General features: G+C 71.3%; 39 protein-coding genes (1 of these 39 only partly in view). 10 read left to right on the top strand and 29 right to left on the bottom strand.

Annotated elements, in window-relative coordinates:
• The 14 genes from ACFXOA_RS07170 to ACFXOA_RS07105 form a co-directional block, all read right to left on the bottom strand.
• A partial coding sequence (locus ACFXOA_RS07170) for an ABC transporter ATP-binding protein (RefSeq protein ID WP_385023489.1) occupies positions 1-702 on the bottom strand: 702 nt, incomplete at its 3' end.
• A gap of 13 nt (positions 703-715) precedes the next feature.
• A complete protein-coding gene (locus ACFXOA_RS07165) occupies positions 716-1,708 on the bottom strand; it encodes an ABC transporter permease (protein WP_385023487.1) in 993 nt (330 codons plus the stop codon).
• Positions 1,701-2,624, bottom strand: coding sequence for an ABC transporter permease (locus ACFXOA_RS07160; protein ID WP_385023485.1), 924 nt, complete (start codon positions 2,622-2,624; stop codon positions 1,701-1,703). The genes ACFXOA_RS07165 and ACFXOA_RS07160 overlap by 8 nt, the downstream gene beginning before the upstream one ends.
• 265 nt (positions 2,625-2,889) lie before the next feature.
• On the bottom strand, positions 2,890-4,521 hold the full coding sequence (locus tag ACFXOA_RS07155) for an ABC transporter substrate-binding protein (RefSeq protein ID WP_385023483.1): 1,632 nt from the start codon (positions 4,519-4,521) through the stop codon (positions 2,890-2,892).
• A 154-nt stretch (positions 4,522-4,675) separates the two neighbouring features.
• Positions 4,676-5,818: an ABC transporter ATP-binding protein gene (locus tag ACFXOA_RS07150; protein WP_385023481.1), complete on the bottom strand. Its 1,143-nt coding sequence runs from the start codon at positions 5,816-5,818 to the stop codon at positions 4,676-4,678.
• Positions 5,811-6,869 (bottom strand): ABC transporter ATP-binding protein, encoded by a 1,059-nt coding sequence (locus ACFXOA_RS07145; protein ID WP_385023479.1) that lies wholly within the window; start codon positions 6,867-6,869, stop codon positions 5,811-5,813. Before ACFXOA_RS07145 ends, ACFXOA_RS07150 begins: the two co-directional genes overlap by 8 nt.
• Positions 6,870-6,880: 11 nt before the next feature.
• Positions 6,881-7,825, bottom strand: a complete 945-nt coding sequence (locus ACFXOA_RS07140) for an ABC transporter permease (RefSeq protein WP_385023477.1) — start codon at positions 7,823-7,825, stop codon at positions 6,881-6,883.
• Positions 7,818-8,747, bottom strand: coding sequence for an ABC transporter permease (locus ACFXOA_RS07135; RefSeq protein ID WP_385023475.1), 930 nt, complete (start codon positions 8,745-8,747; stop codon positions 7,818-7,820). The genes ACFXOA_RS07140 and ACFXOA_RS07135 overlap by 8 nt, the downstream gene beginning before the upstream one ends.
• A gap of 120 nt (positions 8,748-8,867) precedes the next feature.
• A complete protein-coding gene (locus tag ACFXOA_RS07130) occupies positions 8,868-10,493 on the bottom strand; it encodes an ABC transporter substrate-binding protein (RefSeq protein WP_385023473.1) in 1,626 nt (541 codons plus the stop codon).
• A 445-nt stretch (positions 10,494-10,938) separates the two neighbouring features.
• Positions 10,939-12,846, bottom strand: a complete 1,908-nt coding sequence (gene typA, locus ACFXOA_RS07125) for a translational GTPase TypA (RefSeq protein ID WP_385023471.1) — start codon at positions 12,844-12,846, stop codon at positions 10,939-10,941.
• A gap of 451 nt (positions 12,847-13,297) precedes the next feature.
• Positions 13,298-15,613, bottom strand: coding sequence for an ABC transporter family substrate-binding protein (locus tag ACFXOA_RS07120; protein ID WP_385023469.1), 2,316 nt, complete (start codon positions 15,611-15,613; stop codon positions 13,298-13,300).
• A 196-nt stretch (positions 15,614-15,809) separates the two neighbouring features.
• The gene (locus tag ACFXOA_RS07115) at positions 15,810-16,361 is read right to left on the bottom strand and encodes an isochorismatase family protein (protein WP_385023467.1); all 552 of its coding nucleotides are present in this window, start codon (positions 16,359-16,361) and stop codon (positions 15,810-15,812) included.
• 106 nt (positions 16,362-16,467) lie between these two features.
• Complete coding sequence (locus tag ACFXOA_RS07110) at positions 16,468-17,898, bottom strand: MFS transporter (RefSeq protein WP_385023465.1); 1,431 nt, start codon at positions 17,896-17,898, stop codon at positions 16,468-16,470.
• Positions 17,895-18,371 (bottom strand): MarR family winged helix-turn-helix transcriptional regulator, encoded by a 477-nt coding sequence (locus tag ACFXOA_RS07105; RefSeq protein ID WP_385023463.1) that lies wholly within the window; start codon positions 18,369-18,371, stop codon positions 17,895-17,897. Before ACFXOA_RS07105 ends, ACFXOA_RS07110 begins: the two co-directional genes overlap by 4 nt.
• A gap of 221 nt (positions 18,372-18,592) precedes the next feature.
• Between ACFXOA_RS07105 and ACFXOA_RS07100 the strand changes: the two genes are divergently transcribed.
• Together ACFXOA_RS07100 and ACFXOA_RS07095 are read left to right on the top strand one after the other, a co-directional pair.
• The gene (locus ACFXOA_RS07100; protein ID WP_385023529.1) at positions 18,593-20,671 is read left to right on the top strand and encodes a TPM domain-containing protein; all 2,079 of its coding nucleotides are present in this window, start codon (positions 18,593-18,595) and stop codon (positions 20,669-20,671) included.
• 138 nt (positions 20,672-20,809) lie between these two features.
• Complete coding sequence (locus ACFXOA_RS07095; protein WP_385023461.1) at positions 20,810-21,523, top strand: PspA/IM30 family protein; 714 nt, start codon at positions 20,810-20,812, stop codon at positions 21,521-21,523.
• Between the two features lie 250 nt (positions 21,524-21,773).
• Here ACFXOA_RS07095 and ACFXOA_RS07090 read toward each other — a convergent pair whose 3' ends face one another.
• The 6 genes from ACFXOA_RS07090 to ACFXOA_RS07065 all read right to left on the bottom strand — a co-directional run bounded on the left by ACFXOA_RS07090 (position 21,774) and on the right by ACFXOA_RS07065 (position 28,942).
• Positions 21,774-24,371 (bottom strand): SpoIIE family protein phosphatase, encoded by a 2,598-nt coding sequence (locus ACFXOA_RS07090; protein ID WP_385023527.1) that lies wholly within the window; start codon positions 24,369-24,371, stop codon positions 21,774-21,776.
• Positions 24,372-24,564: 193 nt separating this feature from the next.
• Positions 24,565-24,999, bottom strand: a complete 435-nt coding sequence (locus ACFXOA_RS07085; RefSeq protein ID WP_385023459.1) for an ATP-binding protein — start codon at positions 24,997-24,999, stop codon at positions 24,565-24,567.
• 380 nt (positions 25,000-25,379) lie between these two features.
• Positions 25,380-25,775, bottom strand: a complete 396-nt coding sequence (locus ACFXOA_RS07080; protein WP_385023457.1) for an NUDIX domain-containing protein — start codon at positions 25,773-25,775, stop codon at positions 25,380-25,382.
• Between the two features lie 108 nt (positions 25,776-25,883).
• Positions 25,884-26,084, bottom strand: a complete 201-nt coding sequence (locus ACFXOA_RS07075) for an SPOR domain-containing protein (RefSeq protein WP_385023525.1) — start codon at positions 26,082-26,084, stop codon at positions 25,884-25,886.
• A gap of 182 nt (positions 26,085-26,266) precedes the next feature.
• Positions 26,267-27,988 (bottom strand): purine-cytosine permease family protein, encoded by a 1,722-nt coding sequence (locus tag ACFXOA_RS07070; protein WP_385023455.1) that lies wholly within the window; start codon positions 27,986-27,988, stop codon positions 26,267-26,269.
• A 201-nt stretch (positions 27,989-28,189) separates the two neighbouring features.
• Complete coding sequence (locus ACFXOA_RS07065) at positions 28,190-28,942, bottom strand: GntR family transcriptional regulator (protein ID WP_385023453.1); 753 nt, start codon at positions 28,940-28,942, stop codon at positions 28,190-28,192.
• A gap of 275 nt (positions 28,943-29,217) precedes the next feature.
• On the opposite strand from ACFXOA_RS07065, the gene ACFXOA_RS07060 reads away from it, so the two are divergent.
• Complete coding sequence (locus ACFXOA_RS07060; protein WP_385023451.1) at positions 29,218-30,570, top strand: glycoside hydrolase family 18 protein; 1,353 nt, start codon at positions 29,218-29,220, stop codon at positions 30,568-30,570.
• Between the two features lie 147 nt (positions 30,571-30,717).
• On the top strand, positions 30,718-31,980 hold the full coding sequence (locus ACFXOA_RS07055) for a DUF2993 domain-containing protein (RefSeq protein ID WP_385023449.1): 1,263 nt from the start codon (positions 30,718-30,720) through the stop codon (positions 31,978-31,980).
• Positions 31,981-32,016: 36 nt separating this feature from the next.
• Here the strand turns inward: ACFXOA_RS07055 and ACFXOA_RS07050 are convergent, their stop codons facing one another.
• The 4 genes from ACFXOA_RS07050 to ACFXOA_RS07035 all read right to left on the bottom strand — a co-directional run bounded on the left by ACFXOA_RS07050 (position 32,017) and on the right by ACFXOA_RS07035 (position 36,949).
• A complete protein-coding gene (locus tag ACFXOA_RS07050) occupies positions 32,017-32,517 on the bottom strand; it encodes a cupin domain-containing protein (RefSeq protein ID WP_385023447.1) in 501 nt (166 codons plus the stop codon).
• A 209-nt stretch (positions 32,518-32,726) separates the two neighbouring features.
• Positions 32,727-34,181: a M20/M25/M40 family metallo-hydrolase gene (locus ACFXOA_RS07045; protein ID WP_385023445.1), complete on the bottom strand. Its 1,455-nt coding sequence runs from the start codon at positions 34,179-34,181 to the stop codon at positions 32,727-32,729.
• Positions 34,174-35,238: a DUF917 family protein gene (locus ACFXOA_RS07040; protein ID WP_385023443.1), complete on the bottom strand. Its 1,065-nt coding sequence runs from the start codon at positions 35,236-35,238 to the stop codon at positions 34,174-34,176. The genes ACFXOA_RS07045 and ACFXOA_RS07040 overlap by 8 nt, the downstream gene beginning before the upstream one ends.
• Positions 35,239-35,314: 76 nt before the next feature.
• A complete protein-coding gene (locus ACFXOA_RS07035) occupies positions 35,315-36,949 on the bottom strand; it encodes an OPT/YSL family transporter (RefSeq protein ID WP_385023441.1) in 1,635 nt (544 codons plus the stop codon).
• 239 nt (positions 36,950-37,188) lie between these two features.
• Between ACFXOA_RS07035 and ACFXOA_RS07030 the strand changes: the two genes are divergently transcribed.
• A complete protein-coding gene (locus tag ACFXOA_RS07030; protein WP_385023439.1) occupies positions 37,189-37,962 on the top strand; it encodes an IclR family transcriptional regulator in 774 nt (257 codons plus the stop codon).
• A 144-nt stretch (positions 37,963-38,106) separates the two neighbouring features.
• Here ACFXOA_RS07030 and ACFXOA_RS07025 read toward each other — a convergent pair whose 3' ends face one another.
• Positions 38,107-38,823: an AroM family protein gene (locus ACFXOA_RS07025; protein ID WP_385023437.1), complete on the bottom strand. Its 717-nt coding sequence runs from the start codon at positions 38,821-38,823 to the stop codon at positions 38,107-38,109.
• Between the two features lie 291 nt (positions 38,824-39,114).
• On the opposite strand from ACFXOA_RS07025, the gene ACFXOA_RS07020 reads away from it, so the two are divergent.
• The 4 genes from ACFXOA_RS07020 (at position 39,115) to ACFXOA_RS07005 (ending at position 43,517) form a co-directional block, all read left to right on the top strand.
• A complete protein-coding gene (locus ACFXOA_RS07020; RefSeq protein WP_385023435.1) occupies positions 39,115-40,695 on the top strand; it encodes a hypothetical protein in 1,581 nt (526 codons plus the stop codon).
• A gap of 178 nt (positions 40,696-40,873) precedes the next feature.
• The gene (locus tag ACFXOA_RS07015) at positions 40,874-41,701 is read left to right on the top strand and encodes an NmrA family transcriptional regulator (protein ID WP_385023433.1); all 828 of its coding nucleotides are present in this window, start codon (positions 40,874-40,876) and stop codon (positions 41,699-41,701) included.
• Between the two features lie 103 nt (positions 41,702-41,804).
• The gene (locus ACFXOA_RS07010) at positions 41,805-42,797 is read left to right on the top strand and encodes an AraC family transcriptional regulator (RefSeq protein ID WP_385023431.1); all 993 of its coding nucleotides are present in this window, start codon (positions 41,805-41,807) and stop codon (positions 42,795-42,797) included.
• Between the two features lie 138 nt (positions 42,798-42,935).
• A complete protein-coding gene (locus ACFXOA_RS07005; RefSeq protein ID WP_385023429.1) occupies positions 42,936-43,517 on the top strand; it encodes a DUF1772 domain-containing protein in 582 nt (193 codons plus the stop codon).
• 125 nt (positions 43,518-43,642) lie between these two features.
• Here ACFXOA_RS07005 and ACFXOA_RS07000 read toward each other — a convergent pair whose 3' ends face one another.
• The 4 genes from ACFXOA_RS07000 to ACFXOA_RS06985 form a co-directional block, all read right to left on the bottom strand.
• Positions 43,643-44,764, bottom strand: coding sequence for a winged helix DNA-binding domain-containing protein (locus ACFXOA_RS07000; protein ID WP_385023427.1), 1,122 nt, complete (start codon positions 44,762-44,764; stop codon positions 43,643-43,645).
• Positions 44,765-44,772: 8 nt separating this feature from the next.
• Entirely contained in the window at positions 44,773-44,895 is a 123-nt protein-coding gene (locus ACFXOA_RS06995; protein WP_385023425.1) for a hypothetical protein, read from the bottom strand.
• 139 nt (positions 44,896-45,034) lie between these two features.
• Positions 45,035-45,679 (bottom strand): LuxR C-terminal-related transcriptional regulator, encoded by a 645-nt coding sequence (locus ACFXOA_RS06990; protein WP_385023423.1) that lies wholly within the window; start codon positions 45,677-45,679, stop codon positions 45,035-45,037.
• Positions 45,664-46,911, bottom strand: a complete 1,248-nt coding sequence (locus ACFXOA_RS06985) for a sensor domain-containing protein (protein ID WP_385023421.1) — start codon at positions 46,909-46,911, stop codon at positions 45,664-45,666. The genes ACFXOA_RS06990 and ACFXOA_RS06985 overlap by 16 nt, the downstream gene beginning before the upstream one ends.
• Before the next feature lie 176 nt (positions 46,912-47,087).
• Between ACFXOA_RS06985 and ACFXOA_RS06980 the strand changes: the two genes are divergently transcribed.
• Positions 47,088-48,879: the 5' portion of a serine hydrolase gene (locus tag ACFXOA_RS06980; RefSeq protein ID WP_385023419.1), read on the top strand. 116 nt of this gene lie beyond the right edge of the window; only the first 1,792 of its 1,908 coding nucleotides appear in the window; its start codon is at positions 47,088-47,090; its stop codon lies beyond the right edge, outside the window.

The following is a 48,879-nucleotide window of genomic DNA, read 5'->3' as shown; positions in this document are numbered from 1 at the left end:
CTCGACGATCCGGCCCGCGTACATCACGGCGATCTTGTCCGCGACGTCGGCGACGACACCGAGGTCGTGGGTGATCAGGATCAGGCCCATGTTGAGCTCGCGCTGGAGCTCCGCCAGCAGGTCCATGACCTGGGCCTGGACCGTCACGTCCAGAGCCGTGGTGGGCTCGTCCGCGATGATCAGGTCCGGCTCCAGGGCCAGCGCCATCGCGATCATGATGCGCTGGCGCATACCGCCGGAGAACTGGTGCGGGAAGTCACCGACCCGCTGCCGGGCGGCCGGGATGCGGACCCGGTCCATCAGCTCGACGGCCTTCGCCTTGGCGTCGCCCCGCGACATCCCCCGGTGCACGACGAACATCTCGCCGAGCTGCTGCCCGACGCTGAGCACGGGATTGAGCGAGGAGAGGGCGTCCTGGAAGATCATGGCCATCTCCTGGCCACGGATCCTGCGGCGCTCCTCGGACTTGAGCTTCAGCAGGTCGCGGTCCTTGAAGAGGATCTCTCCCCCGCTGATCCGTCCCGGCGGCATGTCCAGGATGCCCATGATCGCCTGCGCGGTCACGGACTTGCCCGAACCGGACTCGCCGAGCACCGCGAGCGTCTCGCCCGCGGCGACGCTGTAGTTCACCCCGTTGACGGCCTTGGCCACTCCCTCCCTGGTGTGGAACTCCACGTGCAGATCGCGCACTTCGAGCAACATGGCGGCCAACTCCTCAGCGCAGCTTGGGGTCGAGGGCGTCGCGCACCGCGTCGCCGAGCATGATGAACGCGAGCACCGTGACGGCCAGTGCCCCGGCCGGCCAGAGCAGCATGTGCGGTGCGTTGCGGACGTACGGGGACGCGGCGGAGATGTCGATGCCCCAGGAGACGGCCGGCGGCTTGAGGCCCACCCCGAGGTAGGAGAGGGTCGCCTCCAGCGAGATGTAGGTGCCGAGCGCGATCGTCGCGACGACGATGACGGGGGCGACGGCGTTGGGGGTGATGTGGCGCAGCATCATGCGGGAGTTGGATGCGCCCAGCGCCCGGGCCGCCTGGACGTAGTCGTTCTGTTTGGCGGTGATGACGGACCCGCGGGCGATACGGGCGATCTGGGGCCAGCCCAGCAGCACGATGAAGCCGATCACCGGCCAGATGGTGGAGCTGGTGACGACGGACAGGAAGACCAGACCGCCGAGCACCACGGGGATGCCGAAGAAGATGTCGGTGATGCGGGAGAGCACCGCGTCCCAGGTGCCGCCGAAGAAGCCCGCGAGTCCGCCGAGCAGGCCGCCCAGGAGCGAGACGCCGAGGGTGGACAGGACGCCGACGGCCACGGAGGTCCGCGCCCCGTAGACGGTCCGGGTGTAGACGTCGCAGCCCTGCCCGTCGAAGCCGAAGGGGTGGCCCGGCTGGGATCCCTCCTGCGCCTTGGCCAGGTCGCAGTCCAGCGGGTCCTGGTCCGCGATGAGCGATGGCCAGATCGAGATGATCACCAGGAAGAGGATGACGAGCGCGGAGATGATGAAGACGGGGTTGCGGCGCAGGTCGCGCCAGGCGTCGGACCACAGGCTGCGGGGCTTGCCGGAGGGCCCGGTGCCCTGGGGGCCGCCGGGCGTCTTCTCCAGTGTGGCGCCCTCCTCCACCGCGAGGTCCATGGCGCCGCCCGCGCCGGCCCCGGAGATGGCCCCACTGCCGCTCGCGTCGTCCCACGGCTTCTGCTCAGGCATAGCGGATCCTCGGGTCGAGTACGGCGTACAGAAGGTCGACGATCAGGTTCGCGGCGAGGAAGACGAGGACCAGGACGGTGACGAACCCGACGACGGTCTGGGAGTTCTGGCGGAGGATGCCCTGGTAGAGCTGGTAGCCGACGCCGTGGATGTTGAAGATCCGCTCGGTGACGATCGCTCCGCCCATCAGGGCCCCCACGTCGGTGCCGATGAAGGTGACGACGGGGATGAGGGAGTTGCGCAGCAGATGGCGTACGACGACCCGGCGGCGCGGCAGCCCCTTGGCCACCGCGGTGCGGACGTAGTCGGCGCGGGCGTTCTCGGCGATCGAGGTGCGGGTGAGCCGGGTGACGTAGGCGAGGGACACGGAGGCGAGGACGAGCCCGGGCACGATCAGTTCGTCGATGGGCGCCTCGGAGGAGACGGACGGCTTGATGATGCCCCACTCGACGCCGAGGAGGAGCTGCAGCAGGAGTCCGGTGACGAACGTCGGTACGGAGATGACGACCAGCGTCAGGATCAGCACCGTGGTGTCGACGGGCCGGCCGCGGCGCAGGCCGGTGACGACGCCGAGGGTGATCCCGATGACGATCTCGAAGACGATCGCGACGATGGTGAGCCTGATGGTGATGGGGAAGGCCGTCGCCATCAGCTCGGTGACCTTCTGGCCGTTGAACGCGGTCCCGAAGTCGCCGGTGAAGACGTTGCCCATGTACGTCAGGTACTGCTGCCACACGGGCTTGTCGAGGCCGAACTCGCTGCGCAGCTGGGCGGCGGTCGCCGGGTCGCACTGGCGGTCGCCGCAGAGGCCCGCGATGGGGTCGCCCATCACGTTCACCATGAGGAAGATCAGCAGCGTGGTGCCGAAGAAGACGGGGATCATCTGCAGCAGCCGCCGGATCACATAACGTCCCATGAGGGGCTCCGGGGGTCTAGGGGTGTCCTGTCGGTCGTGCCGGATCAGGGGCGGGTCCGGTGCCCCGCGTCGCGGGGACGCAGGAGCCGGGCGGCGCGGGGCGCCCTGGGCCCTTCCCGGTCGAGCGGAACCGGGAGCGGAGGCGCGGCACCGGGGCAGGCGGCCCCCGCAGAGCACCCCTCTGGCGGGCGGGGCGGGCGGGCGGAGGGACCGGAAGGCCGGGTGGCCGGTGCGTGTACGGCACCGGCCACCCGGCCTCAGCGGGTCACTTGACCTTGATCTGGTCGTACACCGGGACGCTGAAGGGGTTCAGCGAGACGTTCTCGACCCGGTCCGAGTAGCCCGCGCTGCCGTTCTGGTACCAGAGCGGGATGACCGGCATCTGCTCGACGAGGACCTTCTCCGCGTCCTGGAAGGTGCTGACGGCCTTCGCCTTGTCGTTCTCCGCGTTGGCCTCGTCCACCAGGTCGTCGAACTTCTGGTTGCTCCACTTCCCGTCGTTGGAAGGGGCGTTGGTGTAGTAGAGCGGCTGGAGGAAGTTCTGGATCAGCGGGTAGTCCATCTGCCATCCGGCGCGCCAGGCGCCGGTCAGCTTCTGGGTGGAGACCTGGCTGCGGAAGTCCGCGAAGGTGCCGACGGGCCCGCCGACGCACGCCTTGTTGTTCCCCATGACGTTGTTGATGCTGTTGCAGACCGCGTCGACCCACTCCTTGTGGGAACCGGTGTCGGCGTTGTACGAGATCTTCAGCTGGCCGCCGGGGATGCCGCCGCCCTCCTCGATCAGCTTCTTGGCCTCCGCCTTGTTGTAGACACAGGCGGGCCCGCACAGGCCCTTCTTGAAGCCGCCCTCCGCGCCGAGGACGGGTGAGGTCCAGTCGGACGCGGGGGTACGGGTCTGCTGGAAGATCTGGTCGGTGATCTGCGGCCGGTTGATCGCCATCGACAGCCCCTGGCGGACCTTGACCGCGTCGGGGGTGTCCCAGGCCTTGTCGTAGAAGGGGAAGGCGAGGGTCTGGATGATGCCGGCGGGGGTGTTGATGTAGCGGTCACCCAGGTCCGCCTGGACGTTCTTGAGCTGTGAGGCGGGCACGTCGTCCACGAGGTCGAGGTTGCCGGCCGTCAGGTCGGTGTAGGCGGTGTTGTTGTCGGTGTAGACCTTGAGGTCGATCCCGCCGTTCTGCGCCTTGTCCGCGCCGGGGTAGTCGTCCCACCTGCGCAGGTTCATCGAGGAGCCCTTGGCGTAGCTCTCGATGGTGTACGGGCCGTTCCCGATCGGCTTGGAGAGCCAGGCGTCGTGGTTGTCGTAGAAGGCCTTGGGCAGCGGTACGAAGGCCGCGTAGCCGAGGGTGTCGGGCCAGAGCGAGAACTTCTGGGACAGCTTGACCGTGAAGGTCGTGTCGTCGACGACCTTCAGGCCGGACAGCGTGTCGGCGGAGGCGGAGCCCGACTCGGGGTGGACCTTGTCGTAGCCGTCGATGTACTGGAAGAAGTAGGCGTTCTTCTGGTTGTTCTTGAGCGCGGCGCCGTAGTTCCAGGCGTCCACGAAGGACTTCGCGGTGATCTTCTCACCGTTGCTGAAGGTCCAGTCGTCCTTGATCGTGACCGTGAAGTTCTGCGAGTCCGACGAGTCGATCTTCTCGGCGATCTCGTTCTGGGCCTCGCCGGTCTTGGGGTCGTAGCGCACGAGGCCCCGGAAGACCATGTCGAGGACCTTGCCGCCCTGGACCTCGTTGGTGTTCGCCGGCTCCAGCGGATTCTGCGGGTCCCCCCAGGAGGAGCTCACGATCCCGTCGGCGCCACCGCCCCCGCCACTGTCCCCGCCGCCGCCGCAGGCCGTCGCGGCCAGGGTCACGGCGACGGCGCATGCGGCCCACCTGGCCTGTGTGGCTCCGCGCATCGAGTGCCTCCTAGGGTTCCCTTGAGTGGCTCAATGCCTCATATCACCCCATATGACACCCCGTCGCATGTCTTCCTCCGCCGTACGGGCCACGGGAACACGAGGACGCCCGGCCCCCTCACGGGTGCCGGGCGTCCTCCATGCCGGTCAGGTGCTACGCCGCGTGGACGACGTCCTTCTCCTCGGCGAAGTGGCACGCCGACTCGTGCGCGGCGGGCGTGTCCGAGGCCTTGAAGCGCTCGGGGATCGCCAGCAGCGGCACCTCGGTGGCGCACTTGTCCTGGGCCTTCCAGCACCGGGTGCGGAAGCGGCAGCCCGACGGCGGGTTCGCCGGCGACGGGACGTCCCCGGCGAGGATGATCCGCTCGCGGCCCTCACGGGCGTCCGGGTCCGGCACCGGGACCGCCGACAGCAGCGCCTGGGTGTAGGGGTGCGTCGGGTGGTCGTAGATCTGCGTGTCCGTACCGATCTCGGCCATCTTGCCGAGGTACATGACGCCGACCCGGTCGGAGATGTGCCGGACGATCGACAGGTCGTGCGCGATGAAGAGGTAGGAGAGGTTGAACTCGTCCTGCAGCTTCTCCATCAGGTTGATGACCTGCGCCTGCACCGACACGTCGAGCGCGGAGACCGGCTCGTCGCAGATGATGATCTCCGGGTTGAGCGCGAGGCCGCGGGCGATCCCGATGCGCTGGCGCTGGCCGCCGGAGAACTGGTGCGGGTACCGGTTGATGTACTCCGGGTTGAGCCCGACGACGTCCAGGAGGTCCTGCACCTTGCGGCGCCGCTCGCCCTTGGGCGCGACCTCGGGGTGGATGTCGAAGGTCTCCCCGATGATGTCGCCGACCGTCATGCGCGGGTTCAGCGAGGTGTACGGGTCCTGGAAGACCATCTGGATGTTGCGGCGCACGGCCTTCAGCGCCCGGCCGGACAGCTTGGTGATGTCCTGGCCCTTGTAGAAGACCTCGCCGGCGGTGGCCCGCTCCAGGGTCATCAGGAGCTTGGCGACGGTGGACTTGCCACAGCCGGACTCGCCCACGATGCCGAGGGTCTCGCCCTGGTAGAGGTCGAACGAGATCCCGTCCACGGCCTTGACCGCGCCGACCTGCTTCTTGAAGAGGATGCCCTGGGTCAGCGGGAAGTGCTTGACCAGGTTGCGCACCTGCAGGATCGGCTCACCGCGCGACACCGGGACGTCGAGGGCCGCGACGGCCTCCGTCTCGCTTGCCGCGTCGACGGTCGCCACTTCGGTGACGTTCGGGGTGGCGTCCACGGTCTCCTTGTCGAGCTCAGCCATGGATCGTCTCCTTCCAGAAGTGGCAGGCGCTGCCGCGGCCGGCCAGCTCGGTGCCGTCCTGCTCGGTCACCGGGCGCAGCGCCGGGATCTCGGTACGGCAGATGTCCTGCGCCATCGTGCAGCGCGGGTTGAAGGCGCAGCCGGAGGGCACGTGCAGCAGGTTGGGCGGCAGGCCCTTGATCGCGTAGAGCTCCTGGCCCTTCTGGTCCAGGCGCGGGATCGACTCCAGCAGGCCCTTGGTGTAGGGGTGCGCGGGGCGCTTGTAGATCTCGTGGACCGGAGCGGTCTCGACGATCCGGCCCGCGTACATCACGGCGATCTTGTCCGCGACGTCGGCGACGACACCGAGGTCGTGGGTGATCAGGATCAGGCCCATGTTGAAGTCGCGCTGGAGCTCCGCGAGCAGGTCCATGACCTGGGCCTGGACCGTCACGTCCAGCGCCGTGGTGGGCTCGTCCGCGATGATCAGGTCGGGCTCCAGGGCCAGCGCCATGGCGATCATGATGCGCTGGCGCATACCGCCGGAGAACTGGTGCGGGTAGTCGTTGACCCGCTCCTTGGCCGCCGGGATGCGCACGCGGTCCATCAGCTCGATGGCCTTGGCCTTGGCCTCCTTCTTGGAGAGGCCCTGGTGCACGCGGAACATCTCGGCGAGCTGGTAGCCCACGGAGAGGACCGGGTTGAGCGAGGAGAGCGCGTCCTGGAAGATCATCGCGATCTTCTGGCCGCGGATCTTCCGGCGCTCCTCGTTGGACATCTTGAGCATGTCCTGGCCGCGGAAGAAGATCTCGCCCTTGGGGATGCGGCCCGGGGGCATGTCCAGGATGCCCATGATCGCCTGCGCGGTCACGGACTTGCCGGAGCCGGACTCGCCGAGCACGGCGAGGGTCTCGCCCGCGCTGACGCTGTAGTTGACGCCGTTGACGGCCTTGGCCACGCCGTCGCGGGTGTGGAACTCCACGTGCAGGTCGCGGACCTCGAGCAGCGGGCCGCTCTCGTCGCCGGACCCGCGCGGAGCGGGGACTGCCGCCGTCTTGTCGATGGTGGTCATGTACGCCTCCCTCAGCGCAGCTTGGGGTCGAGGGCGTTGCGTACCGCATCGCCGAGCATGATGAACGCCAGGACGGTGATCGACACCATGACCGACGGGATGATCAGCACGAACGCGGCGTTACGCAGCTGCTCCTGGCCGGAGGAGATGTCGACACCCCAGGACACGGTCGGTTCGGCGAGGCCGATGCCCAGGAAGGACAGGGACGCCTCGGCCGAGATGTAGCCGCCGAGCGCGATGGTCGCGACGACGATCACCGGGGCGATCGCGTTGGGCAGGATGTGCTTCATCAGGATGCGGGTGGTCGAGGCGCCGAGCGCCTTGGCCGCCATCACGTAGTCGGCCTGCTTGATCGTCAGCACCGAGCCGCGGGCGACTCGGGCGACCTGCGTCCAGCCGAGGAAGGCCAGGGCGAGGATGACGACCCAGATGTGCCGCTCCTCGAACGAGGTCAGGACGACCATCGCGCCGAGGATGAACGGGACGCCGAAGAAGATGTCGGTGACCCGGGACAGGATGGTGTCGATCCAGCCGCCGAAGTATCCGGCGAGCATGCCGACCACGGTGCCGAGGACGGTCACCAGGACGGTGACGACCACGGCGACGGTGATCGAGGCGCGGGCGCCGTAGACCACGCGGGCGTAGATCGAGCGGCCCTGGATGTCGTACCCGAACCAGTCCGGCTGGAAGAAGTTCCCCCACTTCGGCTTCTGGAGGTAGTGGTGGGCCAGGTCCGCGTAGCGCGGGTCCGCGCTGGTGAACAGGCCGGGGAATATCGCCATGATCAGTAGGAAGACGATCAGGATCGCCGAGATCACGAAGAGCGGGCTGCGCCGCAGGTCGTGCCAGGCGTCCGACCACAGGCTGCGGGCCTTGCCGACCTCGGCCGTGGGGGCCGGTACGGCGGCGATGGGCGCGGAGGCGTCCGCGGAGGTTTCCTTGAGCGTCTCAGGCATACCGGATCCTCGGGTCCAGGACCGCGTAGAGCAGGTCGACAATCAGGCTGGCGGCGAGGTACACGATGACGATCAGCGTCACGATGCCGACGACCGTGGCGCCCTCGCGGTGCCGCAGCGCGTCGAAGACGGCGGAACCGACGCCCTTGATGTTGAAGATGCCCTCGGTGATGACGGCGCCGCCGAGCAGGGAGCCGAGGTCGGTGCCGAGGAAGGTGACCACCGGGATCATCGAGTTGCGCATCAGGTGGACGCCGATGATGCGACGGCGCGGGAGGCCCTTGGCCACCGCGGTGCGCATGTAGTCCGAGCGGAGGTTCTCCGCGACCGAGGTACGGGTCAGCCGTGCCACGTACGCGAGTGACAGGGACCCGAGCACCACGGCCGGGAGGATCAGTTCGCTGGAGTTCGCCTCCAGGCTGACGTTGGGGTCGACCCAGCCGAGCTGGAAGGCGAAGAAGTACTGCCCGAGGAAGCCCAGCACGAAGGAGGGCACCGAGATGAGCAGGAGCGTGATGATGAGCAGTCCGCGGTCGCGGAGGGTGTCGGCCTTCAGGCCGGCGAAGACACCCATGGAGATACCGACGAGGACCGTGAACAGGAAGGCAAACAGGGCCAGCCGGATCGTGATCGGGAAGGACTCCGTGATGATGTCGGCCACCGGTCGCCCACTGGCGATCTGGGTACCGAAGTCACCCTGGAAGAGGCCTGTGAGGTAGTTCCAGTACTGGTGCCAGAGTGGCAGGTCGAGACCGAGGTGCTTCTTCATGGCCGCGATCTGCGCGGGGTCGACGGTCTGTTCACCGGCGAGCGCGCGCACGGGATCGCCGGGCAGCGCGTACATCATGGCGAAGACCAGCGCCGTGGAGCCGAGGAAGACCGGGATCATCTGGAGCAGTCGCCGCGCGACGTAACGCCCCATGTTTGCCTCCGATTGGGGGGAATGCAGCCCAGGGACCGCGCTCCGGATAGCGGAGCGCGGCCCCCGGGACCTACGTGCCTGTATGGGCGGGCTGATGGCCGAGTGGGCCCTCAGGCGTGGTTACTTGACCGTGACGTCCGTCATGACGTAGTCACCGCGGAAGTCGATCGACACGTTGTCGACGTTCTTGCCGTAACCGCCGTTGATCTTGTAGTTCCAGAGCGGGATCGCCGGCATCTTCTGCAGGACGAGCTTCTCCGCCTCCTGGTACGCCTTGATCGACTCGTCCAGGGTGGCCGCGTTGTCGCCCTTCTTGAACTCGGCGTCGACCGCCTTGTCCGAGAACCGGCCGTTGTTGGCCTCGGCGGTCGTGCCGTACAGCTCGCGCATGAAGTTGACGTTCAGCGGGTAGTCGGCGACCCAGCCACCGCGGTACATCGACTTGACCTGGTCGTTGTCACGAGCCTCCAGGTCGGTCTGGAAGTCCGGCTTGGCGTCCGGGATGCAGTCGACCCCGGTGGAGTTGCGGATGGACTCGCAGACCGCGGTCACCCACTCCTTGTGGCCGCCGTCGGCGTTGTACTGGATCCAGATCTTGTTGTCCGGGACACCGCCACCCTCCTTGATGAGGGCCTTGGCCTTGGTCGGGTCGAACTTGAACACGTCGGTGTCCAGGTGCTGGTTACCCGCGACGCCCGGAGGCGTGAAGCTGGTGGCGGGCTCACGGGTGCCGTTGAGCACGGTCTTGGTGATCGTGGCACGGTCGATGCCCATGGACAGACCCTGGATGACCTTCGGGTCGATGCCCTTGAAGGTCTTCGAGTAGAAGGTCGGGACCAGCGACTGGACGGCCGCGTACGGCTGGTCGACCGTGCGGTCGCCGAGGTCCTGCTTGTACTTCGGCAGGTCCTTCGGGCCGACCTGGCGGATCATGTCCAGGTTGCCGGAGAGCAGGTCCTGGTACGCGGCCTCGACGGTCGCGTAGTTCTTGAAGAGGATGCCCTTGTTCTTGGGCTTGTTCGGGCCCTGGTAGTCAGGGTTGGCCTTGACGCGGATCAGCTTCTTGTGGTCCCACTTCTCGAAGATGTAGGGACCGTTGCCGACCGGGGCCTGACCGAACGCCTTGGTGTCCTTGTAGAACACCTCGGGCAGCGGGGCGAAGGTGTAGTAGCCGAGCTTGTACTCGAAGTACGGGACCTGCTTGTCCAGCTCGATCGTGAACGTGTTGTCGTCCACGACCTTCAGGCCGGACATCTCCTGGGCCTTGGGGTCACCCTTCTCCGGGTGGACGTCCGCGTAGCCCTTGATGTCCTCGAACCAGAAGGCGTTCTGCTGGTTGTTCTTGATGTTGGCGTACCAGTTCCACGCCTTGACGTAGGACTCGGCGGTGACCGGGGTGCCGTCGTGGAACTTCCAGCCGGGCTTGAGCTTGACCGTCCAGGTCTTGTTGTCGTCCGACTTCACGGACTCCGCGTTCGTGTAGACGATCTTGCCTTCGCCGTCGAACTCGAGCAGCTGGGTGAAGACGGCCTGGATGACGTAGCTGCCCAGCGACTCGTTGGTGTCGGCCGGGATCAGCGGCTTCTGCGGCTCACCGACGTCGACGGAGACGTAGCCCGCGGGCTTGCCCTTCTCCTTCGAAGCAGAGTTGCTGCTGTCGTCGCTGTCGCCCCCGCCACAGGCGGTCGCGGCCAGGGCGATGATTGCCGCTCCCGCGACCCACTTGGCGCTCTTGGCACCGCGCATGGGTTTCCTCCTCATGAGTCCACTTTTGACTTCAAGCAGGGCACTGGAGAGATCCACCGACACCCCTGACGGCGATCGTTTTCAGTGCCCCGAGTGTGCTCGTGAGTCCGCACTCCCCACAGTGCGACGACCCATTGACCCGAGCTCAACGGAGCCAACTATTAAGGAACCCCGGGCTGTAAACCACACTTAAAGGGTCTCGGTTTGACAACATCAGGTTGGCCCTGTTGCCCGAAATCCGGACAAAGTGATCCCAGACAGACACGCCCGAAACGGACTGTTAACACATGTTCCGGAGAGCGCTGCCCGATATCCGGACACGTCGGTCAGGAAATCACGTTGACGAAAGGCCCGGCCCCCCACAGTGTCCGCGGGGGGCCGGGCCTCGTGTCAATGGCTCGTACAGGCGGTTGACGGGGCCCTCAGGCCCCGCTCAGGGCCGGTCTCAGCCGTGCTTCGCGCGCGAGGCCGAGCGGCCGCGCTCCTTCTGGTCCAGGACGACCTTGCGGATGCGGATCGCCTCCGGGGTCACCTCGACGCACTCGTCGTCGCGGCAGAACTCCAGGGACTGCTCCAGGGAGAGCTTGCGCGGCGGGACGATCGCCTCGAACGAGTCGGCCGACGAGGACCGCATGTTCGTGAGCTTCTTCTCCTTGGTGATGTTCACGTCCATGTCGTCGGCGCGGGAGTTCTCGCCGACGATCATGCCCTCGTACACCTCGGTGCCGGGGTCGGTGAACAGCACGCCGCGCTCCTGGAGGTTCGTCATCGCGAACCCGGTGACGGCGCCGGCGCGGTCGGCGACCAGCGAACCGTTGTTACGGGTCGTCAGCGTGCCGAACCACGGCTCGTGGCCCTCGTGGATGGAGTGGGCGATGCCCGTACCGCGGGTGTTCGTGAGGAACTCGGTACGGAAGCCGATGAGGCCGCGGGAGGGCACCACGAACTCCATGCGGACCCAGCCGGAGCCGTGGTTCGACATGTTGTCCATACGGCCCTTGCGGACGCCCATGAGCTGCGTGACGGCGCCCATGTGCTCCTCGGGGACGTCGACCGTGAGGCGCTCGACGGGCTCGTGGGTCTTGCCGTCGACCTGCTTGGTGACGACCTGCGGCTTGCCGATGGTCAGCTCGAAGCCCTCGCGGCGCATCTGCTCGACCAGGATGGCGAGCGCGAGCTCACCACGGCCCTGGACCTCCCAGGCGTCGGGGCGCTCGGTGTCCAGGACCCGGAGGCTGACGTTACCGATCAGCTCGCGGTCCAGACGGTCCTTGACCTGGCGGGCGGTGACCTTGCGGTCCTTGACGCCCGACTTGGCTGCGGCGCCCTTGCCGGTGCCGCCACGGCCGACCAGCGGCGAGGTGTTGGTGCCGATGGTCATGGAGATGGCCGGCTGGTCCACCGTGATCAGCGGGAGCGCGATCGGGTTCTCCGGGTCGGCCAGCGTCTCGCCGATCATGATGTCCGGGATACCGGCGACGGCGCAGATGTCACCGGGGCCCGCGTACTCGGCGGGCTTGCGGGTGAGCGCCTCGGTCATCAGCAGCTCGGTGATGCGCACGCTGGAGATCGTGCCGTCGCGCTTGATCCAGGCGACCGTCTGGCCCTTGCGCAGCTCGCCCTGCTCGACACGGCAGAGCGCGATGCGGCCGAGGAAGTTGTCGGCGTCGAGGTTGGTGACGTGGGCCTGCAGCGGGGCGTCCTCGTCGTACTCGGGGGCCGGGACCGCGGAGAGGATCGTCGAGAAGAACGGCTCCAGGCTGTCGCTGTCGGCCGGGACGGTGCCGTCCTCGGGCTTGGTCAGCGAGGCGACGCCGTCACGGGCGCACGCGTAGACGATCGGGAACTCGATCTGGTCCTCGTCGGCGTCCAGGTCCAGGAAGAGGTCGTACGTCTCGTCGATGACCTCGGCGATGCGGGAGTCCGGGCGGTCCGTCTTGTTGATGCAGAGGATGACCGGCAGCTTGGCCGTCAGCGCCTTGCGCAGGACGAAGCGGGTCTGCGGCAGCGGGCCCTCGGAGGCGTCGACGAGCAGGACGACCGCGTCCACCATCGACAGACCGCGCTCGACCTCGCCGCCGAAGTCGGCGTGGCCGGGGGTGTCGATGATGTTGATCGTGATGGGGTCCCCGCCGTCCTTGGGGTGATACTTCACCGCCGTGTTCTTGGCGAGGATCGTGATGCCCTTCTCACGCTCCAGGTCGTTCGAGTCCATCATGCGGTCGTCGAGCGACTCGGCGGCGTGCGCGGCGAAGGAGCCGGCCTGCTTGAGCATGGCGTCGACCAGCGTGGTCTTGCCGTGGTCGACGTGGGCGACAATGGCTACGTTACGGATGTCGTGGCGCGTGGGCATGGGTGGCTTGCGCTTCTCTCGGATCGTGGGATCAGGCGTCTCAGTCGGTCTTCGAGTCCTCGTACGCCCGCCGGGCGGCACGCCACGGCTAGTCCCATCGTACGGGCCCGGCGAGTGCGGGGCTTCCCGGCCCGGTCTCGGGGGCCTCGGCACCGCAACAATTCAGCCTGTGTCCATCTGCTCATGAGGTGCCGGCCGGCGGACCGGACGGCTGCGGCGGATCCGGGACCGCCGGCCGGCCGGCGGCCTCCGGGATCCGGTGCGCGGTGCGGCCGGGAGGGCGCGGACGGGCGGCTGCCGCCGTGTACCGCCATGGGGCGGCGCGGCGCGTTTCGGGGGGTGTGGGGTGAGGAAGGGGCCCGGGTCTGGGCGGACAACACCTTGCCCGCCGGGGGCTCCGGCGGGCAAGGGAGTTGAGCTGTATCTGAGCTTCCGGCAGAGCCGTGACCTGCTACTTCTCCCGATTCGCGGGGGAACCTGCCGCTTGGTGGCCGGTGAAGCCGATGTCCTGGTAGCGCGGTGAGGCGAAGCCGAAGGCGCCGACGTTCGCCAGCTTCTTGTCGACGGCGACCAGCTGCGGCCGCTGGTAGAGCGGGATCGATCCCGCGGCCGCCCAGATCCGCGCGTCGGCCTGCTTGAGCAGGTTCCTGGAGGCTTCGGCGTCGAGCTCGGCCACCGCCCTGTCGAAGAGCTGGTCGATGTGGTCCGACCCGACCCGCGTGTAGTTCTGCTCCACGAGCAGGGAGCCGTCGGTGGCGGGCTCGGGCTTGGCGAAGATCGGGCGGCCGTCCGTGGCCGGGAAGGCGGTGGCGGGCCACGAGTAGAGGGCCATGTCGTAGGCCCCGGACGCGATGTGGTCCTTGAAGTAGCTCTCGTCGTCGACCTTGGTGATCTGGGTGCTGATGCCGATCGAGTCGAGCATCGCGACGATCCGGTCCCCGACGGCGCGCAGCGACTGCGACCCCGGGCCCGAAGGCAGGACGAAGCGGAGCGTCAGGGGCTTGCCGTCCTTGCCCAGGCGGGTCTTGGCGGAACCCGCGGCGGGGGCCACGGTACCGGCGGGGGCGTAGGCGCCGGCGGGGGCGCCGGGCTTCTTCTCCTGGGCCGTGACCTCGGCGTCACCGGCCGGACGCTCGCCCGGCTTGTCGTCGCCGACGATGTAGGTCCCCTCGTCGCGCGCGGCCTTGTCGTCCTTCTCCTGCTTGTCGGCCTCCTCCTTCTCGGAGCCGGAGGCCTTCTCGGAGCCGGCCTTCGTGGAGCCGGAGGGGCTCGGGGAGCCGGAGGGGCTCGGGGAGCCGGAGGGGCTCGGGGAGCCGGAGGGGCTCGGGGAATTCTTCGCCCCGTCCTTCCCGGTCTTCTCCGCCTCGCTGCCGGCCTTGACGTCCTCGGTCCTGCGGAGCGCGCCGCCCGGGGTCCATCCGGCGTCGGCGAGGAGTGCCCGCGCCTCCTTGGGGTCGCGGTCGCCCAGCGCGCCGCTGCCGTCCCTGTAGCCGGGCTGGCCGGCCAGGGCGAGGTGACTGCCCGGCGGCTTCGCGGGCAGGCCGAGCGGCTTGAGCACCGTGTCGGCGAGCTCCTGCCGGTCCAGGGTCCGGGCGATCGCGCGGCGCACCCGGTCGTCGGAGAGGGGTCCCGACTCACCGTTCATCGCGAGCTGCGTGTAGGCGGGCTCCAGCGACTTGCGTACGGCGAACGCGCTCAGTGCCTTCTGATCGGCGGCGTACACCGCGATGGCTTCCTGGTTCTTCCTGCGGGCCGCCCTGGCGGTCTCCGCGGCGTCCTCGTCCGAGCCGTGGGCCAGCGCCCAGGACCTCAGGGCGGATGCCGGTGTGGTATCGGCCCCGGGGCCGTGGGCGGGCGGCTGACCGTTGCCGCCGCGGTAGCGGGCCGCGAGGGTGACGCTGTGCGCCGCCGCGGCGTCGATGTCGGCGACGTCCAACGTGCCCTCGGTCAGCGCCTCGGTGCGGTCCTCCGGCTTCACGGCGCGGAACACCAGGGATTCGAGCTTCGCCCTGTCGCCCCACCACCGGGGGTTGCGGTCCAGTACGACCGTGCCCTTGGCCTTGCTCACGCTGCGCAGCCTGAACGGGCCCGCGGTGTTCTTGATGGTGGTCCTCGCACCGTCGTTGAAGGTGCCGGGGGAACCGGTCACCTCCTTCGGGTACAGCGGGGAGAAGAGCGAGCGCCAGTCGGCGTACGGCTTCGAGAAGGTGACGCGGACCTGAAGGTCGTCCTTGCCCCGCTCGATCTTCTCGATCCGCTCGTATCCGGCGTTGCGCGCGGTCCAGAAGGCCGAGTCCTTGCCGCTCAGCGCCCGCCACTGGGCCACGAAGTCGGGGGCTCCGATCTCCCGGCCGTCGCTCCACACCGCCTGCTGGTTGAGCTTGTAGAGGACGACCTGCTTGGGCTCCTGCTCGATGACCTTCGCGGACTCCAGGTAGTCGGGGTTCAGCGTGGGCTCGCCCCGTTCGTCCAGGGGGAACAGGGAGGGCAGCAGGGCGCCGGTGATACGGGTCGTCGCGCTGTCCGCGTCGGCCTGGTAGGCGTTGAGGGTCGCGGGGACCGCGTCGATCGCCCAGTCGAGCGTGGATCCCTCGGCGATCCGGTCCCGGGGGGCCGGGGCGATGTCCTGCCGGACGGCCACCGGTGCGGGTCCCTCGCTGTCCGAGGAGCAGCCCGCCAGGACCGGGATCGTGAGCACGCCTGTCGCCAGGAGTGCGACCGAGCGGCGCTTTCGGGCCGTCCCGCTGGGGACGCCGACGTGGGCCATGGCTGATACCTCCGGGGCCGGCCCGGTCCACCCCGTACCGGAATGGACCGGATGATGCGTTCTGGTGGCATTTGCAGTTGATCAGATTGATCCGCTGATCCACTGAACGCATCTGTGCGCGCGGGGGGACGGAGGCACGGCCGGTGGGACCGCACACGTCACCCGTGCGGCCCCCGGGCCTGCGGCCCTGTGGTGATCAGCCCAGCAGCTTGACGATCGCGTCGGTGGTGTCGGTCTCCCCGAGCCTCGGGAAGATCTTCTCGACGCTGTTGCGGTGGGCGTCCGCGTCCATGTCGGTGACGGCGTCGGTGGCGACGGTGACGTGGTAGCCGTGTTCGTGGGCGGCGCGGGCGGTGGACTCGACGCCGATGCTGGTCGCGATGCCGGTCACCACGACCTGGGTGATGCCGCGACGGCGCAGTTCGAGGTCGAGCGCGGTGCCGTGGAAGGCACCCCACTGCTGCTTGGTGACGACGGTGTCTCCGTCGCGCGGGCCGACCTCGGGGACGAGGTCGGCCCAGTCGGCGGCGGGCTGCCCGGAGCGGGCGGGGCCCTCGGTGCGGCCGGGGGCCCCACCGGTGACCCGGACCAGGAAGACCGGGAGGCCCTTGGCCCGGAACGCCTCGGCAAGGGTCGCCGAGCGGGCGACCACGTCGGCCGACGGGTGGGCGGTCGGCAGCGCGACGATGCCCTTCTGCAGGTCGACGACGACGAGCGCGGTCCTGGGGTCCAGGGTGGTGGCGGTCATGTGCGTACTCCTTGAGGTGCTGTCGATCAGGTGCATCCGCGCGGGGCGCGGCGGAACAGGGGGTCGGAAGCGCCCCGCGCCGGGCGCGGGGCGGGGTCGAGTCAGGTCAGGTACGCGCGCCCAGGGCGCGGTCGGTGACGGTGAGGACGGTCAGCGCGACGGCCAGGACGACCGAGACCGCCGCCATCAGGTGCAGTCCGGCGTCGCTCGCCGCGTCCGCGTAGGCCAGGGCGATCAGGCTGGACGCCGTGATGGCGCCGATGTACTGGGCGGTGCGCTGGAGCCCGGCGGCGGCTCCGATGCCCTCCGGCGGCGCGTACGCCTGAACGGCCGCCTGGTTGCTCGTCCCGATCAGCCCCTGCGGGGCGCCGAAGCAGGCTCCGGCGAGCATCAGGACGGCCGTCGGGGTGTCGTCCGCGAGGAACAGCAGCAGGCCCGCGCCGACGGCGAGCAGGAGGGACGCCGTCACCAGCGGCCCGCGCAGGCTCCTCGTACGGGCCCCGAGCAGCGAGCAGACGAGCGCGGTGACGGACATCGGCAGCATCAGCAGGCCCGCCTGGCCCGAGGAGAAGCCGCGCGCCTCCTCCAGCCACTGGGTGAAGCCGTACATCACGCAGTAGACGAGCAGATAGCCGAGCCCGTGGCGGGCGTACGTGCGGAGCAGCGGTCCGTTGCCGGCCAGCATCCTGAGGTCTATGAACGGCCGCGGGGCGCGCAGCTGCCAGCGGACGAGCACGGCCGTCAGTACGGCGAACGGGGCGAGCAGCCACCACCGCGGCTCGGCGAGGTCGAGCAGGAAGAAGGCCAGCACCGTCAGCGCGGTGGTGAACAGGCCGATGCCCAGGGGGTCCAGGGAGAGCTTCGGCGGGCTCCCCGCCGGGGTGCCGCCGCGCGGTGGGTCGGCGGGGACCCAGAGCAGAGCGGCTCCCAGGGCGAGCAGCGCGACCGGCACGTTGACGGCGAAGATGCCGCGCCACCCGACGACGGACACGAGGAGTCCGCCGAGTGCGGGGCCGACGGCGGCACTGCCGAGACCGGCGAAGGAGAGCCGGGCGAGCACGGGGCGCGGGGTGGGGCGGCCGAGCCGTGCCGACTCGTCCCGCAGGACGGCCATGGCGGCCGGGTAGGCGGCCGATGTGCCGATGCCGAGCAGGATCCGGGAGACGATGAGCGTGCCGAACCCGGGGGCCAGGGCGCCGACCAGGCCGGATGCGATCACCACGACCAGGCCGCCCAGGAAGACCCGGCGGGGGCCCAGGGTGTCGGCCAGCTTGCCGAGGACCGGCTGGGCGACGGCGCTGGCCAGATAGAGCACGGAGATGAGCCAGGCGGTGTCGGCCGCCCCGATGCCGAACGAGTGCCCGATGGCCACCAGGGCGGTGGAGATCATCGTGGTGTTCAGCGGGTTGAGGAGTGAGCCCATCAGCAGCGGCGCGGTGAGCCGTGCGCCGAATCCCCGGTCCTCATTCCCCGGGGCCGCGGTCTCCCGGGGGAGACCTGCCGTCGCCTCCGCCGGCTCGGTGGCGGACCGGGTCACCGCTCGACCAGACGGCCGATGAGCTCGACGGCCTCGGCGAGGGTGCGGCGCTCGGCGCCGTCGAGCTCCGCGGCGATCGTCTCGGCGAGCCAGTTCCGCTTGGCGGCCCGCACCCCGGCGAGGGTGGTGCTGCCCTCCTCGGTGACCGAGACGACCGACTTGCGGCCGTCGGCGGGGTCGGGGGCGCGGGTGACGAACCCCTGGCTCTCCAGGGCGCCGAGCGTCAGCCTCATCGACTGGGGCCGGACCAGCTCGGCCCGGGCCAGCGCCGCCGTGGTCGCGGGGCCGCCGTCCTGGAGCCGGGCGAGGACCGAACGCTGGGAGGGGGTGAGCAGGCTGTCCGCCGAGGAGCTGCGCAGCCGCCTGAGCAGCATCCCGACCACGGCCGCGAGATCGGCGGCCACGCTCTCCGCGCCGGGTTCGGCGGGGGACGGCGCTCGGAGGGGTGCGGGGCCCCGGGAGGATTCGGACATGCCTCCACCATAAAGATGGACAGGGCACCTTGCAAGATGACCTGTTCATTCCCCGGTGGAGCCGCACGGCGTGCGGAGCGGCACCGCCTCGGCCGGGCGGCCCCGACCCCCGCGCCAGGGCCGCCCCGCCACCGGTGGCATCCTGATGGCGACCCCGGTAGCGGGGGGACAGGAGCGGACATAGCCTCCGATATGTGACGCCGCCTGCGAGCCGTACCGGGATGTCCCGGCTTCCGATACCCGGCAGGGTCCTCGTCGCCGCGCTGGTGGCGCTCTTCTGGACGTCACCGGCGGGCGGCCACACCGCCCGCGCCGAAGACCCCGTCCCGCTCTCCCGGGAGGGGCAGGTCACCGACCGGGTGGATGCGCTGGGGGACCGTGGGGCACAGGTCGAGAACGCTCTCGACCGGCTGTACGAGGAGCGCCGGGTCCAGCTGTTCGTGGCGTACGTGCGTGACTTCTCCGGCCGCGACGCACAGACCTGGGCGGACGAGACCGCGAACCGCAACGGCCTCGGCCAGGACGACGTACTGCTGGCGGTGGCCACGCACGACCGCCGGTACGCCTACTCCGTGGACCGCGGTTCGCGGCTCACCGACGCCCAGCTCCTGGACGTGGCGACCACGGCGATCGAACCGGCCCTGCGGCAGAACGACTGGGCGGGAGCCGCGATCGGCGCCGCCGACGGCTACGCGGCGGTGCTCGCCGGCGAACCCGTCCCGGCCCCCGCGGTCACCCCCGGCCCGGCCGACCCGGGCGGCGGTGGGGGCGGCGCCCCGGCCGGCCTGCTGCTGCCGGTGGCGGTGCTCGTCGTCGCGGCGGCCGCGGCCGTGTTCGCCTTCACCCGCCGCAGACGGCGCACCGCGACCAGGACCACCCCGGCCGCCGCGGGGTGGGGCGGCGGGACCGGCGACCGGGCGGAACCGCTCGTCCCGCTGCCGGAGCTGGACGCACGCGCGAAGACCTGCCTGGTCGACACCGACGACGCCGTACGCACCAGCGACGAGGAGCTCGGTTTCGCCACCGCGCAGTTCGGTGAGGAGACGGCCGCGCCCTTCGCCGAGGCGGTCCGGTACGCCGGGTCCGAGCTGACGGAGGCCTTCCGGCTCAGGCAGCAGCTCGACGACGCCTACCCGGAGGACGACGCGACGAGGCGCCGGATGCTCGACGAGATCATCAGCCGCTGCACGGACGCGGACGCCCGCCTGGACGCGGTGTCCGAGGACTTCGACCGCCTGCGCGCCCTCGAACAGAACGCCCCGCAGGCCGTGACGACGGCGGAGGCCGCTCTCCGGGACCTGGCCACACGCGTCTCTGCCGCCGAGACGGACCTGGCCGGGATGCGCGAGCGGTACGCGGAGCAGGCGGTGGCCCCCTCGGCCGGTGACGTCGAGCAGGCCACGGACCGACTGGCTTTCGCGGCCTCCGCGCTCCGCCAGGCGCGAGAGGCCGTGGACGGCGGGGACACCGCGGGCGCGGCCGTCTGCGTACGGGCGGCCGAGGGGGCGATCGGGCAGGTGACCACACTCGTCGAGGGCGTCGGCCGCCGGGCCGGCGAGCTGGCCGAGGCGGCGGACGGACTGCCGGGCGCGCTGACCGGGACGGAGACGGATCTGGCCGACGCCCGAGGACTGCTCAGCGGCACACCGCAGGAGGTGCCGGCCGCCGGCCTGCGCGGCCGGGTGGCACGCGCCGAGGCGGTGGTCGGCGACGTGCGGAGGGAGATCGCCGCCGGCCCCTACGACCCCGTCGACGCGCTGCGCCGGGTGGAGGAGGCCGACGCGGCGCTCGACGAGGCGCTGGCGGACGCCCGCGAGCAGGAGCAGGGCGGCCGGCGGGCTCATGCCCTGCTCGACCAGGCGATGCTCACCGCCCGGTCCGCGATCGGCGCGGCGGCCGACTTCGTCGCCACCAACCGGGGAGCGGTCGGCAGCCAGGCGCGCACCCGCCTCGCGGAGGCGCAGCGGCGGTGGGAGCGGGCGGGGCAGCTGTCGGAGGCGAACGACCCGCAGGGGGCGCTGGCCGAGGCCCAGCAGGCCGACGCCCTGGCCACGCAGGCCCGGAGCCTCGCCGAACAGGACGTACGCGCATTCCACGACCGGAGCGGTTTCGGCGGCCCGCGCGGCGGGAGCGGAGGCGCGGTGCTGGGCGGCATCCTCCTCGGCGGGCTGCTGGGCGGAGGCCGGAAAGGCGGCACGGGAGGCGGCTTCGGTGGGGGGTTCGGCGGAGGTTTCGGGGGGCCGGGGAGCTTCGGCGGCGGTGGGACACGCGGCCGGAGGGGCGGTGGCGGCCGCTTCTGACGCGCCCGGCCGGGCCACCCGGGTCGAACGCCGGGTCACTCCGGTTCAACGGTTTCCACGGCCCGTCCCCCTGTCCCCCACAGCCCGCTTCCCCGCGGCCCGTTTCCCCACCACGGATCACCCACAAGGAGAGCTGTCATGACCAAGCAGACCGTCCTCGGCCGTGTCACCCAGCTGGCGCGGGCCAACATCAACGCGCTGCTGGACCAGGCCGAGGATCCGCAGAAGATGCTGGACCAGCTGATCCGCGACTACACGGACAACATCGCGGAGGCCGAGCAGGCGGTCGCCGCCACCATCGGCAGCCTCCGGCTGCTGGAGGAGGACCACCGCGAGGACGTGGACGCGGCCCGGGAGTGGGGCCGGAAGGCACTCGCCGCCAGCCGGAAGGCCGACGAGCTGCGGGCGGCGGGCGCGGGCGCCGAGGCCGACACCTTCGACAATCTCGCGAAGGTGGCGCTGGGGCGGCAGCTCCGGTCGGAGCAGGAGGCCAGGACGGCCGAGCCGACGATCGCCGCGCAGACGGTGGTGGTGGACAAGCTGAAGTCGGGCCTGGACCGGATGAAGGACAAGCTGACCCAGCTGAGGTCCAAGCGCGACGAGCTGGTCGCGCGCTCCGCATCCGCCCAGGCGCAGAACCGGATGATGGACGCCGTCAAGAGCATCGACGTGATGGACCCGACGAGCGAACTCGGCCGCTTCGAGGAGAAGGTGCGGCGCGAGGAGGCCAGGGCGGTGGGCAAGCAGGAGCTGGCGGCGTCGTCGCTGGACGCGCAGTTCGAGCAGCTGGACAGTCTCGGGGACAGCGCCGAGATCGAGGCGAGGCTCGCCGCCCTGAAGTCCGCCTCCTGACGGCCCCGCACGGGCCCCCGGGTCCGCCCGCGGATACGTCACCCGGCACGAGCCGCCCAGGGGCGCTGCCCGGCACGGACCGGCACGGCCCCACTCACGGCCGTCCGCCCCGCAGACCGCTGCCTGACGGCACTCCGCGCAGGGCGTCCCGGGACAGCGGGCCGACGCGGCACCACGCGCGCGCCGCCCCGGGACCGCCCTCGGAGGGGCCCGTACGAGCACGGGCACCCCCGCCCGGACGGCCGTCACGTCAGTACATGCTGAGCAGCTGCTCCACGGAGAGCTCCGGTGCGGGTTCCCCGTCGGGCAGCGCCAGCTCGAACCAGACCGTCTTGCCACGTGGGGTGCGCCGCGCCCCCCAGGCCGCGCTGAGCAGTCCGACCAGCTGCAGTCCGCGCCCGCCCTCGTCCGTGTCGCGGGCGCGGCGGCGCCGGGGCTGGACGAGGCCGGCGTCCCACACCTCGCAGACGAGGGTGCGGTCGCGGAGCAGCCTGAGCCTGATCTCGCCCTCGCCGTAGCGCAGGGCGTTGGTGACGAGCTCGCTGACCAGGAGTTCGGTGGTGTCCACCAGGTCGTCCAGGTCCCAGGAGAGGAGCTGGGCCCGGGCCAGCTCCCTCGCCCGGGCGACGGAACGCAGCTCACGCGGCAGCCGCCAGTCCCCCACCGCATCCGGTGCCAGGCCCTGGATCCTCGCCATCAGCAGGGCGATGTCGTCCTCGCCGTGGCGGGTGTCGAGAGTCGTCAGCACGTGGTCGCAGACGTCCTCGAGCGGCTGGGACGGCTCGGCGAGGGCCTGCCGGAAGGCGTCGAGCCCTTCGTCCAGCGGATGGTCGCGCGACTCCACCAGTCCGTCGGTGTAGAGCGCGAGGAGTGCCCCCTCCTTGAGCTCCACCTCGACCTCCTCGAAGGGCTCGCCGCCGACGCCGAGGGGCATGCCGGGGGGCACGTCGAGCAGCATCGCGGGCTCCCCGGGCTCGGCCACCACCGGGGGGAGGTGGCCGGCGTTGGCGAAGGTGCACCGCCGGGTGACCGGGTCGTAGACCGCGTACACACAGGTCGCCAGGTAGACCTCGGACAGATCCGCCTCACGGGACTTGTGGGCGGCCCGGGCGGGCCACTGGGCTCCGCCGCCCCCGCCGAAGCCCTCGCTGTGCTCACCGCCGCCCGGATTGCCGAGCCCGCGTGCGACCTCGTCCAGGGCGGACAGCACCTCGGCGGGCTCGAGGTCCAGGAGCGCCAGCGTGCGTACGGCGGTGCGCAGTTCACCCATGGCGACGGCCGCGCGCAGTCCGCGGCCCATCACGTCGCCGACGACCAGGGCCGTACGGTGCCCGGGGAGTTCGATCACGTCGAACCAGTCGCCGCCGACCTCGGTCGCCGTGTTGCCCGGGAGGTAGCGGCAGGCGATGTCGAGCCCGGCGGCCTCGGGGTCTCCCGGCGGGAGCAGCGAACGCTGGAGGATCAGCGCGCGTTCGTGCTCCCTGCGGTAGAGGCGGGCGTTGTCGATGCAGACGGCGGCGCGCGCGGCGAGTTCGGTGGCCAGTGCACGGTCCCGCTCGCCGAAGGGCTCGCTCCCCTTGGCGCGGGAGAACTGGACGAGACCGACGACGACGTCGTGCGCGACCATCGGCACGGCGAGGGTGGAGTGGACGAAGCCGCGCTCGTCCCCCGGGACGTCCTCGGCCCGCCCGGAGCGCAGGGCGGCGGCGCAGGGCGAGTGGAAGGGGTAGCGGTGGACGGAACCGAGGGCGGGCGGGCCGGTGTCGCCGCCGGGTTCCGGGTCGCCGCCGGATTCCGTGTCGTCGCCGGTCCTGGCACCGGGGATCACTCCGGGGAGGGCGTCGGACACCGCGCTGGCGTGGGCGACCCTGCGCAGCTCCGCCGAGCCCGCGCCGGATTCGTGGTGTCCGCCCCAACTCGAGGGCGAGGCCTCCTCGCCGGTGAGGAGCCCCTGGTAGAGGTCGACGGAGGCGAGGTCGCAGAATCCGGGTACGGCGACGTCGAGGAGTTCGCGGGCCGTGGTCTCCAGGTCCAGGGAGTTGCCGATCCGCGCGCTGGCCTCGTTGAGGAGGGCGAGGTTGCGGCGGGCGCTGGCCGCCTCGCGTGCGGCGATGTGCCGTTGGGTGACGTCGGTCGCGAGCCCGGCGATGCCGATCGGCCGTCCGGATCCGCTGTGCACCCGGTAGAGGTTCATCGACCAGTGACGGCGGCCCGGCGCACCGGGCGGGGTGCCCACGAGCTGGAGGTCGGTGACCGCGTCGCCGGTCCGCAGGACGCGTTCGAGGGTGGCCGTGAGGCGCTCCGCCTCGGAGGGGGCCAGGTAGTCGCCCACCGTGCGGCCACGATGGTCGTCCACCTCGCCGCCGAAGACGGTGGCGAACCGCTTGTTGGCGCGTACGACGGTGAAGTCCGTCCCGAAGAGCACGAAACCGAACGGAGACTGGCCGAAAATAGCCTGTGAGGCCGCGAGATCCGTCTCGATGAGCCGCAGGGCCCTGACGTCGACGACGATGCAGAGGGCAGCCCGCTCCCCCGATCCCGTCTCGCTCGGCATCACGTAGATCTCGGCGAGTCCGCGGACCGCGCCGTCCCCGGGGATGCGGAACGGGACGAGTCCCGTCCACTCCTTGCCGTCGAGGATCTCGCCGATCCGCAGATGGGCCTCGGGGCGCAGCTCGGCGGGCATGAACGCCTCCACCGGGTCCTTGCCCACGACCTCGTCCGACGCCATGCCGAAGAGCGCCGCGGCCCGCCGGCTCCACTGCTCGATCAGCCCGTCGGGCCCGATCGAGAATGAGGCGACCCTGATGTAGTCATAGATCGAGCCGGGCGGGCTGCTCTGCCACACGACGCCGCCCGCCGTCCCAGGTATCTCGCTCACGCGACCGTCCCCTCCAGCTCACACACCGGACCGGTCCTGCCCGCAGTATTCAGCACCACGGGCCTCATCGGCACGGCGTTCACGATCACAGCACGGTCTCAGTCCCTTTCAGCCAGGTCCTGCCCGACCTCCGGTGATCGCTGTGCGTCCCTCCACACTCCTAACCAGGTGGGGCGAGCTCGAACCACACCGTCTTGCCCCTCTTTCCGCGCCGGGTCCCCCAGCGGCGTGCGGAACGAGCCACGAGCTGCAGGCCACGGCCGCTCTCGTCGTCGGGTCCGGCCATGCGTTCGGTGGGCGGATCCGGAACCGGATCGGAGACTTCCACGACCAGCCCCCGCGCCTCGGCCCCCGCCCAGGGGCCACCGTCCGGGTGCGGGCGCAGCAGACGGACGCCGATGGGGCCGGAGGCGTACCGCAGGGAGTTGGTCACCAGCTCACTCACGAGCAGTACGGCGAGATCGCCCGACGCGGGCTCGATCCCCCATCGGCGCGCCACCTCCCCGACGGCGTGCCGGGCTTCGCGCACGGAACCCGGCACCGCCGGAAAGGTCCACTCGGCACTGTCGCCTTCGGCATCGGTCACGCCGGTCACTTCCCGGGGTCGGCTGGGCGGCACCCTACGGCAAGGGCGCATTCGCGACATACCCGATAGGGCGCGCACCTTATCGCTCACCGGGACGTGTGGTGCGATCGGGCGCACATCCGGCATATCGCCGTCCGGGTTCGGAGGCGCGGGCGACGGGTCTCACCCGCCCGCGGTGGGGAGCCCGGCTCCGAAGCGGGCGCCGCTCCCGCCCTCAGGGTGCGGGCGGAACCCCCGTCCGGCGGGTGGAGCGGAATCCGGCCGACCGCCCCGAAGGGCCGGCGGCGTCCGGGGCGGGACGCGCCCGGCAGACGTCCGGGGCGAGCGGCGGCCCACCCGGCAGCGTCCGGGGCGGGGGCCCACCCTGCGGGTGGCGCCGCCCCGGGTGTTCACCTCAGTTCGCCCGCGTCCCTCAGGTCGTCGAAGAGGAGCTGGTCCACGGGCGGGACCCGGTCGCGGTCGGCGTAGGAGAACCAGGACATCTCCTCGATCTCACTGCTGGGGGCCAGCTCGCCTTCGTACGCGGCGGTGTAGCAGGCCATCCGCACCAGGGCACCCTCCGGGAGCCCCGGCCCGCCCGCCTCGTACGTGCCCACATGGCGCGCGGTGCCCGGATCGAGGGCCACGGTGAGCTCCTCCTCGATCTCGCGCACCAGGGTGTCGACGTCCTCCTCGGCGCCTTCACGCTTGCCGCCGGGGATGTAGAAGACGTCCTTCCCCCGCGGCCGTGCGCACAGGATCCGGCCGTCCTCGATCCGCACCCAGGCCACCGTGTCGATCAGCACAGCGGTGCCCCTCCCTCTCGTCCGGAAACTGGCCGAAAGGGACACTACCGGGCGCGCGTCACCCCAGGGGCCGCGCGCCCGGTGGAGCCGCCGGACCCCGGACACCCCTCAGGGGCGTGCGCCCCGGCTCGTGCGCTCCACCCAGTAGAGCTGCTTGTGCCCGTGGCGGTCCAGGCCGTCCGCGATCTTCTGTGCCTCGTCCTGCGTCGCATAGCGGCCGACGCGGTACCGGTTGCCGTTGTCGTCCTGTCTGATCACCAGCCAGGGGAGCACTGCGCCGCTGTCCGTCATCGCATCCCTCCCCAGCATCTCGCCCCTCTCCCCACTGGTGTGCACGTCTCTAAGGATCCCCAGGAAACCGCAGTACGCATATGCCCGAGCGTACGCCTGACCTTCACTCAGCGGATGCGTGTTTACACAAAGAGATACGCATCCGGCCACACCAAAGGGGGCGCACTCTCCCGAATGCGCCCCCATCACCCTCCGTCCGTTCAGCCGGCCGGTGGCCGGACGGTGGGCATGGGCATCAGCACGGGACCGGCCGCGGGCGCCTTGCGGCAGGCGTCGCCGCAGTCCGCGTCGAGGGAGCAGCACAGGGAGCAGATCGGCCCCGACTGCACCGGGCAGTCCGCGATGTCCGGCAGTTCGTAGCCGGTCTCGCACACGGTGCAGGTGTGCGTGGCGGTGATGTCGGCGATCTCGACGTCCGGACCGTTCACCGGGTTGGGGCGCGCCAGGTAGTACTTCCCCTTGGTCAGCCAGGCGATCAACGGGCAGAGGACCAGGGAGAGTCCGGCGGCGATGAAGGTGGAGAACGCCTCGGCGTAGGTGCCGAACAGTCCGAAGAAGGCCAGGATCGACACGGTCGACGCGATCACCATCGCCCCGAAACCTGCCGGGTTGACCGCGTAGAGGTAGGCGCGCTTGAACTCGATGTAGCGGGGGCTGAGCCCGATGCGCTTGTTGATGACCAGGTCGGCGGCGACGGCCGCGATCCAGGCGATGCCCACGTTGGAGTAGAAGCCCAGCAGCTTGTTGAGGGCCGCGAACATGTTCATCTCCATCAGCGTCAGCGCGATGGCGAGGTTGAGGAAGATGTACCAGACCCGGCCGGGGTGCTTGTGCGTGATCCGGGAGAAGAAGTTCGACCAGGACAGGGATCCGCTGTAGGCGTTGGTCACGTTGATCTTGATCTGGGAGACGATCACGAAGACCGCCGCGGCCGGGAGGGCGAAGGAACCGAGCCAGGGCTTCAGGGCCTCGATCTGCGGCGCGATGGGCTCCAGCGCGTGCGTCTTGCCGACCGCCTCCAGCGCGACGAAGGCGAGGAAGGCGCCGCCCAGCTGCTTCGCGGCACCGATGATGACCCAGCCGGGACCGGCGGCCAGCACGGCGAGGTTCCAACGGCGCCTGTTGGCCTCGGTCTTGGCCGGCATGAAGCGCAGGTAGTCGGCCTGTTCGCCGATCTGGGCGATGAGCGAGAGCGCCACGCCCGTACCGAGCCCGAAGGCGACCCAGGAGAAGCCGGGGCTCGCACCCTCCGTGCCGGTGAACGACCCGAAGGCGCCCCAGGAGTCGGGCGCCTCGAAGGCGAGGACCACGAAGGGCAGCACCATGCCGATGATCCACACCGGCTGCGTCCACGCCTGCACCTTGGCCAGTGCGCCCATGCCCCGGAACACGATCGGGATGACGATCAGCGTGGTGACCAGGTAGCCGATCTCGACCGGCAGCCCGACCGCCTGGTGCATGGCCTGCGCCATGATCGAGCCTTCGAGCGCGAAGAAGATGAAGGTGAAGGACGCGTAGATCAATGAGGTCAGCGTGGAGCCGAAGTAGCCGAAGCCCGCGCCCCGGGTGACCAGGTCCATGTCCAGGCCGTACTTGGCGCAGGCGCGCGCGATCGGGATGCCGGTCAGGAAGATGATCGCGGCCGCGGTGAGGATGGAGGCGAATCCGCTGGTGAAGCCGTAGGTGAAGACGATGGACGCGCCGATGGCGAAGTCGGCCAGGTACGCGATGCCGCCGAGCGCCGTGCCCGCCACCATCGAGGGGGACCAACGCCGGAACGAGTGCGGCGCGTAACGGAGCGAGTAGTCCTCGCGGCTCTCGTCGGCCGCGAGCTTGGCGTAACTGCGGCGGGGCAGCTCCGGGCCGCCCTGCGGCTCCTGGAGCGGCGCCTCGCCCGCCTTGGGCGTTGCGATGTCCGTCATCGGTGACTTCCCGTCCGTCGGTCCGGTGTGCGTGACGAACGGGAAGGTAGAACCGGGACATGACAAGTCGTGACGGCGCGGCGTTGCCCGCGGGTTACGCAGAGCGCGGAGGTGTTAATTCCGGATCACCGGGGGCGGACAGCCTGTCGCGCCCAGCGGTCACCGCAGCCGTCCCACCTGTCACCACGGCACCAACGGCGGTCAGCGAACCGGCAGATGGTAGGCAATCCGGTAGCGGTCGGCGGGGACGACGACGTCGGCCGTCTCGACCGCCCGCCCCGAGGCGTAGTACGTCCGGGCGATCACCATCACGACGTGCCCCGGCACGCCGCCCAGCGCCAGGAGCTCCTCCGCCAGCCCCGGGCGGGCCCCGACCTCCTCGACCACGTTGTCCACCACGACGTCGATCGCCGCCATCCGGTCGACCACCCCGCACCCGCTGAGCGGTCCCTCCTCGGGGAGCATCACCGGCGTGCGTCCCGTGACGGCCAGGGGCTCCCAGGAGGTGGAGATCATCATCGGCTCACCCGCGTCCCTGAAGACGTACCTCGTGCGCATCACCCGGTCCCCCGGCTCGATCCCGAGCCGCTCGGCGACCTCGGCGCTCGCACCCTCCTGCTCGCTGCGGGACTCCCAGGTCCCCCGCGCGCCATCCGCCGTCTGCTCCTGACGGAAGGGGCTGGCCCCCGCCTCGGGCCGGTAACCGGAGCGGGCGATCCTGCGCGGGACCGGGCGCGCGCGCACATAGGTGCCCGAGCCCGAGCGCCCTTCGACGAGCCCCTCGGCCATCAGCACCTTGCGCGCCTCCAGCGCCACGGTGTCCGAGACCCCGTACTCCTCGCGGATGCGCGCCTGCGACGGCAGGCGCGTGTGAGGCGGCAGCGCGCCGTTGACGATCTTCTCCCTGAGATCGCTCGCCACGCGCAGATAGGCGGGCTGCTCACCGAAAGGCACAGGCCACTCCCAACAGGTTGACAGACAGCAACAGCCTCGCAACCGTGGGTTGAGAACCGCAAGCAGAGGCCAGGGTTTCACTCGAAGTGATGATTCCCCGCCCACCTGCGCATACCTGATCCCGGTTCGCGTCACACACCTCCGGACCCTTGACCACTTTTGGTCCAGACCAATACCTTCCTGTGCACAGCACGGCTCCCGTTGATCTTCCGCTCCCGGGCACCCCGGCCGGCCATACCCGGGCCTGCCCAGGACCACGCACAGGAACGAGCCCCATGCGCCGAAGAACCCTGACCGGACTGACCACCGCCGCCTGCGCCCTCACCCTGCTGGCCGGTCTCGCGCCCGCCGCCTCGGCCGGCCCCGCGGGCCACGGCCCGGGTCACCACGACCGCTCGTACCGGACCGTCGGATACTTCACCCAATGGGGCGTCTACGGACGCGACTTCCAGGTCAAGGACCTGGACACCAGCGGGACGGCGGCCAAGCTCAGCCACATCAACTACGCCTTCGGCAACGTCAGCGCCGAGGGGAAGTGCTTCACGGGCAACGTGCCCGGCGAGGCGGACGCCTGGGCGGACTACGCCCGTCCGCTGGACGCCGCGGGATCGGTGGACGGCGTGGCCGACACCGACAGCCAGCCCCTCGCGGGCAACTTCAACCAGCTCCGCGAGCTCAAGGCCGCCCACCCGGGCCTCAAGGTGATGATCTCCCTGGGCGGCTGGAGCTGGTCCACCCACTTCTCCGACGCGGCGCGCACCGCCGAGTCCCGCAAGGCGCTCGTCTCCTCCTGCATCGACCTGTACATCAAGGGCAACCTGCCGGTGGACGGCGCCCGCGGGGGCGACGGCGCGGCGGCCGGGCTCTTCGACGGCATCGACCTCGACTGGGAGTGGCCGGGATCGGCGGGCGACACGGACACCGTGTACCGCCCCGAGGACAAGCGGAACTTCACGGCCCTGGTGCACGAGTTCCGCACCCAGCTGGACGCGTACGCGAAGAGCAGCCGGAAGGGCTGGGCCAAGCCGAAGCACTACGAGCTCTCGGCCTTCGTCCCCACGGCACCCGCGAAGATCGACGCGGGCTTCGACGTACCGCGCATCATGCGGGACTTCGACTTCGTCAACCTCCAGGGCTACGACTTCCACGTATCCGGAGAGGCGACGACCGCCCAGCAGTCCGCGCTCTTCGCCAAGGGTGACTTCAGCGTGGACCAGACCGTCCGCGACTGGGTCCGGCGCGGTGCGCCGGCCCGCAAGCTGGTGATGGGCATGCCGTTCTACGGGCAGGGCTGGACCGGTGTCACCGGCGGCGGCGACGGGCTCGGACAGCCCGCGGCCGGACCGGCCCCGGCGACCTGGGCGGCCGGCTACGAGGACTACAAGGCCCTCAGGAAGCTGGCCGAGTCCGGTGCGTACAAGGTGCACCGGGACACCAGGAACGGCCATGCCTGGCTCTTCGACGGCACGACGCTGTGGACGTACGACGATCCGCAGGTGCTGCGCGCCAAGACCTCGTACATCCGTGAACGCGGCCTGGGCGGTGCGATGTTCTGGTCGCTCGACGGCGACACGGACGACGGCGAGCTGATGACGGCGGTCGACCGCGGGCTGAGCGGGCGGCGCTGACGGACCGCCTGACGGACCGCCTGACGGACCGGGTGGGGCCGCCTCGCTGCCGCGGGGCGGCCCCACCCGTGCCCAAGATCGTGAGTTGGGTCGCATCCGGCCGGTCCGGATTGCGGTCGGGGCACGTCGTCGTGTTCGGATGAGGTGATGCACACTCCCCGCCACTTCGATGCGCACCATGACCCCGACAGCCGTTCCACCGCGCCCCGCGACCCCTACGAGGAGCTCGGGGCCCTAACCGGCGACCCGCAGGGCGGGTCCCCAGGGCTGGAGGGGCCCGGCCACCGGTGGTCGGGCCGCTCCCGCCGGGTGGCCCGCCGCGCGGCCCGGCGCGAGGGAGTAGGCGAGGGCCGCCGCGAACGGGGGCCCGAGGGGCGGCGGTGGTGGCGCCTCAGCGGACTGTCACGTGCCGCGAAGACCGTGGTCGCCCTGGCCGTGCTCACCGCCTTCCTGGCCCTGGCCGACCGCTGGGCGGTGCTGTACGCCGAGGGGAAGGCGGCCGACGCCATCGAGAAGCAGCTGGATCTGGCCGCGGCACCCGAGGTGGAGATCGGAGGCTTCCCCTTCGTCGACCAGCTCGCCGAGAAGAAGTTCGACTCGGTCCGGGTGACCGTGCCCGACGTGTCGGCCGGCCGGGTCTCGCTGCAGAAGGTGTCGGCCACCGCCCACGACGTCCGGCTGGACGCGGACGGTCTCACCTCCGTGCACGGTGCGGACATACCCGAACTGCAGGGTGACGTCCTGCTCTCCTTCGACGACCTGAGCCGCGAGCTGGGGTCGTCCCAGATCACCTTCCGCGGGGACGGCGGGGACAAGGTCAGGGCCGGCGGCACCCTGCCGGTGGCCGGGCAGGACCTGCGGGTGCACGCCGAGGCCACGGTCACGCAGCAGGCCGAGCGGGGGATCGCCACCGACATCGGCAACATGCGTCTGGACATCGGCGACCTGGCCACGTACCGCCCCGGCACCCGGGCCTCGGAGGGCCTCCATCTGACCCGCGAGGCGGCCGCCGGTCTCGCCCACGAGGACGGCGAGGCGAAGTCGCTGCTGTCGGTCCCCTCGATCGCCGAGCGGCTGGGCGTGCCGGAAGGGGCGGCCCGTGAGGGTCTCGCCGACGACGGGAAGCTGGCCGAACTGACCGGCTCCCCGCACTTCGCCCGGGAGGCGCGGAACCTCGACCTGATCGACCTGGCCGAGGACGACCCCGAGGTGCTCAGCGCGCTGGGCATCTCCCCCGACCTGCTCGACGCGCTCTCCCGGCTCACCCGTCCGGTCCTCGCGGACAAGCTGTCCTTGGCCTTCCAGCTGCCGGAGCCCCCGCACGGGGACATCCGGCTGCGGGACGTCAGGGTCGAGGACGACGGCATCCGGGTACGGCTCTCGGGCGCGGGGCTGAGCGTGGGGAGCTGACCGTGTACGGCCGGGGCGCCGGGTTCCCCCGGCGCCTCACGGGTAGCGGTGGCCCGGGTCGGTCCAGTACGTGTCGTGCCTGAGGAAGAACTCCGCCCGCTCGTGCTCCGGCCAGTCGGAGACCTGCCCGACCTTCTCGAAGTACTCCTCCCGGGGCGCCCCCGGGGTGAAGAGCAGCAGCATGGTGGCGGGCTCCGGGGAGTCGTTGCGGAAGGCGTGCAGGCCCCCCTGGGGCACGTACAGGAAGTCCCCCGGCTCGGTGTCGGTCCACCGTTCGCCGTCGTGGATCCGTACCGTCCCGTCGAGGACGTAGAACGACTCCGAGATCGTCCGGTGGAAGTGTTCGGGCGGCCCTCCGGCCCTGGGGCCCATGGTGATGCGGTACAGCCCGAACTCCCCGTGCGTCGATCCGGTGGTGGCCAGGTAGTCGGTGCTGCCGCCACCGCGGTTCAGCAGGTTCGGGGTGGTGCCGGTCGGGCGGTACCGCGCACTGATCTCCCCCGTGCCGTCCAGGTACAGCGGGTCCGGGTACGACATCGCGCTCTCCCTGCCTCCGGTCGTGGACCGGTCCGCGTCCCCCGCGCGCCGGGCAGCAGCCGCCCGCCGCCGGGGTGCTCGCTCTCCTCCCACCACCGTACGACGGGCCCCGGCGCCGGGCTCATCGGCGCCGGGGCCCGTCGTACGCGGCTCAGGGGGTCAGGGCCCGTCGTATGCGGCTCAGGGGGTCAGGGCCCGTCGTACGCGGCTCAGGGGGCCAGGGCGAAGGCGTTGAGCGTGAGCGCCAGGCAGGCCGTCAGGCGTTTCGCGTACGGCACGTGCAGGGACTCGTTCGGGCCGTGGGCGTTGGCCCCGGGCCCCAGCACCCCGCAGGCCACGAACTGGGCGGCGGGGAACTGCCGGGTCAGCTTCCCCATGAGCGGGATCGTGCCGCCCTGTCCGATCCTGGCGACGTCGGCGCCGTCGAAGCAGGCGCGGCTCGCGGCGGACAGGGCCTCGCGCAGCCACGGCTGCTCGGGCGGCGCGTGCCAGCCGTCGGCCAGGACCCGGTCCGGGGTGAAGCGGACCTGCGCCCCGTGCGGGGGGTCGGACTCCAGGAGGCGCCCGATCTCGGCGACGGCGGCGGCGCTGTCCACCTCCGGGGGCAGGCGCAGGGAGAGTTTCACCGCGGTGCGCGGGCGCAGCACGTTGCCCGCCTTCGCGACGGGCGGCAGGCCGTCGGCCCCGGTGACCGCGAGGCTCGGACGCCAGGCCCGGGCGAGGAGGAGTTCCTCCGGGTCGCGGGTCACCGGTCCCGTGCGGTTTCCGTCCTCGTCCTCGTGCCAGTCGAAGCGACGCCACACCTGGTCGCCCAGGAGTCCGGCGGCCGTACGGGCCTGCTCGCGGCGTTCCGCCGGCACCTCGCACCGCAGGGCGTCCGGGCGGATCCCGCCGGTGGCGCTGTCCTCCAGCCGGTCGAGGAGGTGGCGCAGCACGCGGAACGACGAGGGCACGACGCCGCCCGCGTCGCCGGAGTGGGCGCCGTCACCGAGGACCCGGACGTCGAGGGTGCCTCCGCAGTGGCCGCGCAGTGACGTGACCAGCCACAGCCGCTCGTAGTCTCCGGCGCCGGAGTCGAGGCAGACGACGAGGCCGATCTCGCCCAGCCGCGGGGCCAGTTCGGCGAACCAGTGGTCCAGGTCGGGGCTGCCGGACTCCTCGCCGGCCTCGAAGACGCCGACGCAGCGGGGCCGGGCCGCCTGCTGCGCCGCGAGGGCGCGTACGGCGGTCACGGCGGCGGGCAGGGCGTATCCGTCGTCGGCACCGCCCCGCCCGTACAGCAGGGGGCCGTCCTGGACCGGCTCCCAGGCGGAGAGGCCGTCGGCCCACCCGTCGCCCTCGGGCTGCTTGTCGAGGTGCCCGTAGAACAGGACGGTCTCCTCGGCCCGCGTGCCGTCCCCGGGTACCTCGAAGAAGACCAGGGGCGTGCGTCCGGGGGCGCGCAGGACCTCCACCCGCATCCCGGGGAGGGTGACCGTGCGCAGCCAGGCGGCGGCCGCGTCGGCGCTCCGGTCGAGGAAGCCGTTGGACTCCCAGTCCGGGTCGAACGCCGGGCTGAGGGCGGGGAGGCGGATGTGGTCCCGGACGAGGGGCAGCACCTCCCCGTCCCAGCGGGCGTCGCAGAAGTCGCGTACGCGCCCGGCGTCGGCTGCCCGCTCAGGCATGGGCCGGGACCCGGGCCGCGGGGGCGAAGGGGAAGCCGAGCAGGTCCTCCACCGGTGCGTACACCTCGGGCTGGTACATCGTCGACGACAGGAGCAGGTTGGCGGCCGGGGCGAGGAGGACGTCGACCCGCTTGCCGACGGCGACGTCGGCGGAGGCCAGCGGGGCGCCGTCCTCACCGAAGGTGGTGATGAGGTCGGGGAAGGCGGCACGGCGTTCGCCGCCGAGCTCCAGGGTCATGTACTCGTTGACGAAGTGCAGCGTGGTGCCCGCCTCGTCGTCCAGCACGGCGACGCCCACGTCGAGGCCCTCGCGCGTCTCGCAGCGGTATTCGACGACCTTCCCGGTCGCGACGATCTCGCCGCCCAGGTGGTCGGCCGCACCGGTGGGGCCGTCGGCGAGGTACCTGCGGCCGAGTTCGATGGCGAAGCCGATGGCGCCGGGCGCCCCGTGCTTCACGGCGTATCCCACCTCGACGGGGTTGCGGGCGACGCCCACCCAGCCGCCGGCCTCGACCGACGCGCGGCGGACCACGGAGGAGGTGCCCTCCAGCCCGCCGGTCACGGCTCCGTCGACGTAGGTGTACGGCTTGCCGCCCGCGTAGCCCTGCACGGTGCGGTAGCCCTCCTCCTGGTGCAGGCCCATCGCGCCCATCACGCTGGAGGGGTGGGCGCGGCCGTTGCAGGCGAGGTCGATGACGGGCAGTCCGGTCATCGCCGAGTGGAACCAGCCGTTGATGGTGGTCTCGGCGCCGTTCTCGTTGGTGTGGATCGCGGCGAGCGGGCGGGGCAGGTCCCGGCGCAGCAGCTCCAGGGCGCGCAGCAGGTGGGTGGGCAGGACCAGCGGGTCGGTGGCGGCGGGCGCGCCGACCAGGGCCACCGTGGCGGTGAGGTCCTCGGGTGCGAACTCGTCGGCGCTCCACAGCTCGGGCGCGCCGACCTGGAGGGCGAGTTCGGCCGTACGCAGCCCTCGCTCGACGAATCCTCCTCCGCCGCCTCCGAGCACGGCTCCGCCGTACACGGCCGCGCGGATGTCGTCATGGGTGAGCTGTCGCTTCACGGGGTGCTCCTGGGGTGTTGCCGGACCTGCGTACGTGCCGGGGTGTGGGTGAGGGCGGAGTGGGAGGAGGTGCTGGTCACTTGCGCAGCGCGTCGAGCGCGCCGTGGCCGAAGGAGTAGAGGGCGTCGCCCGCGATGGCGCCACCGGCGAAGACCTCCAGGTCCTCCTTGGCGCGGCGGCCGAACAGCCGGGGCGCGAGCACCCGGCAGACCAGTCCGGCCGCCACCATCCAGCCCGCCATGGGCGTGGTGATGAGGAGGCCGGTGGCCAGCAGGATGCCGAGCTGGCGGCGTGGCCCGCCCAGGAGCTGCACCAGGGCGCCGGGGATCGCCCAGAGGGCGAGGTCGCCCGCGATGCCTCCGGAGGGGCCCGCCTTGATGGCGGCGACGTAGGCCGCGTCGATGGGCGGGATCTTCCCGCCGTCGAAGAACATCCGGTAGGAGACGAGCACCACGACGACGGCCACGCCGAAGCCGATCATCGCGGCGATCAGCTGCTGGCGGCGGCCCTCGACGTCGAACGCCGGGTCGCCGTCGTCGGTGCGCAGCAGGTGACCGGTCTTGAGGTCGTAGCCCATGTCGGCGAAGGCCGGGCCGGTGGCCGCGGTGAAGCCCGCCAGGACCACGAGGGCCTCGGGCGGGAAGCCGATGAGGATGCCGAGCAGCACGGTGATCAGCGCGATCGCGAACGCGGGGAACCATCCGGCGTGCATGGCGGCGATACCGACGAGCAGTTCGTGGACGAAGGCGGCGGCCGTCGCGTACACGATGAAGCCGACCAGCATGCCGGGGCTCATGTGCGTGGCGATGCCGGTGCCGAAGGTCAGCAGCAGGGCGATGACCAGGTAGGCACCGCCGCCGATCCCCATCGCCCGTCCTGGGCGGCGGGTGGCCTCGGCCCGGCCCGGTGCCGCCTCACCGCTCTTGGCGCGGCCGGCGAGGACGACGCGGCCGACCTGGAACAGGGCCACCAGGCCCGCCCCGATCATCATCCCGTGCGGCAGGTGGATCGCGTTGATGTCCACACCGGTGAGGGTGTCCGCGTACGAGGTGATCAGCAGGCCGGCACCGAAGGCGATCATCGCGCCGAGCCCGCCGATGAGGGCGACACCGAAGGCCGACATGGGCAGGGCGAAGGCGGATCCGATCGCACCCGCCAGCAGACCGGCCCCCAGCACCTTGGCGCGCCGGCCGCCCCCGTCGCCGGCCTTGATGGCCTCGGCCGCGGCGATGCCGGGCGGCCAGGGGTTGTCGGCGGGGAAGGCCGGGGTGTTGAAGAGGCGGTACAGCAGCCAGGCGTCGACGAGCATCGCGGCCGCGACGCCGATCAGCATCGGCATCACCATGTCGGGCAGCCCGAAGAGGTACGGGATGCCGATCGGCAGGAACAGGCTGTTGGCGGCGCCGAAGGTGGCCGAGGAGATGCTGGTCTGGGCGAGGTTCTGGGCGTGCATCGAGCGGTAGCCGCGGAAGGCGACCAGCGGGATGCGGGCCAGCGTCATCGCCGCGAGCGCGCCGACGAGTGAGGTGCTGGGGGTGATTCCCAGCGTGGCGAGCAGCTGCATACCCACGACGGCGCCGAAGAGGCTGAGCACCACGGTGAGGATGAGGTTCCCCGGTGCGAGGGCGCGCGGGTGGCGCCGTGGGGAGCGCGCGGACGGTTCGGCGCGCGTGGCCTCGTCCGACGGGGCGGTGTCGGCGTGATGGCTCATGGGTGCTCCTGACGGGGCGGCGGGCCGTTCGCCCTGCCGGTCACTGGGAGAGTGCAAATTCCTCTGGTTCCATATTCTGGAACCATGTCCAACAATCTGGACTAGGCAGGATCATCGGCTCGGAAGGGGCTCGCAGTCAAGGAGTCTCAGAATGTGGGCGGTCCGCCCAGGGAGCGCGGCCGCATACCATCGGACGCGGGACGGCCGGGGGAGGCCGCGGAGGAACGAAAGGGCAGACGGTGAGCACACTCGTCAACGCGCGGGACGTCCTGCGCCTCCTGGCGCATCTGCAGAGGGACGTCACGGTGACCGACGTGGCGGGCGAGCTCGGTCTCCCGAAGAGCTCCGTCTCGCGGACCCTCAGCATGATGGCGGAGTACGGCTTCCTGGAGCGTGACCCCCTCACCCGCGCCTACCGCCCGGGCGGGCTGATCATGGAGGCCTCCTACCACTTCCGCGCCTCACGCGGCGCGGTGTCGCTGCTGGAGGAGGAGGTGGCCCGGCTGGTCGCCGACACCGGGTACACCGGTTACGTCGATGTCCTCGACGGCAGCGAGTCGCTCGTGCTGCACATGCGGATCAGCACCACCGGCGCGCTTCAGGCATACACCCCGGCGGGCACCCGGGCGCCCGCGTACGCCAGCTCCATGGGACGGGCACTGCTGGCCCGGCTGGAGGACGCGCAGGTCATGCGGCTGGTCGACGCGCGGATCGAGAGCAGCGCGGGCGGGGCGCCGAAGACCCGCAAGGACCTTCTCGCCCAGCTGGCCCGGGTGCGCGCCGACGGGTGGGAGTTCTCCCGCGGGGAGTACGTGCCCGGGGTGGCCGGCATCTCGGCGGCGGTCGTGGACGGCGACACGGGCCAGATCTTCGGCATCGGCATCGCCCTGCCCGCCCCCGACCTCCGCGAGGACATGCCCGAGCGTTTCGGCCGGGCCGTACGGGACGCCGCCCTGAGGGTGGGCAAGCGGATCGGCGACCCGTACTGGCTGCGCCACACGGCAGGCGGCTGACGGCGGATCCGGCCGCGCGGATGCGGCCTGGGGGGGCCGCGTGAGGCCGGGCATCCGCGTGTACGCGGCCTGCGGGGCCGCGTGAGGCCGGCGCCGCAAGAAGCGCGGATGCCCGGAGGCACCGGGGCGCCCGGCACCGGGCACCTACCGGAGCAGCGGTCCGGTCCAGGCGGCCACCATCGCGCCCGAGGTGAGCACCGGCACGGTCAGGCCCGCACGCCGCAGTGCGGCGTGGTGCCGCTCGCCGTAGCCCATGCAGTCGAGGACGACCGCCCGCGCTCCCCCGTCGACGAGCGCCCGGGCGGCCTCGGCCAGCCGGCTCTCGTCCCCGTAGGGCGAAGCCGTCGCGAACTCCGGTGCGGGGCTGAGCCCTTGCCACTTCTCACGCGCCTCCGCCACCTGCTCCGGCAGCGGCACCACCACCCCGACGGGCGCGCCGCCCAGGAGTGTTTCCACGTAGGCGGTGACCAGGACGTCGGGCTCGACCAGGCGCGCACGGCGTGTCCGAAGTCCGGGGAACTTCCCCGTACAGAGCACGACGATCACATCCACTCCCCCGGACCCCACGGGCCCCGGGCCCTGCTCGGCACCGGCCTCCAGGCCGTCGATCAGCCGCTGGAGCCCGTCCGCCACGGCGTCCGCGTCCAGGGTGACGGCCTCCCCGTCGGTAAGTCGGCTGATCAGAGTGGCGGCACTGCCCGGCGAGGCTCCGAAACCCTCTTCCGCCTCGGCGCGCCCGAGGCCGTCCAGCACCCCGGCGTGCCGCACCCGCACCTGCGGCGGCAGGGCCCTCTCGATCGCCTCGGAGAGATCGGGACGAGGCGCCTGACCGATCGTCACGAATGCCAGGGTGCTTCCCATGCGCGTAAACCCCTTCAGCAAGTTCCAGATTCTGGTAACGAGTTCCAGAAACTGTATATCCGACAGGTCTTAGCTCAAGGGGACGGTGCCTCGGCGGCCGCCGCCTCCCTCCTGCGCGTGGGAGACGGCCGGCGGTCCTCCGGTCCGGGCGGGCGGACGGACGCGGGCCGTGGCAGACGGGCGGGGACAGACGGGCGGCCGGACACACACCATTTCCCTGCCGCTCCCCTGCTGTTGGCCGGGCCCGGCTACTCTCCCCTCGCCCCGGTCCGCCGCAGGAGAGGTACCGCCATGAGCACCCCGGTCCACCGCGCCCCCTCCCGGCAGGCCGCCTCCGCTCCCGTGACGGCGCAGGGGCGCCGGGACCGGAGCCGGTCCGGGAGTCCGCACGGGAACGTGGCGGGGCGGACCCTCCTCGACATCCGGACCGGCGCCGGCAACCGGGCGGCGACCGTGGCGGTGCAGCGCGCCCGGGGCAGCGCGAAGGGGAAGGAACGCGAAGGCGCCCCCGCGCCCGCGGCTCCCGCCGCGTCCACGAGCTTCCGCGACCGGATCGCGGCGATCCTCGACAGGATCAAGAAGAACTTCGAAGTGGTCGACACCTTCGTGAAGAACGTCCACGTCCCGGCCAACGCCGGTTTCTCGCAACAGGCTTCCGCGACCGCGAACGAGGGCCTGAAACATTCCACCGCCGCTTCCGGGGCGGCCGCCACCTCCGGGAACCTCCTCACCGAGGCCACCGGCACCGTGCTCAGCGGCATGGACGCGGTCAAGGCGAAGGAGAAGGCCGACAAGCAGGGCAGCGGGGCCGCCTTCCACGAGTCGAAGAAGAAGTTCAACTCCAAGGGGACGGACTCGGTCGTCGGCGCCGTCGGCACGGCGACGTACGCCCTCGGTATCGCCAAGGAGGCGACCAAGGCGCAGAAGGCGGCGAACGCCCTGGCCGTCACCGAGGCGAGCGGCATCGCCTCCGGCGTCACCGGCGGCGTGAAGGGTGCACGCGCCGCGATCCGTACCGGGGGGACCGCCCGCAAGCACCGCGCCCTGAAGAAACTGCCGATGCCCGAGCGCACCGAGGCCGCGGCGCTGGCCCGCCTCGACCAGGCGCGCCAGGACGCCGAGTGGGCCGCTGCAGAGGCGTACGTCGCCCTGGACATGCAGTGGGACCACGACGAGGAGGGGCGCCTGGAGCGGGTCTCCGAGGCCATCGACATGGCCTGGGGAGCGATGGGGGACGCCCGCGACGCCGTCCGGGACCTCCGGCAGGCCGAGGACCTCAACACGATCAACGAGGTGCACTCGTACGCGCTGGGCAAGCAGCGGAACAAGATGGGCAAGCAGGCGCTGACCGCCGTCGGGGAGTCCACCAAGGCCGCCGGCGGGATCGTGACGGCGGTCGCCGCCACCGCGGGCGGAGCCGGGCTCGCGAGCAACCCGGTCGGATGGGGCCTCGCCGCCGGCGCGGCAGGCCTCATCCTCGGGGTCACCGCCTACCGGGCGGGGCGCGCCGGCATGAAGCGGTACGACGGTGCCCGGCACCCCGAGCGCTGGGCGGAGGAGGGCTCCGCGGCGGAGCCCGCGACCCGTGGGGACGCGCTGAAGGAGGCGCTCAAGTTCTGGAAGAAGGTGGAGAACGGCGAACGTCAGGCGATGGCCAGGAAGATCTACGCCCTGGCGGCGGGCCCCGGCATCACCGGGAGCGGTGACACCACGGACGAGATGCGGGAGTCGGCCAGAGCCCTCCTCGTCGCCCTCAAGGCCGGCCCCGCCAACCACCGGCTGACTCCGGAGGAATGGGCCGGTTCACTCGACGACCCGGCGAAGAAGGCGGCCTGGGTGAAGGAGATCGCGGAGCAGCTGTCCTCGGCCTGACGAGCGCCTCGTCGGGCCGAGGACAGCTGCTCCGCGACGCCACTCCGGGGAGGCGGGACCAGCCCGGGCAGCCGGGACCGGGGTCTCGGGCAGCGCGTTCCCGGGGCGAGACGATCGCGTATGAAGGTGAGAGCTGGAGCCATGTTCCGTCTTCGGTCCCGAGACTTCAATGGACGTCATGAACACTCGGACACGGAACACCACCCCCGTACTCGTCATCGGCGGCACCGGGAAGACCGGGCGGCGCGTCGCGGAGCGGCTGCGGATACTCGGCCGCGCGGTCAGGATCGGGTCGCGGGGCGGCCGGATCCCCTTCGACTGGGAGAACGAGAGCACCTGGGGCGCTGCGCTCGACGGAGCAGGCGCCGCGTATGTGAGTTACTACCCGGATCTGGCCTTCCCCGGCGCCAGGGAGACGATCGGCCGCTTCGCCGCCCTGGCCGTCGAACGGGGGGTCCGGCGACTGGTGTTGCTCTCCGGCCGCGGGGAGGAGGGCGCCGTGGCCGCCGAGGACGCGCTCAAGGGGTCCGGCTGCGACTGGACCGTCGTACGCGCCAACTGGTTCGACCAGAACTTCAGCGAAGGCTTCTTCCTGGACCTCGTACGCGCGGGTGAACTCGCCCTCCCCGCAGGCGACTCCGTCGAACCGTTCGTCGACGCCGACGACATCGCCGATGTGGCGGTCGCCGCGCTCACCGACGACCGGCACATCGGCAGGACGTACGAGCTGTCCGGTCCGCGCCTGCTGAGCTTCACCGACGTCGCCCGGGAGTTGTCGGCGGCCACCGGCCGCACCATCACATACGCCCCGGTCGGTGCCGACGGATACCGCGCGGCCCTGCGCGAGCTGGGCGAACCGGAGGAGTTCGCCGACCTCTTCACCCTCATCGTCGACGGGCGCAACGCCACCCTGGTGCACGGTGTCCGTGAGGCACTCGGGCGCGAGCCCAGGGACTTCGCGGACTACGCCAAGGAGGCCGCGGCGACCGGGGTCTGGGACCTGTGACCGGGCGTCGGCCGTCCGCAGTTCCCGATCAACAGCACGCCGGGCACGGCGAGTTGACACACTGAACGCGCACGGTCCAGGTCGGCGCACGGGGGTGATGGTGGTGGATGCTCTCAGCGGGCTGCTGGAGAGTCCGAAGGCGCGTGGCGCCTTCCTGCTGAAATCTGTGTTCAACCCCCCGTGGGGGCTGCGCGTCGAGGACCGCGCACCCCTGTCGCTGGTCACCCTGATGCACGGCTCGGCATGGGTGCTCCGCGACGGCGGCGAACCGTTGCGTATCACCGCCGGGGACGTGGCCGTGATACGGGGGCCCGAGCCGTACACGCTCGCCGACGACCCGGCGACCCCTCCCGCCATCACGATCGACCCCGATCAGCGCTGCACCACCGTCGCGGGGCAGGACGTCGCCGATTCCATGTCCCTGGGCGTGCGCACCTGGGGTGAGCCGCACCGCGCCGGGTCGACCGTGATGCTGAGCGGCACCTATCAGGCGCCCAACGAAGTCGGCCGGAGGCTGCTCGCCGGTCTGCCCGCGATGCTCGTCCAGCCGGCGTCGGCCGCGCGGGCCCCGTTGATCGCCATGCTCGCGGCGGAGGTCGACAAGGAGGACATCGGCCAGGAGGTCGTCCTGGACCGGCTGCTCGACCTGCTCCTCGTCAACGTCCTCCGGGCATGGCTGACCGAACCCGGGACGGGTGCGCCGCTCCGGTTCCGGGCGCAGAGCGACCCAGTGGTGGGGCAAGCCATCCGCCTGCTGCACGAGCAGCCCGGCCGGCCCTGGACGGTGGCCTCGCTCGCAACCGCCGTCGGCGTCTCCCGGGCGGCTCTCGCCCGGCAGTTCACGGAGCTGGTCGGTGAACCGCCGATCTCCTATCTGACCGGCTGGCGGCTGGCACTCGCCTGCGAGATGCTGCGGGACCCGGGGCTCTCGGTCGCCCATGTCGCCGCGAAGGTGGGGTACTCGGGACCGTTCGCGCTGAGCACCGCGTTCAAGCGCGAACTAGGCGTCAGCCCGAAGGAGTTCCGCCAAGGCAAGCGGCCGAGGGAGTCCACGGCCGGCGGACCTGACGGGCGGACCGTGGTCCTCGGCCGGTGAGCCGGCCGAGCAGGCGGGACACCTGCCGTACATCCCTTGGCGCGTCGCCGGCGGTTCCGGACGCGCACCGCTCTCCTCATGACGCGCAAACCGCGCGACCGACCGATCGACCGAATCGACCGAATCGAAAGGATGGCCGTGAGCCACCACCCCACTTCCGGCCCCGTACCACTGGCTCCTTCCGGCCGCCCGCCCACGCCCCTGCCCGCAGGCCGCGACCGGGCATCCGGACCGCTCCTGGTGGCCTCCGTCCTGTGCACCGGCCTGATGGCCGGGCTGTTCTTCGCCTACGACGTCTCAGTCATGCCGGGCCTCGCCGAACTGGACGACCGCGCCTACGCCACGGCCATGCAGCGCTTCAACGCGATGCTCGACGGCAGCCCGCTCTTCGGCCTGCTCTTCGTCGCCACGCTCGGGCTCACCGTCGCCGCAGCGATCGTCGCGTTCCGCCGGAAGAGGCGCACGGTCGCGGTGCCGCTGGTCGTCGCGGCCGCCTGCTACCTGGCGGTCCTCGTGATCACCGTCGCGATCAGCCTCCCGCTCAACTCGGAACTGGCCGCGCTCGGCGACCCCGACACCGCCCAGGGGGTCCACGCGGTGATCGAGAAGTTCACGTCGGTGTGGGTGCCGCTGAACGTGGCGCGCACCGCGCTGTGCGTCGTGAGTCTCGGCGCCCTCTGTTCGGCCTTGATCCGGCACGGGCGGGCGACGACGCGGTAGACACGACCCTGCGCCCACGGTGCACGCGGGCCCACCCGCACCGCGGGCGCGCCCTGCCCCACCGAGGAGCCGGCCGGGCGCAGCCATGTCCGGGGCAGGGGCCTCGGCTCCCGGCCCCGGAGCTGTCAGGCGTCCACGATGCGGAGCTCGCGCGACGCGCCGTCCTCGGACGCGAACTCCAGCAGCCTTTCGCCCTCAGCCGTCAGTTCCTTGCGCTCGCGTCTGCCGATCCGGGTGAAGAGCTGCACATCGACGGTGGTCGACGCCCGCCCCTGGTCGATCCGCCAGGCCCCGGCCACGAATCCGTCCACCAGGATCGTCCCGGGGATCACGGCGTTCCTGGTCGCGATCGCCTTGCGGTGGGCGTCGCTGATGATTCTGGTGCGGTCCGCGTGGGAGAGGATCGCGTTGTCGTACGGGGCCAGATAGCGCACCGGTGCGGGCGCGTCGCCGCCCGGCCGGGGCGCGTCCGGCAGGTCCAGCAGCTCGTGCCCCTCCTCGTGGCGCAGGGAGACCAGTTGCGGGCGCAGCCGCTCGACGACGGCGCGCAGCCGGGTGAGCCCGGACCATGCCTGGATGTCCTTGACGGTGGCGGGGCCGAAGGCCGCCAGGTACCGCAGGACGAGCTGGTCGATGTCGGCCTCGGGGTCCAGGTCACCGCCGATCCAGTCCTGCGTCAGTGCGTACGTCGGCTGCCCGCTCATCCCCCAGACCCCCCGGGGCGGGATCTGCACCACCGGCAGCAGACTGCGTACGACGTTGCTGAGGGCGTCGGCGGGGTGGGCGGGCCAGAGCGCACGCAGGGCCGCACTCAGATCGCCGACGGTCCGGGGGCCCTTCTCCAGCAGCGCGCGGCCCGCCTCGGCGACCTCCGCCACGTCCAGACCGCTCAGGTCCTTGGCGAAGGTGGTCGTCAGGCTCCGTTCCAGGAACGGCTGGAGGCAGGGCCGCAGCCGGCGGCAGTCCGCGGCGGTGACCAGATGGACGGTGCCGCGCATCAGCGCGATGCGTACCGCCCGCCGGCCGGTGAGGAGGCCGGCCAGCTCCTGCGGGCCGAACGCCTCCAGCCGGCACCACAGGCCGTAGTAGGGCGGCATGGGCGCCTGGGCCTGCAGGCCCACAAGGTGCTCCAGCGCGGCCTCGGCGGTCATCTCGCGCCTGCCTGACAACAACTGGCGCTCCAGGAAGGCTCGGTTGAGCGCCCGCCGGTCGAGCACACCGGCGGGCCGGGATTCGGTGGTGGCCATCTGACCTCTCAGTCCAGGAGAGCGAGCAACGGCTGTGGTTCGCCGACGAGTGCGGGGGCCGCCTCGTCCGCGGCGTGGCCGCCGCCTTCCTGATCCTTCCAGTACCGCAGCCGGAGATGCTGTTCGCCCATGACCGTCGCGGTCACGTGTCCCCCGGGACGCCGTTGCCACCGGCAGGTGCGCGGGCGCGCGTCGGCTCCTTTCCGACCCTCCCGGACCCGCGGTCCCGACTCACCTCCGCGGAGGCGTGGGTGACCGCCCGGGGGAGCGTCACTTGAGGTAGGCGATGACCGCGAGGACCCGCCGGTTGTCCGCCTCCGAGGGCGGCAGGTCGAGCTTGGTGAAGATGTTCGAGGTGTGCTTGATCACGGAACGCTCGGTGATCACCAGTTCCTGGGCGATGGCCGCGTTCGAGCGGCCCTCCGCCATCAGGCCGAGGACCTCGCGCTCGCGCGGCGTGAGCCGGGAGATCGGACCGTCGCGGTGGTACTCCTTCGCGAACAGCTTGGCGACGACGTCCGGGTCCATCGCGGTCCCGCCTGCCGCGACGCGGCGCACCGCCTCCACGAAGCCGTCGGGGTCGAAGACCCGGTCCTTGAGGAGGTAGCCGATGCCGCCGCTGCCGTCGGCGAGGAGCTCCCGGGCGTAGAGCTGCTCGACGTACTGGGAGAGGACGAGCACCGGAAGGCCGGGGATCCGGCGCCGGGCCTCCAGGGCGGCCCGCAGGCCCTCGTCGGTGAACGTCGGCGGAAGCCGGACGTCGACGACCGCGACGTCCGGCTTGTGGTCGAGGAGGGCCTTGAGCAGTCCGGGCCCGTTGTCGACGGCGGCCACCACCTCGAAGTCGTACGACTCCAGGAGGCGGACCAAGCCGTCCCGCAGCAGGAACAGATCTTCGGCTAGGACAACGCGCACGGCAGCTCCATGGTCAGGGTGGTTCCCGCACCGGACTTGCTGTTCACGGCCAGTATCCCGTCGAAGGCGGCGAGCCGGCGTTCGATCCCACGCAGGCCGGTTCCGCGCGAAGGATCCGCGCCGCCCCGGCCGTCGTCGATGACCTGGCCACGCAGCGCACCGCCCTCATACCAGAGATCGATGCTCACGGTGCGCGGGCCGGCGTGCTTGGCGGCGTTGGTGAGGGCCTCGGCGACCGCGAAGTACATCGCGGACTCGACGGGGGCCTCGGCGCGGCCGGGCAGGTCGGCCTGGACGGTGACATCGAGCGGGCTGTCCATGGCCAGGGCGCGCACCGCGTCCGCGAGGCCCCGGTCCGCGAGCACCGGCGGGTGGATACCGCGCACGAGGTCTCGCAGTTCGGTGAGCGCGGCGGCGGACGCCTTCCGGGTGTCGGCGAGGATGGCGCGGACGGCCTCCGGGTCCTTGGCGAGCAGTTGCTCGGCGACCCCGAGGTTCATGCCGAGGGCGACGAGACGGGCCTGCGCTCCGTCGTGCAGATCCCTCTCGATACGGCGCAGTTCGGCGGCCGAGCTGTTCACTGCGTCGCTGCGGGTGTCCGTCAGATGACGCACGCGCCGGGCGGCCGCGGTGGGCGCGAGCAGCGTACGGGCCAGGGCGGCGTGGGCGCGCAGAGCCGCAGGGGCGACGGCGAGGCCGGCGATCAGGGTGAGGACGCCGAGGGCGGCGGCGTACCAGGCGGAGGTCAGATCGCTGATCCTCACCCACAGGTAGTAGTTGTCCCCCGCGTCGGCGATGGGCCGGTAGACCGCGGGCATCAGGACGCCGCCGAGGCCGCCGACCACGAGGGCGAACGGCAGAAGCGCGATCAGCACCCCGGCCACCGGGTTGACCAGCATCCAGGCCAGATCCCGCCAGGTGGCCGGGTCGGTGAGGACCCAGTGCGTGCGCTGCCACTGGCCCTTGAGGCCCGGAACGGCGGCAGGGGCAGGCAGGTACGGCTCGTCGAGTGCCTGACCCGACCAACGGGCCGCCGTCCTACGGGATCTGTTCACCACTCCGCGTACGGCGACGGCAAGTGCGGGCACCAGCAGTACGCCGAGGCCGACGCCGAGCAGCGAGACCGCCGTCACGAAGAGGCAGAAGAGGACGAGCTCCACGACGGCCAGGCCCAGGACGGGCAGTCCCCTGCCCGCGGCTCGCATTCCGGTCCGGATGTTCGGTGTGTTCACGGTCGTCCCATTCCCCTCTGCGCACGGCTCGCTGCCGTGGTGACAACCCGAGTCTTCTCGACGCCGGGCCGGCGCACACGGGACGTGTGTCCCGTGTGCGGTGGTGTACCCAAGTCCCCCTCCGGACGCCACCGAGGTGCCTTTTTCGTCCTGCTCGTCCGGGCTTGACTTGTTCCATGACGATGCGACTGCGACTGCGGCTCCTTCTTCTTCCGCTCTGCGTGCTTCCGCTCCTGGTGGGCGGCGGCGGCAACGCCCAGGCGGCGCCCTCGGAGAGCCGATCCCTGGCCGAGCAGATCGACTCCCTCGTACACCGGCAGCTCGCCGATTACCGGATCCCCGGCGCCTCCGTGGTCGTGGTCGAAGGCGGCAGGCAGGTGCTCACCAAGGGGTACGGGGTCGAGGACGCCCGGGCCAGGACGCCCGTGCGACCCGCTCGCACCGGATTCTTCATGGCATCCGACGCCAAGCTGTTCACGGCGGTCGCGGTGCTGCAGCAGGTGGAGAAGGGACAGCTCGACCTGCGGTCCGACGTCAACCGCTACCTCACGTCCTTCCAGATCAGGGACAGTTACCCCGGGCACCCGGTGACCGTACGCGATCTGCTCATGCACACGGCGGGCTTCGACAACAACATCATCGGGCGGGCCGTCACGAGGCCCGAGGACGTCCGGCCGCTCGGCGAGAGCCTCGCCGAGCACCAGCCACGCCGGGTCCGGCCGCCCGGCGAGGTGGCCAGCTACGACAACTACGGCGTGGCGTTGGCTGGTTACCTGGTGGAGACGGTCACAGACACCCCGTTCGCCACGTACGTGGACCGCTCGATCCTGCGTCCGCTCGGCATGCGCCGTACGAGCTTCGCACAGCCTCACTCCCCCGGGATCGAGGCGGACCTCGCCCGCGGCCACCGGCCTGACGGCGGGGAGCAGCGTGTGGAGGACGGGCAGTACGGGGACTGGTCCCCGACCGGCGCGGGAGCCGTCACCACCGCGTCCGACATGGGCAAGCTGCTGCGGGCGCTCCTCGACGAGGACGGTGGGCCGATCTTGACCAGGCGCTCCAACTCGGCCTTGCAGCAACATCAGTTCGGCAACGACGAGCGACTGCCCGGCCTCGGCTACATCCTTGAGGAACGGCTGCGCGGGGGGCAGCGGATGCTGGTCAAGGACGGTGATCTGCCGGGCTTCCACGGCAATCTGGCACTGCTGCCCGAGCGGGGTGCCGCCGTGTACGTGGTCTACAACGGCGACGGCACGGACGGGCGCGCCGCCTACGCCGGCCAGGAGGTCGCCGACCGGCTCGCCGACCACTTCGGTGCGGCCGCCCCGGCGCGGCGTTCGGCGTCGCACGCGGACGTCGGCGGGTACGAGGGCGACTACCGCTCCACGCGCACCAGTTCCTCGGAGCTGACCCGGGTCAGCGCCCTGACCGGATCGGTGCACGTGAGCGCCGGTGAGGGGGCGACACTGACCACCACGGGGCTCTCGCGCGACCCGGACGTCACCGAGCGGCACTGGGTGCAGGTCAGCCCGGGGCTGTTCCAGGAGAAGGACGGCCAGGACCGGCTCGCCTTCCGTGACGGCCGGCTCACCCTCGCGTCCGACGCCTCGGTCACGTACGAGCGGCTGCCCTGGTACCTGTCCCCCACTCTGCACCAGCGGGCGCTGCTCGGCTCGCTCGCCTTCCTCGCCCTGACCGTGCTCGCCCTGCCGGTGCTCGCGGTGGCACGCCGCCGCTCGCCGGACTCCCGGGCAGGGGCGCGCGCCGCCGAGCTGGTCCTGTGGACCTCCGGGGCGCTGATCACCGCGGCCACGGTGGGCTTCCTGGTCCTGTCCGCCGATCCGAACGCCCTCAACCGAACCGTCATCGTGGGCGACTCGGCCCTCCTGACGGCCGTACCGGCCCTGACCGGCATCGCGCTCGCGACCACGTGCGCCATGGTCGTCTGCGCGTTCCTCGCCTGGCGCC

The organism is Streptomyces sp. NPDC059166 (genome assembly GCF_042755185.1).
Taxonomy (GTDB): Bacteria; Actinomycetota; Actinomycetes; order Streptomycetales; family Streptomycetaceae; genus Streptomyces.
The sequence above is the reverse complement of the archived record's forward strand: the minus strand, read 5'-3'. Positions and strand labels throughout refer to the sequence as shown.

Bases quoted from the DNA above. Each gene is read 5' to 3' on its own strand.
- ACFXOA_RS07165 (WP_385023487.1), bottom strand. From the start codon at position 1,708: ATGCCTGAGCAGAAGCCGTGGGACGACGCGAGCGGCAGTGGGGCCATC.
- ACFXOA_RS07160 (WP_385023485.1), bottom strand. From the start codon at position 2,624: ATGGGACGTTATGTGATCCGGCGGCTGCTGCAGATGATCCCCGTCTTC.
- ACFXOA_RS07155 (WP_385023483.1), bottom strand. From the start codon at position 4,521: ATGCGCGGAGCCACACAGGCCAGGTGGGCCGCATGCGCCGTCGCCGTG.
- ACFXOA_RS07150 (WP_385023481.1), bottom strand. From the start codon at position 5,818: ATGGCTGAGCTCGACAAGGAGACCGTGGACGCCACCCCGAACGTCACC.
- ACFXOA_RS07145 (WP_385023479.1), bottom strand. From the start codon at position 6,869: ATGACCACCATCGACAAGACGGCGGCAGTCCCCGCTCCGCGCGGGTCC.
- ACFXOA_RS07140 (WP_385023477.1), bottom strand. From the start codon at position 7,825: ATGCCTGAGACGCTCAAGGAAACCTCCGCGGACGCCTCCGCGCCCATC.
- ACFXOA_RS07135 (WP_385023475.1), bottom strand. From the start codon at position 8,747: ATGGGGCGTTACGTCGCGCGGCGACTGCTCCAGATGATCCCGGTCTTC.
- ACFXOA_RS07130 (WP_385023473.1), bottom strand. From the start codon at position 10,493: ATGCGCGGTGCCAAGAGCGCCAAGTGGGTCGCGGGAGCGGCAATCATC.
- typA (WP_385023471.1), bottom strand. From the start codon at position 12,846: ATGCCCACGCGCCACGACATCCGTAACGTAGCCATTGTCGCCCACGTC.
- ACFXOA_RS07120 (WP_385023469.1), bottom strand. From the start codon at position 15,613: ATGGCCCACGTCGGCGTCCCCAGCGGGACGGCCCGAAAGCGCCGCTCG.
- ACFXOA_RS07115 (WP_385023467.1), bottom strand. From the start codon at position 16,361: ATGACCGCCACCACCCTGGACCCCAGGACCGCGCTCGTCGTCGTCGAC.
- ACFXOA_RS07105 (WP_385023463.1), bottom strand. From the start codon at position 18,371: ATGTCCGAATCCTCCCGGGGCCCCGCACCCCTCCGAGCGCCGTCCCCC.
- ACFXOA_RS07100 (WP_385023529.1), top strand. From the start codon at position 18,593: ATGTCCCGGCTTCCGATACCCGGCAGGGTCCTCGTCGCCGCGCTGGTG.
- ACFXOA_RS07095 (WP_385023461.1), top strand. From the start codon at position 20,810: ATGACCAAGCAGACCGTCCTCGGCCGTGTCACCCAGCTGGCGCGGGCC.
- ACFXOA_RS07075 (WP_385023525.1), bottom strand. From the start codon at position 26,084: ATGCTGGGGAGGGATGCGATGACGGACAGCGGCGCAGTGCTCCCCTGG.
- ACFXOA_RS07070 (WP_385023455.1), bottom strand. From the start codon at position 27,988: ATGACGGACATCGCAACGCCCAAGGCGGGCGAGGCGCCGCTCCAGGAG.
- ACFXOA_RS07060 (WP_385023451.1), top strand. From the start codon at position 29,218: ATGCGCCGAAGAACCCTGACCGGACTGACCACCGCCGCCTGCGCCCTC.
- ACFXOA_RS07055 (WP_385023449.1), top strand. From the start codon at position 30,718: ATGCACACTCCCCGCCACTTCGATGCGCACCATGACCCCGACAGCCGT.
- ACFXOA_RS07050 (WP_385023447.1), bottom strand. From the start codon at position 32,517: ATGTCGTACCCGGACCCGCTGTACCTGGACGGCACGGGGGAGATCAGT.
- ACFXOA_RS07045 (WP_385023445.1), bottom strand. From the start codon at position 34,181: ATGCCTGAGCGGGCAGCCGACGCCGGGCGCGTACGCGACTTCTGCGAC.
- ACFXOA_RS07035 (WP_385023441.1), bottom strand. From the start codon at position 36,949: ATGAGCCATCACGCCGACACCGCCCCGTCGGACGAGGCCACGCGCGCC.
- ACFXOA_RS07025 (WP_385023437.1), bottom strand. From the start codon at position 38,823: ATGGGAAGCACCCTGGCATTCGTGACGATCGGTCAGGCGCCTCGTCCC.
- ACFXOA_RS07020 (WP_385023435.1), top strand. From the start codon at position 39,115: ATGAGCACCCCGGTCCACCGCGCCCCCTCCCGGCAGGCCGCCTCCGCT.
- ACFXOA_RS07015 (WP_385023433.1), top strand. From the start codon at position 40,874: ATGAACACTCGGACACGGAACACCACCCCCGTACTCGTCATCGGCGGC.
- ACFXOA_RS07000 (WP_385023427.1), bottom strand. From the start codon at position 44,764: ATGGCCACCACCGAATCCCGGCCCGCCGGTGTGCTCGACCGGCGGGCG.
- ACFXOA_RS06995 (WP_385023425.1), bottom strand. From the start codon at position 44,895: ATGGGCGAACAGCATCTCCGGCTGCGGTACTGGAAGGATCAGGAAGGC.